Annotated in this window: 57 protein-coding genes, 7 tRNA genes and 1 other RNA gene (2 of these 65 running past the window's edge); 35 read left to right on the top strand and 30 right to left on the bottom strand. The window is 58.6% G+C overall.

What is annotated here, in order from left to right; all coding sequences use genetic code 11:
• On the top strand, positions 1 to 265 hold the end of the coding sequence (alsS, locus tag ACUTQY_RS05285; RefSeq protein ID WP_033643950.1) for an acetolactate synthase AlsS. The gene continues 1,421 nt to the left of window position 1, outside the view; only the last 265 of its 1,686 coding nucleotides appear in the window; its start codon lies beyond the left edge, outside the window; it ends in the stop codon at positions 263 to 265.
• Positions 266 to 408: 143 nt separating this feature from the next.
• Entirely contained in the window at positions 409 to 1,995 is a 1,587-nt protein-coding gene (locus tag ACUTQY_RS05280) for an ABC transporter substrate-binding protein (RefSeq protein ID WP_046687583.1), read from the top strand.
• Positions 1,996 to 2,023: 28 nt separating this feature from the next.
• Here the strand turns inward: ACUTQY_RS05280 and ACUTQY_RS05275 are convergent, their stop codons facing one another.
• From ACUTQY_RS05275 to ACUTQY_RS05235, 9 genes are all read right to left on the bottom strand, one after another.
• On the bottom strand, positions 2,024 to 2,830 hold the full coding sequence (locus ACUTQY_RS05275; protein ID WP_004936408.1) for an ABC transporter ATP-binding protein: 807 nt from the start codon (positions 2,828 to 2,830) through the stop codon (positions 2,024 to 2,026).
• A 21-nt stretch (positions 2,831 to 2,851) separates the two neighbouring features.
• Positions 2,852 to 3,889 (bottom strand): iron-enterobactin ABC transporter permease, encoded by a 1,038-nt coding sequence (fepG, locus tag ACUTQY_RS05270; protein ID WP_033643949.1) that lies wholly within the window; start codon positions 3,887 to 3,889, stop codon positions 2,852 to 2,854.
• On the bottom strand, positions 3,889 to 4,944 hold the full coding sequence (gene fepD, locus ACUTQY_RS05265; RefSeq protein ID WP_033643948.1) for a Fe(3+)-siderophore ABC transporter permease: 1,056 nt from the start codon (positions 4,942 to 4,944) through the stop codon (positions 3,889 to 3,891). The genes fepG and fepD overlap by 1 nt, the downstream gene beginning before the upstream one ends.
• 215 nt (positions 4,945 to 5,159) lie before the next feature.
• Positions 5,160 to 6,167, bottom strand: a complete 1,008-nt coding sequence (gene fepB / locus ACUTQY_RS05260; RefSeq protein ID WP_046896262.1) for a Fe2+-enterobactin ABC transporter substrate-binding protein — start codon at positions 6,165 to 6,167, stop codon at positions 5,160 to 5,162.
• Between the two features lie 191 nt (positions 6,168 to 6,358).
• Positions 6,359 to 6,482: non-coding RNA, RtT sRNA (locus ACUTQY_RS05255), on the bottom strand.
• A gap of 74 nt (positions 6,483 to 6,556) precedes the next feature.
• A tRNA-Lys gene (locus ACUTQY_RS05250) sits at positions 6,557 to 6,632 on the bottom strand.
• A gap of 7 nt (positions 6,633 to 6,639) precedes the next feature.
• Positions 6,640 to 6,715: transfer RNA gene (locus ACUTQY_RS05245), tRNA-Val, on the bottom strand.
• A 38-nt stretch (positions 6,716 to 6,753) separates the two neighbouring features.
• Positions 6,754 to 6,829: transfer RNA gene (locus ACUTQY_RS05240), tRNA-Val, on the bottom strand.
• Positions 6,830 to 6,857: 28 nt separating this feature from the next.
• Positions 6,858 to 6,933: transfer RNA gene (locus ACUTQY_RS05235), tRNA-Val, on the bottom strand.
• A gap of 294 nt (positions 6,934 to 7,227) precedes the next feature.
• On the opposite strand from ACUTQY_RS05235, the gene gltX reads away from it, so the two are divergent.
• Entirely contained in the window at positions 7,228 to 8,643 is a 1,416-nt protein-coding gene (gltX, locus tag ACUTQY_RS05230; protein ID WP_033643946.1) for a glutamate--tRNA ligase, read from the top strand.
• A 66-nt stretch (positions 8,644 to 8,709) separates the two neighbouring features.
• On the opposite strand, the gene ACUTQY_RS05225 is transcribed toward gltX, so the two are convergent.
• The gene (locus ACUTQY_RS05225; RefSeq protein ID WP_042785144.1) at positions 8,710 to 9,495 is read right to left on the bottom strand and encodes a formate/nitrite transporter family protein; all 786 of its coding nucleotides are present in this window, start codon (positions 9,493 to 9,495) and stop codon (positions 8,710 to 8,712) included.
• 308 nt (positions 9,496 to 9,803) lie between these two features.
• Between ACUTQY_RS05225 and ACUTQY_RS05220 the strand changes: the two genes are divergently transcribed.
• Positions 9,804 to 9,879: transfer RNA gene (locus ACUTQY_RS05220), tRNA-Ala, on the top strand.
• A gap of 60 nt (positions 9,880 to 9,939) precedes the next feature.
• Positions 9,940 to 10,015: transfer RNA gene (locus ACUTQY_RS05215), tRNA-Ala, on the top strand.
• Positions 10,016 to 10,133: 118 nt separating this feature from the next.
• Here ACUTQY_RS05215 and ACUTQY_RS05210 read toward each other — a convergent pair.
• On the bottom strand, positions 10,134 to 11,321 hold the full coding sequence (locus tag ACUTQY_RS05210; RefSeq protein WP_004936373.1) for a NupC/NupG family nucleoside CNT transporter: 1,188 nt from the start codon (positions 11,319 to 11,321) through the stop codon (positions 10,134 to 10,136).
• Between the two features lie 377 nt (positions 11,322 to 11,698).
• On the opposite strand from ACUTQY_RS05210, the gene ACUTQY_RS05205 reads away from it, so the two are divergent.
• Positions 11,699 to 12,934: an Nramp family divalent metal transporter gene (locus tag ACUTQY_RS05205; protein ID WP_033635427.1), complete on the top strand. Its 1,236-nt coding sequence runs from the start codon at positions 11,699 to 11,701 to the stop codon at positions 12,932 to 12,934.
• Positions 12,935 to 12,975: 41 nt separating this feature from the next.
• Here the strand turns inward: ACUTQY_RS05205 and ACUTQY_RS05200 are convergent, their stop codons facing one another.
• The gene (locus ACUTQY_RS05200) at positions 12,976 to 13,386 is read right to left on the bottom strand and encodes a DUF2502 domain-containing protein (protein ID WP_046687581.1); all 411 of its coding nucleotides are present in this window, start codon (positions 13,384 to 13,386) and stop codon (positions 12,976 to 12,978) included.
• Between ACUTQY_RS05200 and ACUTQY_RS05195 the strand changes: the two genes are divergently transcribed.
• On the top strand, positions 13,385 to 13,618 hold the full coding sequence (locus ACUTQY_RS05195) for a hypothetical protein (protein WP_128868551.1): 234 nt from the start codon (positions 13,385 to 13,387) through the stop codon (positions 13,616 to 13,618). The two genes, ACUTQY_RS05200 and ACUTQY_RS05195, sit on opposite strands and share 2 nt — an antisense overlap.
• Here the strand turns inward: ACUTQY_RS05195 and mgrA are convergent.
• On the bottom strand, positions 13,610 to 14,599 hold the full coding sequence (mgrA, locus tag ACUTQY_RS05190; protein WP_046687580.1) for an L-glyceraldehyde 3-phosphate reductase: 990 nt from the start codon (positions 14,597 to 14,599) through the stop codon (positions 13,610 to 13,612). The genes ACUTQY_RS05195 and mgrA overlap by 9 nt on opposite strands.
• 192 nt (positions 14,600 to 14,791) lie before the next feature.
• Between mgrA and ACUTQY_RS05185 the strand changes: the two genes are divergently transcribed.
• Entirely contained in the window at positions 14,792 to 16,453 is a 1,662-nt protein-coding gene (locus ACUTQY_RS05185) for an alpha-keto acid decarboxylase family protein (RefSeq protein ID WP_162997229.1), read from the top strand.
• Here the strand turns inward: ACUTQY_RS05185 and ACUTQY_RS05180 are convergent.
• A complete protein-coding gene (locus ACUTQY_RS05180; protein ID WP_033632445.1) occupies positions 16,429 to 17,319 on the bottom strand; it encodes a LysR family transcriptional regulator in 891 nt (296 codons plus the stop codon). The two genes, ACUTQY_RS05185 and ACUTQY_RS05180, sit on opposite strands and share 25 nt — an antisense overlap.
• A gap of 96 nt (positions 17,320 to 17,415) precedes the next feature.
• On the opposite strand from ACUTQY_RS05180, the gene ACUTQY_RS05175 reads away from it, so the two are divergent.
• A complete protein-coding gene (locus ACUTQY_RS05175) occupies positions 17,416 to 17,868 on the top strand; it encodes a multidrug/biocide efflux PACE transporter (RefSeq protein ID WP_016926809.1) in 453 nt (150 codons plus the stop codon).
• Positions 17,869 to 17,935: 67 nt separating this feature from the next.
• Positions 17,936 to 18,628, top strand: a complete 693-nt coding sequence (locus ACUTQY_RS05170) for an aspartate/glutamate racemase family protein (RefSeq protein WP_046687579.1) — start codon at positions 17,936 to 17,938, stop codon at positions 18,626 to 18,628.
• Here ACUTQY_RS05170 and ACUTQY_RS05165 read toward each other — a convergent pair.
• Positions 18,625 to 19,872, bottom strand: coding sequence for an ion channel protein (locus ACUTQY_RS05165; protein WP_046687578.1), 1,248 nt, complete (start codon positions 19,870 to 19,872; stop codon positions 18,625 to 18,627). The two genes, ACUTQY_RS05170 and ACUTQY_RS05165, sit on opposite strands and share 4 nt — an antisense overlap.
• A gap of 310 nt (positions 19,873 to 20,182) precedes the next feature.
• Between ACUTQY_RS05165 and glk the strand changes: the two genes are divergently transcribed.
• A complete protein-coding gene (gene glk, locus ACUTQY_RS05160) occupies positions 20,183 to 21,145 on the top strand; it encodes a glucokinase (RefSeq protein WP_042785139.1) in 963 nt (320 codons plus the stop codon).
• A 70-nt stretch (positions 21,146 to 21,215) separates the two neighbouring features.
• On the opposite strand, the gene ACUTQY_RS05155 is transcribed toward glk, so the two are convergent.
• The gene (locus tag ACUTQY_RS05155; RefSeq protein ID WP_033643939.1) at positions 21,216 to 22,445 is read right to left on the bottom strand and encodes an L-lactate MFS transporter; all 1,230 of its coding nucleotides are present in this window, start codon (positions 22,443 to 22,445) and stop codon (positions 21,216 to 21,218) included.
• Positions 22,446 to 22,841: 396 nt separating this feature from the next.
• Here ACUTQY_RS05155 and ACUTQY_RS05150 point away from each other — a divergent pair, with 396 nt between their 5' ends.
• Positions 22,842 to 23,174, top strand: a complete 333-nt coding sequence (locus tag ACUTQY_RS05150) for a DUF2502 domain-containing protein (RefSeq protein ID WP_033643938.1) — start codon at positions 22,842 to 22,844, stop codon at positions 23,172 to 23,174.
• Between the two features lie 4 nt (positions 23,175 to 23,178).
• On the opposite strand, the gene ACUTQY_RS05145 is transcribed toward ACUTQY_RS05150, so the two are convergent.
• From ACUTQY_RS05145 to ACUTQY_RS05135, 3 genes are all read right to left on the bottom strand, one after another.
• Entirely contained in the window at positions 23,179 to 23,913 is a 735-nt protein-coding gene (locus ACUTQY_RS05145) for a LytR/AlgR family response regulator transcription factor (RefSeq protein ID WP_025303751.1), read from the bottom strand.
• Complete coding sequence (locus tag ACUTQY_RS05140; RefSeq protein WP_025303750.1) at positions 23,910 to 25,601, bottom strand: sensor histidine kinase; 1,692 nt, start codon at positions 25,599 to 25,601, stop codon at positions 23,910 to 23,912. The genes ACUTQY_RS05145 and ACUTQY_RS05140 overlap by 4 nt, the downstream gene beginning before the upstream one ends.
• Before the next feature lie 92 nt (positions 25,602 to 25,693).
• Positions 25,694 to 26,938 carry a DUF1479 domain-containing protein gene (locus ACUTQY_RS05135; protein WP_042785138.1) on the bottom strand — a complete coding sequence of 415 codons (1,245 nt, stop codon included), beginning with the start codon at positions 26,936 to 26,938 and terminating at the stop codon, positions 25,694 to 25,696.
• Positions 26,939 to 27,106: 168 nt separating this feature from the next.
• Between ACUTQY_RS05135 and ACUTQY_RS05130 the strand changes: the two genes are divergently transcribed.
• From ACUTQY_RS05130 to ACUTQY_RS05120, 3 genes are all read left to right on the top strand, one after another.
• The gene (locus tag ACUTQY_RS05130; protein WP_033643935.1) at positions 27,107 to 27,646 is read left to right on the top strand and encodes a GNAT family N-acetyltransferase; all 540 of its coding nucleotides are present in this window, start codon (positions 27,107 to 27,109) and stop codon (positions 27,644 to 27,646) included.
• Positions 27,647 to 27,765: 119 nt separating this feature from the next.
• Positions 27,766 to 28,995, top strand: coding sequence for an alanine transaminase (alaC, locus tag ACUTQY_RS05125; RefSeq protein ID WP_033643934.1), 1,230 nt, complete (start codon positions 27,766 to 27,768; stop codon positions 28,993 to 28,995).
• Positions 28,996 to 29,106: 111 nt separating this feature from the next.
• Positions 29,107 to 29,631, top strand: coding sequence for a cytochrome b (locus ACUTQY_RS05120; RefSeq protein ID WP_033643933.1), 525 nt, complete (start codon positions 29,107 to 29,109; stop codon positions 29,629 to 29,631).
• A gap of 58 nt (positions 29,632 to 29,689) precedes the next feature.
• On the opposite strand, the gene ypdK is transcribed toward ACUTQY_RS05120, so the two are convergent.
• The 3 genes from ypdK to ACUTQY_RS05105 form a co-directional block, all read right to left on the bottom strand.
• Positions 29,690 to 29,764 carry a membrane protein YpdK gene (ypdK, locus tag ACUTQY_RS05115; protein WP_099782600.1) on the bottom strand — a complete coding sequence of 25 codons (75 nt, stop codon included), beginning with the start codon at positions 29,762 to 29,764 and terminating at the stop codon, positions 29,690 to 29,692.
• A 558-nt stretch (positions 29,765 to 30,322) separates the two neighbouring features.
• Positions 30,323 to 30,760 (bottom strand): antitoxin HicB, encoded by a 438-nt coding sequence (locus tag ACUTQY_RS05110; RefSeq protein WP_033651988.1) that lies wholly within the window; start codon positions 30,758 to 30,760, stop codon positions 30,323 to 30,325.
• A gap of 83 nt (positions 30,761 to 30,843) precedes the next feature.
• Positions 30,844 to 31,296 carry a DUF805 domain-containing protein gene (locus tag ACUTQY_RS05105; protein ID WP_033643931.1) on the bottom strand — a complete coding sequence of 151 codons (453 nt, stop codon included), beginning with the start codon at positions 31,294 to 31,296 and terminating at the stop codon, positions 30,844 to 30,846.
• A gap of 279 nt (positions 31,297 to 31,575) precedes the next feature.
• Between ACUTQY_RS05105 and mltB the strand changes: the two genes are divergently transcribed.
• Positions 31,576 to 32,664 (top strand): lytic murein transglycosylase B, encoded by a 1,089-nt coding sequence (gene mltB, locus ACUTQY_RS05100; protein WP_046687577.1) that lies wholly within the window; start codon positions 31,576 to 31,578, stop codon positions 32,662 to 32,664.
• 57 nt (positions 32,665 to 32,721) lie between these two features.
• Here the strand turns inward: mltB and ACUTQY_RS05095 are convergent, their stop codons facing one another.
• Positions 32,722 to 33,873 carry a porin gene (locus ACUTQY_RS05095; protein ID WP_033632458.1) on the bottom strand — a complete coding sequence of 384 codons (1,152 nt, stop codon included), beginning with the start codon at positions 33,871 to 33,873 and terminating at the stop codon, positions 32,722 to 32,724.
• A gap of 397 nt (positions 33,874 to 34,270) precedes the next feature.
• Between ACUTQY_RS05095 and ACUTQY_RS05090 the strand changes: the two genes are divergently transcribed.
• From ACUTQY_RS05090 to ACUTQY_RS05080, 3 genes are read left to right on the top strand one after another with little or no spacing between them, the layout of a single operon-like run.
• On the top strand, positions 34,271 to 34,561 hold the full coding sequence (locus ACUTQY_RS05090) for a hypothetical protein (RefSeq protein WP_033643929.1): 291 nt from the start codon (positions 34,271 to 34,273) through the stop codon (positions 34,559 to 34,561).
• A gap of 46 nt (positions 34,562 to 34,607) precedes the next feature.
• The gene (locus tag ACUTQY_RS05085) at positions 34,608 to 35,531 is read left to right on the top strand and encodes a DMT family transporter (RefSeq protein WP_046687576.1); all 924 of its coding nucleotides are present in this window, start codon (positions 34,608 to 34,610) and stop codon (positions 35,529 to 35,531) included.
• Between the two features lie 3 nt (positions 35,532 to 35,534).
• Positions 35,535 to 35,837, top strand: coding sequence for a hypothetical protein (locus ACUTQY_RS05080; RefSeq protein ID WP_042785132.1), 303 nt, complete (start codon positions 35,535 to 35,537; stop codon positions 35,835 to 35,837).
• 11 nt (positions 35,838 to 35,848) lie between these two features.
• Here ACUTQY_RS05080 and dsdC read toward each other — a convergent pair whose 3' ends face one another.
• The 3 genes from dsdC to ACUTQY_RS05065 all read right to left on the bottom strand — a co-directional run bounded on the left by dsdC (position 35,849) and on the right by ACUTQY_RS05065 (position 39,113).
• Positions 35,849 to 36,778: a DNA-binding transcriptional regulator DsdC gene (gene dsdC, locus ACUTQY_RS05075; RefSeq protein ID WP_033651984.1), complete on the bottom strand. Its 930-nt coding sequence runs from the start codon at positions 36,776 to 36,778 to the stop codon at positions 35,849 to 35,851.
• Between the two features lie 452 nt (positions 36,779 to 37,230).
• Positions 37,231 to 37,482 carry a CsbD family protein gene (locus ACUTQY_RS05070; RefSeq protein WP_033643925.1) on the bottom strand — a complete coding sequence of 84 codons (252 nt, stop codon included), beginning with the start codon at positions 37,480 to 37,482 and terminating at the stop codon, positions 37,231 to 37,233.
• A gap of 134 nt (positions 37,483 to 37,616) precedes the next feature.
• The gene (locus ACUTQY_RS05065; RefSeq protein WP_046687575.1) at positions 37,617 to 39,113 is read right to left on the bottom strand and encodes a PAS domain S-box protein; all 1,497 of its coding nucleotides are present in this window, start codon (positions 39,111 to 39,113) and stop codon (positions 37,617 to 37,619) included.
• A 227-nt stretch (positions 39,114 to 39,340) separates the two neighbouring features.
• Between ACUTQY_RS05065 and ACUTQY_RS05060 the strand changes: the two genes are divergently transcribed.
• The 6 genes from ACUTQY_RS05060 to ACUTQY_RS05035 all read left to right on the top strand — a co-directional run bounded on the left by ACUTQY_RS05060 (position 39,341) and on the right by ACUTQY_RS05035 (position 43,096).
• Positions 39,341 to 40,312, top strand: a complete 972-nt coding sequence (locus ACUTQY_RS05060; protein ID WP_046687574.1) for a YrzE family protein — start codon at positions 39,341 to 39,343, stop codon at positions 40,310 to 40,312.
• Between the two features lies 1 nt (position 40,313).
• Positions 40,314 to 40,535 (top strand): hypothetical protein, encoded by a 222-nt coding sequence (locus ACUTQY_RS05055; protein WP_033643922.1) that lies wholly within the window; start codon positions 40,314 to 40,316, stop codon positions 40,533 to 40,535.
• 699 nt (positions 40,536 to 41,234) lie between these two features.
• On the top strand, positions 41,235 to 42,035 hold the full coding sequence (locus tag ACUTQY_RS05050; RefSeq protein ID WP_033643921.1) for a helix-turn-helix domain-containing protein: 801 nt from the start codon (positions 41,235 to 41,237) through the stop codon (positions 42,033 to 42,035).
• Between the two features lie 19 nt (positions 42,036 to 42,054).
• Positions 42,055 to 42,315 (top strand): hypothetical protein, encoded by a 261-nt coding sequence (locus ACUTQY_RS05045; RefSeq protein ID WP_052752700.1) that lies wholly within the window; start codon positions 42,055 to 42,057, stop codon positions 42,313 to 42,315.
• A gap of 150 nt (positions 42,316 to 42,465) precedes the next feature.
• The gene (locus ACUTQY_RS05040) at positions 42,466 to 42,882 is read left to right on the top strand and encodes a lactonase family protein (RefSeq protein WP_052752699.1); all 417 of its coding nucleotides are present in this window, start codon (positions 42,466 to 42,468) and stop codon (positions 42,880 to 42,882) included.
• 16 nt (positions 42,883 to 42,898) lie between these two features.
• Positions 42,899 to 43,096, top strand: a complete 198-nt coding sequence (locus tag ACUTQY_RS05035) for a beta-propeller fold lactonase family protein (protein WP_052752698.1) — start codon at positions 42,899 to 42,901, stop codon at positions 43,094 to 43,096.
• Positions 43,097 to 43,309: 213 nt separating this feature from the next.
• Here ACUTQY_RS05035 and ACUTQY_RS05030 read toward each other — a convergent pair whose 3' ends face one another.
• The 4 genes from ACUTQY_RS05030 to ACUTQY_RS05015 form a co-directional block, all read right to left on the bottom strand.
• The gene (locus tag ACUTQY_RS05030) at positions 43,310 to 44,194 is read right to left on the bottom strand and encodes an MBL fold metallo-hydrolase (RefSeq protein ID WP_046687573.1); all 885 of its coding nucleotides are present in this window, start codon (positions 44,192 to 44,194) and stop codon (positions 43,310 to 43,312) included.
• Positions 44,195 to 44,219: 25 nt separating this feature from the next.
• Entirely contained in the window at positions 44,220 to 44,825 is a 606-nt protein-coding gene (locus ACUTQY_RS05025; protein WP_046687572.1) for a hypothetical protein, read from the bottom strand.
• Between the two features lie 427 nt (positions 44,826 to 45,252).
• Positions 45,253 to 45,327, bottom strand: a tRNA-Arg gene (locus tag ACUTQY_RS05020).
• 129 nt (positions 45,328 to 45,456) lie between these two features.
• Positions 45,457 to 46,383, bottom strand: a complete 927-nt coding sequence (locus tag ACUTQY_RS05015) for a formate/nitrite transporter family protein (RefSeq protein WP_046687571.1) — start codon at positions 46,381 to 46,383, stop codon at positions 45,457 to 45,459.
• Positions 46,384 to 46,612: 229 nt separating this feature from the next.
• Between ACUTQY_RS05015 and ccmA the strand changes: the two genes are divergently transcribed.
• The 10 genes from ccmA to mlaA all read left to right on the top strand — a co-directional run.
• On the top strand, positions 46,613 to 47,245 hold the full coding sequence (ccmA, locus tag ACUTQY_RS05010; protein WP_046688525.1) for a cytochrome c biogenesis heme-transporting ATPase CcmA: 633 nt from the start codon (positions 46,613 to 46,615) through the stop codon (positions 47,243 to 47,245).
• Entirely contained in the window at positions 47,245 to 47,904 is a 660-nt protein-coding gene (gene ccmB / locus ACUTQY_RS05005) for a heme exporter protein CcmB (protein WP_025303731.1), read from the top strand. Before ccmA ends, ccmB begins: the two co-directional genes overlap by 1 nt.
• A 120-nt stretch (positions 47,905 to 48,024) precedes the next feature.
• Complete coding sequence (locus tag ACUTQY_RS05000) at positions 48,025 to 48,762, top strand: heme ABC transporter permease (RefSeq protein ID WP_042785127.1); 738 nt, start codon at positions 48,025 to 48,027, stop codon at positions 48,760 to 48,762.
• On the top strand, positions 48,759 to 48,995 hold the full coding sequence (gene ccmD / locus ACUTQY_RS04995) for a heme exporter protein CcmD (protein WP_033651976.1): 237 nt from the start codon (positions 48,759 to 48,761) through the stop codon (positions 48,993 to 48,995). The genes ACUTQY_RS05000 and ccmD overlap by 4 nt, the downstream gene beginning before the upstream one ends.
• Positions 48,992 to 49,486, top strand: coding sequence for a cytochrome c maturation protein CcmE (ccmE, locus tag ACUTQY_RS04990; RefSeq protein WP_046687569.1), 495 nt, complete (start codon positions 48,992 to 48,994; stop codon positions 49,484 to 49,486). The genes ccmD and ccmE overlap by 4 nt, the downstream gene beginning before the upstream one ends.
• Positions 49,483 to 51,453 (top strand): heme lyase CcmF/NrfE family subunit, encoded by a 1,971-nt coding sequence (locus ACUTQY_RS04985; protein WP_033632468.1) that lies wholly within the window; start codon positions 49,483 to 49,485, stop codon positions 51,451 to 51,453. Before ccmE ends, ACUTQY_RS04985 begins: the two co-directional genes overlap by 4 nt.
• Positions 51,450 to 52,001 (top strand): DsbE family thiol:disulfide interchange protein, encoded by a 552-nt coding sequence (locus tag ACUTQY_RS04980; RefSeq protein WP_033643916.1) that lies wholly within the window; start codon positions 51,450 to 51,452, stop codon positions 51,999 to 52,001. Before ACUTQY_RS04985 ends, ACUTQY_RS04980 begins: the two co-directional genes overlap by 4 nt.
• Entirely contained in the window at positions 51,998 to 52,465 is a 468-nt protein-coding gene (locus tag ACUTQY_RS04975; RefSeq protein ID WP_046687568.1) for a cytochrome c-type biogenesis protein, read from the top strand. The genes ACUTQY_RS04980 and ACUTQY_RS04975 overlap by 4 nt, the downstream gene beginning before the upstream one ends.
• Positions 52,465 to 53,679, top strand: a complete 1,215-nt coding sequence (ccmI, locus tag ACUTQY_RS04970) for a c-type cytochrome biogenesis protein CcmI (protein WP_033651975.1) — start codon at positions 52,465 to 52,467, stop codon at positions 53,677 to 53,679. Before ACUTQY_RS04975 ends, ccmI begins: the two co-directional genes overlap by 1 nt.
• Before the next feature lie 28 nt (positions 53,680 to 53,707).
• A protein-coding gene (gene mlaA, locus ACUTQY_RS04965) for a phospholipid-binding lipoprotein MlaA (protein WP_033643913.1) crosses the window boundary here: on the top strand, positions 53,708 to 54,179 show its 5' portion. It continues 287 nt past the right edge of the window; 472 of the gene's 759 nt are visible here — the first part of the coding sequence; it begins with the start codon at positions 53,708 to 53,710; its stop codon lies off the right edge, out of view.

The raw sequence follows: 54,179 nt of genomic DNA, 5'->3' as shown, positions 1-54,179 counted from the left end.
GGTCGATAACGCTTACAACATGGTGGAAATGCAGGAAGTGAACAAATACCAGCGCAAATCCGGCGTGGAGTTCGGGCCGATCGACTTCAAGGCCTACGCGGAATCCTGCGGCGCGGTCGGTTTCGCCGTGCAGTCGGTGGAAGATCTGCGGCCGATGCTGCGCAAGGCGATGGAGATCCAGGGGCCGGTGGTGGTGGCCATTCCGGTCGACTACGCCGATAACTATAAGCTGATGGCGCAGATGAACTTCAGCCAGATGATTTAATTTCATCATCCTCGCGCCGTTTCACCGGGGCAGGCCGCTTGCGCGCCTGCCCGTTTTTATGCGCGGAATTTGTCCTTTACATCGCTAACTGCATGATTTATTGCTATCCGTTCGGCTGTTTTTTCACCACTGGGGATAGCGCAATGAAAAGAAAAGCAATAACGATCGGGCTGCTGGCGTTGGCGATTGCCGGCGGCGCGCGGGCCAATACGCTGGTCTACTGTTCCGAAGGCTCGCCGGAAGGCTTCAACCCGCAGCTGTTCACCTCCGGCACCACGGTAGACGCCAGTTCGGCGGCGATCTACAACCGGCTGGTGGATTTCAAACCCGGCACCGTCGAGCTGCAACCCAGCCTGGCGGAAAGCTGGGAGGTGAGCGAAGACGGCAAGCGCTATACCTTCCATCTGCGCAAGGGCGTGGCATTCCAGAGCAATAAATATTTCACGCCCACCCGCGATTTCAACGCCGATGACGTCATCTTCTCGTTTATGCGCCAGAAGGACGCCAACAACCCGTATCACAAGGTCTCCAACGGCGCCTACACCAACTTCGAGTCGATGGAGTTCGGCACGCTGATTGACCGGATCGTCAAGGTGGATGAGCACACCGTGCGCTTTGAGCTCTCCCGCGCCGAGGCGCCGTTCGTCGCCGATCTAGGCATGTATTTCGCCACCATTTTATCGGCGGAATATGCCGACGCGATGCTGAAGGCCGGCACGCCGCAGCGGGTGGACAACGATCCGATCGGCACCGGGCCGTTCCAGCTGGTGCAGTACCAGAAGGACGCGAAAATCCTCTACAAGGCGTTCGACCGCTACTGGGAAGGCAAGCCGAAGATCGATCGACTGGTGTTCTCGATCACGCCGGATGCGGCGGTGCGTTACGCCAAGCTGCAAAAGAACGAATGCCAGGTGATGCCGTTCCCCAATCCGGCGGATCTGGCGCGTATGCGGCAGGACGGCAACATTCAGGTAATGGAAAAATCCGGCTTGAATATCGGTTTCCTGGCGTTCAACACCCAGAAGAAACCGTTGGATAACGTTAAGGTGCGCCAGGCGTTGGCGCTGGCGGTCAACAAGCCGGCGATCATCGACGCGGTGTTCCATGGCGCCGGTCAGCCGGCCAAGAACCTGCTGCCGCCGGCTCAATGGGGCAGCAACGCGCAGCTTGAAGACTACCCGTATTCGCCGGAACGGGCGAAGCAGCTGTTGCAGGAGGCCGGGCTAGGGCAGGGCTTCGACATCGATCTGTGGGCGATGCCGGTGCAGCGGCCCTATAACCCCAACGCCAAGCGCATGGCGGAGATGATCCAGGCCGACTGGGCTAAAATCGGCGTGCGCGCCAAAATCGTCACCTTCGAGTGGGGCGAGTATTTACAGCGGATTAAAAACGGCGAACACCAGACCGCGCTGATGGGCTGGACCACCGCCAACGGCGATCCGGACAACTTCTTCGGCCCGCTGTTCACCTGCGCTTCGCTCGGCGGTTCGAACTCGGCGAAATGGTGCTATAAACCGTTCGACCAGCTGATCCTGCAGGCGCGCGAGGAGAACGATCACGCCAAACGGGTGGCGATGTATCAGCAGGCGCAGGTGATAATGCACGATCAGATGCCGGCGTTGATGATTGCGCACTCGACCATCTTCGAACCGGTGCGCAAGGAAGTGAAAGGCTATGAGATAGACCCGTTCGGCAAACACATTTTCAAGCAGGTGTCGCTGGAGAAGTAACGACAAGGCCGGGGTAACCCGGCCTTTTTCATGCCTGCGGCGCGTCGCAGTGGTAGCGGCCGCGCGGGATCACCAGCGGCGTGTGGGACAGCGGATCGTCGATGATCATGCACGGCATGCCGAACACCCGCTCCACCAGTTCGGCGGTAATGATCTCCGCCGGTTTCCCTTCCGCCACGATCTTGCCGTCGCGCATGGCGATGATGTGATCGGCATAGCGGCAGGCGTGGTTGAGATCGTGCAGCACCGCGATCAGGGTTTGACCGCGCTCGCGGTTGAGCTGGCGGAACAGATCCAGCAGCTCGATCTGGTGCGCGATGTCCAGATATGTCGTCGGTTCATCCAGCAGCAGCAGCGGCGTTTGCTGCGCCAACGCCATCGCTACCCAGACGCGCTGACGCTGCCCGCCGGACAGCTCGTCGACGCTGCGATCCGCCAGTTGGCTGACGTTGGTGGCCGCCATGGCGGCTTCCACCGCCTGTTTATCGGCCTGTGTCCACTGTTTCAGCAGGCTCTGGTGCGGATAGCGGCCGCGCGACACCAGGTCCGCCACGGTGATGCTGTCCGGTGCGATCGAGGTTTGCGGCAGCAGGCCAAGCTCGCGCGCCAGCGCCTTGGTGGCGAAACTGCTGATGTTCTTGCCGTCCAGCATCACCTCGCCGGCGCTGGGTTTCAGCAGGCGGCACAGGGCGCGCAACAGCGTCGATTTGCCGCAGGCGTTCGGCCCGACGATCACCGTAAAGGCGCCGTCGGGGATCGCCACGCTCAGATCGTCAGCGATGATTTTATTGTCGTAGCCTAGCTTCAGGTGCGAGGCGTGCAGGCGGTGGCTCATGGCATTATCACTCTTCATTATCTATCTGCGGGCCTCACGGATGAGCAGCCAAATCAGGTACAGGCCGCCGATGCAGACGGTCACGATCCCGACCGGCAGTTGGATCGGCGCGAAAAGATGTTGGGACACCACGTCGGCGCCGAGCAGCAGCGCCGCGCCCATCAGCGCCGAGGACGTCAGGGTGACCGAGGATTGCCCGGCCAAGCGGCGGGCGATTTGCGGCGCCGCCAGCGCGATAAAGGAAATCGGCCCGGCGGTGGCGGTGACGGCGGCGGTGAGGGTGACGCCGAACAGCATCAGCCACAGCCGGCTGCTTTCGGCATTGACGCCCAGCGCGCGCGCCGTGTCGTCGCCCATTTCCAGCAGCTGTAGCCGTTTGCCCATCAACAGCGCGGCGGCGGCCGCCAGCACGATAAACGCCGTGGCGGGCTGGGCTTTCTGCCAGGTCATGCCGTTGAGCGAACCGGCCTGCCACATGGCGGCGTCCATGGCGCGCTCGAGCGAGGCGGTGATGATCAGCCAGGTATTGGTGGAGACCAGCACCGCGCTGATGGCGATGCCGACGATGATCAGCCGGAAGCCGGCGATGCCTTGCCGCCAGGCCAGCAGGTAGATGGCCAGCGCGGCGAGAATGCCGCCGGCCAGCGCGCCGCCGGCGATGTAGTAATAGCCGCCGTTGAACAGGGTGATGGCGATCAGCGCGCCGGTGTAAGCCCCCATGTTAAAGCCAATCACGTCCGGGCTGCCGAGCGGGTTGCGGATAATCGACTGGAAGATGGCGCCGCTCATGCCGAGCGCGGCGCCTAACAGCAGCGCCATGGCGATGCGCGGCAAGCGCCATTGGGTGACCACGGTGACCAGGTTTTTCGGCGCCTCGCCGGTCAGCGCGGCAAAAACCTGCTCCAGCGAAAGTTGCAGCGTGCCGTAGCACAGGGCGGCGACGGCCATCGCCAGACACAGCGCCAACAGTGAAAGGTTGACCAGCAGCAGGCGCAGCGGCAGGCGCCCGTTGATGACGCCGTCAGGGCGGCCGATATGCAGCGTGTGCGGCAGACTCATCACAGACCCCCCAGCGTTTTCTTGCGGCGCACCAGCCAGATCAGCACCGGCGCGCCGATGAAGGCCGCCACGATGGAAACCCGCAGCTCACCGGCCGCCAGCAAGCGGCCGACCACGTCGGCGCACAGCAGTAAAATCGGCGCCAGCAGCATGGAGTAGGGCAGGATCCAGCGTTGGTCGGGGCCGACCCACCAGCGGGCGATATGCGGCACCATCAGGCCGATGAAACTGATCGGGCCGACGGTGGCGGTCGCCGCGCCGCACAGGAGCGTAATGGCGATCACTGCGATCGCCTGAGTCAGCACTACGCGCGCGCCGAGCGCGATAGCCAGATCTTCCCCCATGCCGATGGTATTCAGCGGCCGGGCGATGAGCAGCGTCAGCAGGCAGCCGAGCAAAATGGCGGGGGCGGTCACCGGCAGGGTGGCCAGCGTGCGGATATCCAGCGTGCCGGCCTGCCAGAAGCGCAGTTGGTCGAAGGTTTGTGGATCGATCAGCGACAGCCCGGTGGTGATGCCGAGCAACACCGCGCCGATCGCCACGCCGGCCAGCGTCAGCCGCACCGGGTTGATGCGCCCGCCCGCCAGCGTGCCGATCAGGTAGACCAGCAGGGTGGTGACGGCGGCGCCGACAAAGGCATAGGCCATATAGCTTTCGGTGGTGGCGGCGCCGAAAAACATGATGCCGATGACTACGGCGAAGCTGGCGCCGGCGTTGATGCCGAGCACGCCGGGATCGGCCAGCGGGTTGCGCGTCAGCGCCTGAATCAGCGCGCCGGCGGCGCCGAGCGCCATGCCGGCCAAAATGCCCGCCAGCGTACGGGGCACCCGGGCGTTGAGAATGATGGTGCTGTCGGAGCCGCTCGCGGCGCCCTGTAGGCTGAGCCAGACGGTATGGAAGGGGATGGCTTTGGAACCCAGCATCAGGCTGGCAATGATGCACAGCAACAACAACGCCAAGCCGATACCGAACCCGGCGATGCGTTTGAAGCCACTGGCGTAAGCTGCGTGCGGTGCGGACGAAAGCGTCCGCTCAGTCGGAGTGGGTACGTTCACACCGGTAACTCCTTTATGATTTTTATTCTCATTGTTATTTGCGTTCGTGAAGGGCGCCAATAGTAACACGAGTTTACGCCCGCATGCACCCGCCGGTTGGTGGCGAAGGCGCGTGGACGATGTTAATAACTATTGATATTTCAATTGATTGAATGTGAATGGTTGCCCCGTTTGCGAAAAGCGTCGGCAGGGGACTGGCCTGCCGACGGCGTGATTCAGGGCTTTTTGAACAACCGTTCGATTTGGTTCAGCATGTTGGTGGCGCTGTAGTAATCGAGGCGGAAGGTATCGTTGCCGACGGCGTAGACGTGCCGCTGTTCCACCGGTTCCAGATGCTTGAGGAACGGGTTGGCCAGCACCTCTTGCACTTTGCGCTCATTGGTGGCGAACAGGATCAGGGTTTTGCCGTTCAGGCCTTCGGCCATTTTTTCGCCGGAGATCTGGATGATGTCATGGCGTTTACCCATGCTGGCGTTGCCTTTGGCGCTTTCCGGCGGGGTAGCCAGCTGGAAACCGAGCTGGGTCAGCAGCTTGCCTTGGGCGGAGCCCGGCGTCCACAGCATGGCTTCGCGGCCGTTGTCGGCATACACCAGCGGCGTGGTCGGCTGCGGCGGCAGGGTAATCGCCTGCTTCACTTGTTCCACGCGCTGCTCGAAACGATCTTCCGCCTGTTTGGCGCCGGCTTCGTGACCGGTGATCTCACCGAGCTCGCTGGCCAGCTGTTGCCAGCTTTTGTCGCCGTAATCGAGCACCAGCGTCGGCGCAATGGCGGACAGCTGATCGTACAGTTTCAGCGCCGAATCACCGCCGGTCGCGGCGACGACGATCAAATCCGGCGCGGCGGCGGCAACGGCTTCGGCATTGGGTTCCACCTGATACAGCCGTTCGACGTGGCGCTGTTTGGCCACTTCGCTCCACTGGGTAAAGAAGCCTTGTTGATCGGCCACCAGGGGATTTGGGCTGGTGGCGGCGCTGGCGACCACCGGGGCGTCGATAGCCAGTAACGTGCCGGTGATGGTGACGCTGGTGGATACGATGCGCTGCGGCGGTTTTTCCAGCGTGAACTTCCCTTTAGCGCTATCGATGGTGCGCGGCCAACTGCTGTCGGCAGCGGGGGCGGACGGTTTCTGCCCGTCGCTCTTGTCGTCCGGGCCGCAACCGCTGAGCAGCAAGGCCGCGGCGGCAATAACTGAAATGAACAGCTGACGTAAGGATAGGGTCATGAGCGGGCTCTTTCTTTCCTTAAACTAAGGCGTATCAATCCGCGTGCGGATTGCTGGGGAGTGTTATGCCCGCTAATTTACCATTCAAGCCGTCAAAATGATAACCATTCGTATCTCAGCGCGTGGCGAATGAAGAAAGGGAGGCGAACGGCAGAAACGAAAAAAGCGCCAAAAGGCGCTTTTTTCTGAATGGGTGGGTCGTGCAGGATTGATTCGGCCTGTGGCCTCACCCTGCGGGCAACGCTGCGCGTTGTCGTATCGCTGCGCGATGCTCGAACCTCTACGGTTCTTCATCCTACACGACCCGGTGAACTCTGTCGGCGAGAGATGAAGTTAGAGTCGGATGGTGCAGAAACGAAAAAAGCGCCAAAAGGCGCTTTTCTCTGAATTGGTGGGTCGTGCAGGATTCGAACCTGCGACCAATTGATTAAAAGTCAACTGCTCTACCAACTGAGCTAACGACCCGCAGAAGTGGTGGGTGATGACGGGCTCGAACCGCCGACCCCCTCCGTGTAAAGGAGATGCTCTACCAACTGAGCTAATCACCCACTTCAGGACTTCCAGGCACTGCTAAACGAGAGAATGATGGTGGGTGATGACGGGCTCGAACCGCCGACCCCCTCCGTGTAAAGGAGATGCTCTACCAACTGAGCTAATCACCCTCATTCGTTCTCATTTTTCTCAACAAGATGGTGGGCGATGACGGGCTCGAACCGCCGACCCCCTCCGTGTAAAGGAGATGCTCTACCAACTGAGCTAATCGCCCCGTCTTGTTGGAGTCGCATTATAGGGATAGTTCAAAGTGAGTCAACGGTTTTTAAAATGATTTCAATCGTTCGCCGCAAATTTAGGCAGGGCGCGATAATTATCGCCAACGGCGCCGATTCTTTGCGCAACGCTCTGTGAAACTCGCCGCAAAACGCGCGAAATCGACCGGCGCAATATCGTGTCGGCGTTGAGGAATTAGCGCGTGGTGATACAATGTCGTCCACTCTTTTTTCAATTCCGAGCAATCGTCGGCCATCGCCGACACGCGTTGCGTAATAAGGCAGTGAACCCAATGAAAATCAAAACCCGTTTTGCACCGAGCCCGACCGGCTATCTTCACGTCGGCGGCGCGCGTACCGCACTTTATTCCTGGTTGTTCAGCCGCCATGCGGGCGGTGAGTTCGTTCTGCGTATCGAAGATACCGATCTGGAACGCTCTACCCAGGACGCGATCGACGCAATTATGGATGGCATGAACTGGTTGAACCTGGATTGGGATGAAGGCCCGTACTTCCAGACCAAGCGTTTCGATCGCTACAATGCGGTCATCGACGAAATGCTGGAGCAGGGCACGGCCTATAAATGCTATTGCTCCAAGGAACGCCTGGAAGCGCTGCGCGAGAAGCAGATGGAAAACGGCGAGAAGCCGCGTTACGACGGCCACTGCCGTGACAGCCAGTGCAGCCACACCGACGACGAGCCGCACGTGGTGCGCTTCCGTAACCCGCAGGAAGGGTCGGTGATCTTCGACGATAAAATTCGCGGCCCGATCGAATTCAGCAACCAGGAGCTGGACGATCTGATCATCCGCCGCACCGACGGTTCGCCAACCTATAACTTCTGCGTCGTTGTCGATGACTGGGACATGGAAATCACCCACGTGATCCGTGGCGAAGACCACATCAACAACACCCCGCGCCAGATCAACATTCTGAAAGCGCTGGGCGCGCCGGTGCCGGAATACGCGCACGTGTCGATGATCCTTGGCGACGACGGTAAAAAGCTGTCCAAGCGTCACGGCGCCGTGGGCGTGATGCAGTACCGCGACGACGGCTATCTGCCGCAGGCGCTGCTGAACTACCTGGTGCGTCTGGGCTGGTCCCACGGCGATCAGGAGATCTTCTCCATCGACGAGATGAAAGAGTTCTTCACGCTGGAAGCGATCAACAAATCCGCCAGCGCGTTCAACACCGAGAAGCTGCAGTGGCTGAACCACCACTACATCAACCATATGCCGGCGGAAGAAGTGGCGGTGCATCTGGCATGGCACGTTGAGCAACTGGGCATTGAAACCCGCAACGGACCGGAACTGAAGGACATCGTCAAGCTGCTGGGCGAGCGCTGCAAGACGCTGAAAGAGATGGCGGAGTCTTGCCGTTACTTCTACGAAGACTTCAGCGAGTTCGACGCCGACGCCGCCAAGAAGCACCTGCGTCCGGTCGCGCGTCAGCCGCTGGAAGCGGTGCGCGCCAAGCTGGCCGCCATCACCGTCTGGACGCCGGAAAACGTGCACGACGCCATTCAGGGCACGGCGGATGAGCTGGGCGTCGGCATGGGTAAAGTCGGCATGCCGCTGCGTGTCGCGGTGACCGGCGCCGGCCAGTCGCCGGGCATGGACGTGACCGTGCATGCGATCGGCCAGAAGCGTTCGCTGCAGCGTATCGATATGGCGCTGGCTTACATCGCCGAGCGTGAAGCTCAAGCCTGATTAGGCTGATACGCCTTAAAGAAAAAGCCCCGTGGAGCGATCCCGGGGCTTTTTTATTGCGCTTTGTCAGGCTTGTTCGCTAGCCGGCAAACCCGGACGGTAGGCGAGGAAATACATCAACCCGACAAAGCCGGCGCCGCCCAGCGCATTGCCGAGAAATACCGCGACGAAATTAGGCAGATACTGCTCCCAGCCCATGCCGCCGGCAAAGATGGCCGCCGGGATGATGAACATATTCGCCACCACGTGCTGGAAGCCGATGGCGACAAAAGCCATGACCGGGAACCACATGCCGATCACTTTGCCCGGCACATCTTTGCTGGCGAAGGCTAACCACACCGCCAGGCATACCAACCAGTTGCAGCCGACGCCGGAAATGAAGGCGTGCAGGAAGTCCGCATCCACTTTGGCCTGCGCGATCGCCAGCGTCTTATGTAAAAACGCGCCTTCGGTCAGGCCCAGCAGGTGGCCGAAGAAGTAGGCGACGGCCACGCTGCCGGCGAAGTTGGCCAGGGTGACCCAAAACCAGTTGCGCAGCACGGCGATGGCGGGAATTTCACGGGCGAACCAGGCCATTGGCAAGGTCATCATGTTGCCGGTCAGCAGTTCGCCGCCGGCCAGAATGGTCAGGATCAAACCGATAGGGAAGACCGCGGCGCCCAACAGCGCGCCGAAAGAGCCCCATTCGGCCGGCAGGGTGCCGATGACGTGAATATCCAGCAGGAAGCCGGTGGCGATAAAGGCGCCGGCGAGAAAGCCCAGAATCAGCAGATTAGCGAGAGGGGCGCGGCTTTTGTTTACCCCGGCCTGAACGGCGAGGGCGGCGATTTCTTTTGGTGAATGCAAAGACATGACGGACTCGGTTTATAGTAATAAAGTTTATGGCGCGGGCAGTCTATGCCGCTCGGGAGCCCGACTCAAGCGCATTTCGCTAACATTCCGTTAATTAAAAATCAACGTGATATGCAGGGTCTTTTGCCATTTTGAGAAGTAGCGCGCAAAATGGATGAACTCTGCGCAAAGTGATGATTTTTTGGCGCCAAAGATGCTGATTTGGCGGCTTTTTCAACGCTTGATTCAGTAATTCAATTTAGCCGTTGACAGCTTTGAGCGGGTTTCATATTATGCGCCCCGTTCACAGCACAAAGTGATTGTGGAACGGGGCTATAGCTCAGCTGGGAGAGCGCTTGCATGGCATGCAAGAGGTCGACGGTTCGATCCCGTCTAGCTCCACCAACCTTCTTCTCAGAGAGGTTGGGGAATACCGTAACGCCGGTCAACGCGTACCACTTTTGTGGGGCTATAGCTCAGCTGGGAGAGCGCTTGCATGGCATGCAAGAGGTCGACGGTTCGATCCCGTCTAGCTCCACCACCATTTGAAAAGCCGACCTTAGGGTCGGCTTTTTGCTTTGCGTTATTTCACCTTCGCCGAAGGCCAGCCAATAAAAAAGGCGCCCGCAGGCGCCTTATCATTGCTGTAAATTTCAGGCTTAGCCCAGCACCAGACCCGCGATAGAAGCGGACAGGATGCTGACCAGCGTAGAGCCGTAGACCAGCTTCAGACCGAAGCGGGACACTACGTTGCCCTGGTGTTCGTTCAGGCCCTTGATCGCACCGGCCACGATGCCGATGGAAGAGAAGTTGGCGAAGGACACCAGGAACACCGACAGGATCCCCAGGCTGCGCGGCGACAGCTCGGCAGAGACTTTCTGCAGTTCCATCATTGCCACGAATTCGTTGGAAACCAGCTTGGTGGCCATGATGCTGCCGACCTGCAGGGCTTCGTGCTTAGGAATACCCATGATCCAGGCGAACGGATAGAAGAAGTAGCCGAGGATTTCCTGGAAGCTCAGGCCGAAGATGGCGCTGAACACGCCGTTAAGCGCGGCGATCAGGGCGATGAAACCAATCAGCATCGCGGCGACGATAATCGCTACTTTGAAGCCGGCCAGGATATATTCACCCAGCATTTCGAAGAAGCTCTGGCCTTCGTGCAGGTTACCGAGGTGCAGCTCTTCTTCTTTATTGGTGTCGTACGGGTTGACCAGCGACAGCACGATAAAGGTGCTGAACATGTTCAATACCAGCGCCGCCACCACGAACTTGGCGTCCAGCATGGTCATGTAGGCGCCGACGATGGACATGGACACCGTAGACATCGCGGTCGCCGCCATGGTGTACATGCGCTTTTCCGACATCTTGCCCAGGATATCCTTGTAGGCGATGAAATTTTCGGATTGGCCCAGGATCAGCGAGCTGACGGCGTTGAACGACTCCAGCTTGCCCATGCCGTTCACTTTCGACAGCACGGTACCGATAATACGGATGATGAACGGCAGCACCTTGATGTACTGCAGAATACCGATCAGCGCCGAAATGAAGACGATCGGGCACAGCACCTTCAGGAAGAAGAACGCCAGGCCTTTGTCGCCCATGCCGCCGAACACGAAATCAGTCCCTTGTCCCGCAAACCCGAGCAGTTTGTCAAACAGCGCGGCAAATCCTTTTACGAAGCCCAAACCCGCTTCCGAATGCAGGAAAAAGTAGGCCAGCAGTACTTCGATAACCAGTAGTTGAATAACATAGCGAATGCGGATGCTTTTACGATCGCGGCACACCAACAGGGCCAGGATCGCCACCACCACTATCGCCAACGCAAAGTGCGCAATATGGGACATGTTTGCTCCAAATTTGAGGCAGGCTGAATTTCGGCTGTCATTTTATGTAACGCTACGTTTAAAAACGAGACTTCTATTGCAAATATGGAAAATCATAGCGGGAATTCTCCTAAAGTGTTGCGCAAAAGCATAAAAAATCAAGATGTTAAAGCAGAAATAGGAAATTCGTATTCTTGTGCTAACCTGTCTTTCAGGGGTATTGCAGCCAAAATCCCATCAGAAAAGCATGGAAATCGGCAAGCTCCGCGCTGAACCCTTCGATAAAACCATTAATGTTGGCTATTACAGAGATAAGTTTTACCGCTCTAAATGCGCTTGATAATTATTATCATTTATATAGAGTGGAGATAAACGTAATTTCAGTAAGGGTTCAACATATGCTGAACAGTCGCGTGGTTGAAACCACCTCCGGTCGCTCCGCCAGAAAAATCAAACTCTCGCTGATGGGGCCCGCCTTCATCGCCGCTATCGGCTATATCGACCCCGGCAACTTCGCTACCAACATCCAGGCCGGCGCCTCGTTCGGCTACAGTTTGCTGTGGGTCGTGGTCTGGGCCAACGTGATGGCGATGCTGATCCAACTGCTGTCTGCCAAGCTGGGCATCGCCACCGGGAAAAACCTGGCCGAGCATATTCGCGATCGTTTCCCGCGGCCGGCGGTATGGGCCTATTGGGTGCAGGCGGAGATCATCGCCATGGCGACCGATCTGGCCGAATTTATCGGCGCGGCGATCGGCTTCAAGCTGCTGCTCGGCGTGTCCCTGTTGCAGGGCGCGGTGCTGACCGGCATCGCCACCTTTTTAATTTTGATGCTGCAAAAACGCGGGCAAAAGCCACTGGAGCTGGTTATTGGTGGCCTGCTGCTGTTCGTCGCCGCCGCTTATATCGTCGAGTTGGCATTCTCCCAGCCGCAGCTCGCGCCGTTGCTGAAGGGCATGGCGCTGCCCGATCTGCCTAACGGCGATGCGGTATTTCTCGCCGCCGGGGTATTGGGCGCCACCATCATGCCGCACGTGATCTACCTGCATTCGTCGCTCACCCAAATCGGCGGCGAGCACGACAAGGCGGAGCGCTATGCCGCCACCAAAGTCGATGTCGCCGTGGCCATGACTATCGCCGGCTTCGTCAACCTGGCGATGATGGCCACCGCCGCCGCCGCGTTTCATTTCAGCGGCCACAGCGGCATTGCCGATCTCGACGTGGCTTACCTGACGCTGCAACCGCTGCTCGGGCAAGCCGCCGCCACCGTGTTTGGCCTGAGCCTGGTGGCCGCCGGCCTCTCTTCTACCGTAGTGGGCACGCTGGCGGGGCAGGTGGTGATGCAGGGGTTCGTGCATTTCCATATTCCGCTGTGGCTGCGGCGCGCGGTGACCATGCTGCCGTCGTTTATCGTCATCATGCTCGGGATGGACGCGACGCGGATTCTGGTGTTGAGCCAGGTGCTGCTCAGCTTCGGCATTGCGTTGGCGCTGGTGCCGCTGCTGGCTTTCACCGGCAATCGGGCGCTGATGGGGGAGATGGTTAACGGTCCTGTGGTACAAAACCTGGGCAAGCTGATCGTGCTGGTGGTGGTGGGATTGAACGGCTACCTGCTGATCGGCAGCGTGTTGTAGGCAAAAAAAGCGCGGGCCGGCATGGTGCCGGCCCGTCGTCGTTAATCGCGGTCGTCATCGCCGTGGCGGCGCCAGCGATCGCGATCATGATCGTGGTGGTGCTTTTTCTCTTTCTTCCAGTAATGCTTGTCGCAACGGCGGTCGCACTTGTAATAACGGCCATCGCGCGAGTAGTAGTATTTGCGCCAATAGTCGCGGTCGCGCCAGCGATAGCCGTCCCAGTAATAACCACGCGGGCTGCGGTCGCCGAGATAGCGGCCCTGATGGCCTTGCCACCAGTCGCGATCGCGCCAGTCGTAACCGTCCCAGTAGCGGCCGCGATTGTCCTGATCGCCGATGCGCAATGAAACGCCCGGCATCAGATCGATGCTGAGCCCTTCGGCGTGAGCCTGCTGTGCGGCGGGCAGCACCGTCGCCGCCAAGATGGCGGCCAAGAGCAGAGGTTTAAACATGACTTCTCCTTTCCGCTTGCGCGGCCTGGCCGTTGATCACTCTATGAAGCGCGTTCATCAGTTTAAAAAGCGGCCTTATCGTTATTTTTGCTGCAATATCGGCATCATAGCGCCGGCGCATAGGGTTGAATCTGAGAGCCATTCTGAAAACGGTGCGGGAGTTCAAGATTTGAGATTTTTCTGGAGTATCGCCGCTCGATTGAGCGGCGGAATTTGTAAGCGATTACAATAAGATTTTCTCGATCTGCGCGAGTTCTTCTTCACTGAAGTGACGATTGGCCAGCATGCCCACCGCGTCTTCTATCTGCGCACTCTTGCTGGCGCCGATCAGCACCGAGGTAACGCGATCGCCGCGCAGCACCCAGGCCAGCGCCATCTGCGACAGCTTCTGCCCGCGTTGCCGCGCCAGCGCATCGAGGCGGCGCACCTTGTCCAGTCGGTCGGCGGTCAGCTGTTCCGGCTGCAGGAAACGGCTGCCGCTGGCGGCTCGGGAATCTTGCGGGACGCCGTGCAGATAACGATCGGTCAGCAGGCCGCCCGCCAGCGGGGAGAAGGCGATCGCGCCGACGCCATGATTCGCCAGTGTATCCAGCAATTCCGCCTCCGGCCCGCGTTCCAACATCGAATACTTGGGCTGGTGGATCACGCACGGCGTACCGAGCCGCTGCAGGATGTCGAACGCCTGGCGCGCGCGCTCGGCCGGGTAGTTGGACAAACCGACATACAGCGCTTTGCCCTGGCGCACCAACAGATCCAGCGCCGCCATGGTTTCTTCCAGCGGCGTGTCCGGGTCCGGCCGATGGTGATAAAAGATATCCACATACTCCAATCCCATGCGCCTGAGGCTCTGATCGAGGCTGGCGACCAGGTACTTTTTCGAGCCCCAATCGCCGTAGGGGCCGGGCCACATGGTGTAACCGGCTTTGGATGAGACGATCAGCTCGTCGCGCCAGGCCCGCAGATCGGCGTTGAGAATGCGGCCAAAGTTTTCCTCGGCGGCGCCGGGCGGCGGGCCGTAGTTGTTGGCCAGATCGAAGTGGGTTATGCCGCGATCGAAGGCGCAGCGGATCAGGGCGCGGGCGTTGTCGTACAGCGTGGCGTCGCCAAAGTTGTGCCATAGCCCGAGCGAGACGGCGGGCAGCTTCAATCCGCTGCGGCCGCAGCGCCGGTATTCCATATCTTGATAACGCGAGGGGGAGGCTGAGTAGGACATTGTGATCCTTTGTCGGCGAAGAAGTGGCGTGTTTTGAGTGTATGCGTTTTCACAACGTGCCGTCGAGGGGGGCGATCACAAGGCCGGCATGTAACGCCAGGTTGCCGCTCGACACGGAAAGCGCTGTTCGAAAATTAACCGGCATCTTCGATACTTAAAGATAATCGCTTCAGCTGCAGACAGGTGATGATCATGACTCAGATCTACACGGTGGCCGATTATCTGCTCGGTCGTCTGGCCCAGATTGGCATCCGCCACGTCTTCGGCGTGCCGGGGGATTACAACCTGCAATTCCTCGATCACGTCATCGCTCATCCGCAAATCACCTGGGTAGGCTGCGCCAACGAACTGAACGCCGCCTACGCCGCCGACGGCTATGCGCGTTGCAAACCGGCCGCGGCGCTGCTCACCACCTTCGGCGTCGGGGAGCTGAGCGCGCTGAACGGCGTGGCCGGCAGTTATGCCGAATACCTGCCGGTGATCCACGTGGTGGGCACACCGGCGCAGCGTGCCCAGCGCGCCGGCGATTTGCTGCACCATTCGCTGGGCGATGGCGACTTCACTCACTTTGCGCGGATAGCCAAAGAAGTCAGCGTCGCACAGGCCAATCTGACCGCCGACAACGCCGCCAGGGAGATCGACCGCCTGATCGACGCCGCCTTGCTGGAGCATCGTCCGGTTTATCTGATGCTGCCCAGCGACGTAGCGGAAGCGCCGCTGCCGGCCAAACCGGCGCCGCTGATGCTGCGCCAGGCCAGGCTGTCGCGGAGCGCATTGCAGGCGTTTATCGCCGCAGCGCGTGAAAAGCTGCAATCGGCGCGGCAAGTGTCATTGCTGGCGGACTTTCTGGCGGACCGCTTTGGCGTTGAAACAGCGCTGGATAACTGGATGCAGGAGGTGGCTATCCCGCACGCCACGCTGCTGCTCGGCAAGGGCGTGCTGGATGAGAACCGCGACGGTTTTGTCGGCACCTACAGCGGCGGCGCCAGCGCTGCGGCGACCAAAGCGCTGATTGAAAATGCCGATGTCGTGATCACCGTTGGCGTGCGTCTCACCGACACCATTACCGGAGGATTCACGCATCATCTGCCGGCGGAAAAATGCATCGATATCCAACCGTTCGAAGCCTGGGTCGGTCGTCAACGGTTCAGCCGCATCCCGATGTGCGCCGCCGTGCAGGCGCTGCACCGCCTGACTCTGTCGCTGGCGTCGCGCTGGCCGTTGCCGACGATCGGCCGTCCGGCGCTGCCGGAAGGCGATGGGGAAGGGTTGGATCAGCACGCCTTCTGGCGGCAGATACAGGATTTCCTGCGGCCGGGGGATATCGTGCTGGCCGAGCAGGGCACGGCCTGTTTCGGCGCCGCGACCTTGACGCTGCCGCGCGGCAGCCGGATGATCGTGCAGTCGCTCTGGGGCTCGATCGGCTATACCTTACCGGCGACCTTCGGGGTGCAAACCGCCGAACCACAGCGCCGGGTGGTGCTGTTGATCGGCGACGGCGCCGCGCAATTGACCGTGCAGGAGCTGGGATCGATGCTGCGCGACGGGCTTAAACCGGTGATTTTCGTGCTGAATAATCAGGGCTACACGATTGAACGCGCTATCCACGGGCCGGAGCAGAGTTACAACGACATCGCCCGGTGGAACTGGACGCAGCTGCCAACGGCATTGGCCGGTGGGCGGCCGGTGACGGCGTTGCGGGTCAGTCAGCCGGAGGCGCTGCGCCAGGCGCTGAGTGAGGCGGCGCAGGGCGACCGGCTGGCTTTCATCGAAGTGATGCTGCCGAAGATGGATATTCCCGAACTGCTCGATACGATCTCGCGCGTCATTCAGTCGCGCAACGCCGCCGCCTGAGCCGCGTCGTCTTCCAGCAATCGCTCCAGCATCCAGTACCCCGCCGGGCCCGGCGGGGTCAGTTTGGACCATACCGCATCCACCGAAATCAGTTTGGGCCAGCCGCGCGGGCGCAGCTGGGTGAGCCTGCCGTGGCCGTATTGTTGCACCAGCCAGTGCGGCAGCACCGCCCAACCGAATCCCTGTTCCGCCATCTCCAGCAACAGCAGATAGCTGGGCGCCGACCAGACCAGCCCGCCTTGTCTGGCCGCTTCGGCGCCGGTGTAAGTGTTCAGGATCAGCTGACGGGTGCTGGATAATTGCTCCGGGGTCGGCGCGGCGACCTGCGCCAGCGGATGCCCATGCGCGACGAACAACCCCATTTCGGTCTGCTCAGGCAGGCGGGAGAAGGCGATATCCGGCGGATAGGTTTTTTGCACTTCCACCATGCCCAAATGCGCGCGGCCGCTTTGCAGTAGATCGATAACGTCGCCTTCCTCGGCGATCATCCATTCCAGCTCAATCTCCGGGTAACGTTGTTCAAACCGCTGCATCAGGCTGTCGTGATGCTTCGGCTGGTAGGTATCGGAAAATACCATGCTCAGGCGCGGTTCGACATTGCCCGCCAGCTGAATGCTCAGCGCGTCGAGTCGCTCGCTGGCGGCGAGGATCTCCTGCACGTGCCCCAGTACCTTGCGGCCAGCGGCGGTGAGCACCGGTTGGCGCGCGCTGCGATCGAACAGCGTCAATGCCAGGTCGGCTTCCAGATTGGCGATGGCGGTGCTGACGGTGGATTGGCTTTTGCGCAGCTTGCGCGCGGCGGCGGAAAATGAGCCGAGGGCGGCGGCTTCAACGAACGCCTGTAACGCTTCCGGTGAATAGTGCATATATCTACTTTATCGATGGAACCTATTTTTAATCTACCCAAAAAAGCGATGATAATCACCTGGCTTTCGCAACAACTGTTGAAAAAAAGGTGATGTATGCAACTGCAAAACAAGTCTCTCATTGAACGTATCGTCCACGCCGTCGGTTTCGAGGCCATCGCCGTGATGGTTTGCGCCCCGCTGGGCGCGTGGTTGTTGAACCGCTCAATGGTGCAGGTCGGTGCGTTGGCGGTGATGCTCTCCACCGTCGCGATGCTGTGGAACATGGTTTACAACACGGTGTTCGACCGCCTGTGGCCGGTCAGCCGGGTGGTGCGTAACCTGAAGGTGCGTGCGCTGCACGCCGTCGGCTTTGAAGCCGGTTTTATCCTGATCGGCGTGCCGATCGCCGCCTGGATGCTGAGTATCTCCTGGGCGCAGGCGTTTATGCTGGAAATCGGTTTCTTCCTGTTCTTCCTGCCGTACACCATGGCCTATAACTGGCTGTACGACACGCTGCGCCAGCGCTGGTTCGAAGCGCGCCAGCCGATCAATTCCGGCGCCAAATAAGGCGTCGTCAGCCCGGCGATTCTCAGGTAAGGTCAGAGGATCGTCGGAAAATGCTGAGGAACGAAGGATGAAAGTGTTGGGTCTGCTGGGCGGCATGAGTTGGGAATCCACCATTCCGTATTACCGCACCATCAACGAGCAGGTAAAGGCGCGCCTCGGTGGGCTGCATTCGGCCAAAATCGTGCTCTACAGCGTCGATTTTCAGGAGGTTGAACGCTTGCAGCACCAGGGCGATTGGGACGGCGCCGGTCGGCTGCTGGCCGCCGCCGCGGTGGCTTTGCGCGCCGCCGGCGCCGAAGCTATCGTGATCTGCACCAACACCATGCACAAGGTGGCGGAGGCGGTCGAGCAGGCCAGCGGCCTGCCGCTGATTCACATCGCCGACGCCACGGCGCTGCAGGTGCGGGAAAAAAACATTCGCCGCGTCGGGCTGCTGGGCACGCGTTTTACCATGGAGCAGACCTTCTACCGCGGCCGCCTGCAGGAATTGCATGGCATCGACGTGGTGACGCCGGCCAGCGCCGATCGCGACATCGTACACCGCATCATCTATGACGAGCTGTGCCTCGGTAACATTCGCGACGCCTCGCGCGACGAGTATCGCCGGATCATCAGCGATCTGGAACAACAGGGCGCGCAGGGGATCATTTTCGGTTGCACCGAGATAGGCTTGCTGGTGAGCGAGCGGGATGCGTCGGTGCCGGTGTTCGACACTACCGCGATCCATGCCCGCGCCGCCGCGGCGTTCGCGCTGGCCTAATCGTCGTGCGGCGGTTGCCGGCGGTTCACCAGCATCAGCGGTTTGCCCGCCAGCGCCAGCCAGGCGGGCAGCATCACGATGCACAAGACCGGCAGCAGGTGCAGATCCGGCACTACCGCTACCGCCATGAACAGGCTGAGCCAGCCGTCGCGCGTGACCACCAGCACCAGCCCCATGATGGCGCAGGAGACCGTGATCGCCGCCGGCACCGCCGGAACGTGCTGGTGCAGCATCAGCCCCAGCGCCACGCCGACGAACACTGCCGGGAAGATGCGCCCGCCGCGAAAGCCGCTGGCGGCGGCGATCACCAGCGCCGCCAGCTTGGTCAGGGTAACGGCCAACAGCGCCGGCACCGAATAGCTGCCGTCTGCCGCGAGGCGCTTCATTTCATCCAGCCCTTTGAACAGGGTAATCTCTCCGCCCACCAGCGCCAGCAGGCCCAGCACAAAGCCCCCCAGTCCTAGCATCAACACCGGATTCTTCATCGAATGGAACAGGCGGTGAACGTGCGGGAAGCACCACAGCGCCACCATGCCGAGCGCGATGGCGATCAGCGCCACGATGGCGCCGCTGAAGATGTCCGGCAGCCGGGTTACGTCATAGGCGTCGAGTTGCAGGGCGAAATTGGGCACGAAGAACAGCTGGGTGGTGACCGCGCCGGCGGCGGCGGCCACCAGCGGGGCGAACAGCCGATCCCACAGCGGCGTTTCGTTATTGCCCGCCAGGGTTTGCGAGAAAATCAGCGCGGCGGCGACCGGCGTGCCGAACATCGCGCCGATGGTGCCTGCGGCCGCCAGGATGATCCAGTCCATGCGCGGCACCTTAGGCAGCAGGCGCGCCCCCGCCGCCGCCACCAGCGCGATATTGATGGCGGTGATCGGGTTCTCCGGCCCCAGGCTGACGCCGCCGGCCAGGCCGACGGTCAGCGCCAATCCCAGCCCCGGCAGGGCGGAGAGCGGCAGCGGCATGCCGATCAGCGATTCCGTCGCCGGATCCGGCCCGGCATGGCCCGGCATGTAGCGCACGATCAGGCCGACCGCCACGCCGGTCAGCGTCAGCATGCCGAGCGGCCACCAGGGTGCCTGGGCGTCCAGGCTCAGTGCGTCGGGCAGCGTCACCCACAGCCATTGCTGCAGCGTAGCGGCGACTTTCATCATCAACAGCAGCACCAGACTGGAGGCGGAACCGATAATCAGCGCAGGCAAAGCAAAGGCCAACATGGCATTGGCGCGCGGATGCAGCATGGATAATCCCTTGTCGATGCCTCCATGCAGGGCAGGGAGAGCAGGTGGTTGGACAGTGACCACAGCTTGCCAGACTATCGGCGAGCAGGCACGCATTGATATTGCCCGGCGTCGATGACGGTTAACAGTCACGGCGGCGCGTTTTTTGCCGCAATTTGTTTCAAATCGCGGCTTGGCGGGCCAGCTGAAACGTTTTTTGTGATCCGGATCGCTATTGGGGCGCAGATCCGAGGCGGGTGATTGTTGTTTTCGCAGCAGGATTTTACAGTGTGGGCAGCTTTTTATTTTTCATTTTGCGGAGACGAAATCAATGACCTATGCCCTCGTAGGTGATGTTGGCGGCACCAATGCCCGCCTGGCGTTGTGCACTGTTGCGACGGGTGAGATTACCCAGGCGAAAACCTATTCCGGCCTGGAGTTCGACAGCCTGGAGGCGGTGATCCGCCACTATCTGAAAGCGTGCGATATCGAGGTGCAGGACGCCTGTATCGCGATCGCCTGCCCGGTGACGGAAGACTGGGTTGCGATGACCAACCACAGCTGGGCGTTCTCTATCAAAGAAATGAAGGCCAACCTGGGGTTGAGTCATCTGGAAGTGATCAACGATTTCACCGCCGTCTCGATGGCGATCCCGATGCTCTCGTCGGACGACGTGCTGCAGTTTGGCGGCGGCGATGCGCAGCCGGGCAAACCGATCGCGGTGTACGGCGCCGGCACTGGGCTGGGTGTTGCCCACCTGGTGCAGGTCGATCGCCGCTGGGTCAGCCTGCCGGGCGAGGGCGGCCATGTCGATTTCGCACCGAACAGCGAAGAAGAAGACATTATTCTGGAGGTGCTGCGCGGTGAAGTGGGGCACGTTTCCGCCGAGCGCGTGCTGTCCGGGCCGGGCCTGGTCAACCTGTATCGCGCCATCGTCAAGGCGGACAACCGCCTGCCGGAGAAACTGGAGCCGAAGGACATTACCGAGCGGGCGCTGGCCGACAGCTGCATCGACTGCCGCCGTGCGCTGTCGCTGTTTTGCGTGATCATGGGGCGCTTCGGCGGCAACCTGGCGCTGAATCTGGGCACCTTTGGCGGCGTGTACATCGCCGGCGGCATCGTGCCGCGCTTTATGGAATTCTTCAAGGCCTCGGGTTTCCGCGCCGCTTTCGAAGACAAAGGGCGTTTCCGTGACTATGTGCGAGACATTCCGGTGTTCATGATAACCCATGGCCAACCGGGCCTGCTGGGGGCCGGCGCGCATCTGCGCCAGACGCTGGGCATGCAGCTGTAAGCAACGCGGCGGCACGATAAAAAAAGGGGCGCAACCCGCAGGTTGCGCCCCTTGTCGTTTTCGTGGGGTATCAGGCTTTGGCCAGCTCTGCCGCCTGTGCCGTTTCTTCGCTTTCCACTTCCACGGCTTTCGGCGCTTTGATGAACAGCGTAATCAGCAAGGAGGCGGCGGACAGAACGCCAATCACCATGAAGGTGGCGTGGAAGCCGCCGAAGTATTTGGCGACGAACGAACCGGCCAGCGCGCCCAGGCCGAAGCCCTGGTAGATGATGCCGTAGTTCTTGCTGTGGTTTTTCAGACCGAAGAAGTCGCCGACAATCGCCGGGAACACGGTGATGTTGCCGCCGAAGCAGAAGGCCACCGCGCCGACGCAGATGAAGAACAGCGTGTGGTTCAGGGTCATGAAGCTCAGGGCGACAATCGCCAGCACGGTAACCAGCATGGTGAAGCTGATGACGCGCATACGGCCCACTTTATCGGACAGCGTTCCCAGGATGATGCGGCCGGCGGTGTTAAAGATGGCGACGGCGGACACGGTGTTGGCGGCGGTGGCCAAGTCCATCCCGGCCAGTTGAACGCCCATGTCTTTCACGATGCCAATCAGATACAGACCGCTCATGCAGGCGGCAAAGAAGATGGTGAACAGCAGGTAGGCTTCTTTGGTGGCCAGCATCTGGCGCACGCTGAAGTCGTTGCCCAGGCCGTTGGCGCCTGGCTGTGCGGCGTTGGTCGCCAGCACCGGCTCTTTCAGCAGCAGGGAGCCGACGACGATCAGGCCCATCACGATGGCACCCCAGTAGAAGAAGGCGCCGGAAACGCCGACGTCGGCGATCAGGGCGGCGTTGACGTATTTGAACAGCAGGCTGCCGCTGCCGAAGGCGCCGACGGAGATGCCGGAAATCAGGCCTTTGTTGGCTGGGAACCATTTGATCAGGTTGGACAGGGTGGAGATGTAGGCGATACCGACCGCAAAGCCCACCACCACGCCGGCCAGCAGGTAGATCATGTCGAGCGAGCTGACGTGGGCGCTGGCGATAAGGCCCAGGCCGACCAGGATGCCGGAGCACAGCGTCAGGTTGCGGATGCCGAAGCGTTCTTGCAGCTTACCGGCGAACAGCGTGGCGAAGGCCAGGAAGAAGCTGGTGATGGAGAAGGTGGTGGCGACGTCCGCCAGCCCCCAGTGGAACTTGTCGACCAGCGGCTGGTTGAACAGGCTCCAGGTGTAGATGGTGCCCAGACCCATCTGACAGATGATGGTGCCGAGAACGATTAAGCTGCGATTTGCCGGTTTGGTGTTCATGGCCGGTCTCCTTCCTGTGTGTGCGTTGCCGGGCGTGAGCCGTTGGCTGAAATTTGCGGGGTGAATCAGCGTTCCCGCGGTATGGGCTTATTATATGGCCGGCCCCTGCGGCGGGCGGCGGATCGGGAATGAGTTGCACGACGGAAGGAATGAAATGCATTTTATGCGGCGTGAGTTGCCGTTTTGGCGCCTGAAAGCCCGTGAAATGCCGGGGATGACACGTGATCTACATCAAAGATATCAACGATTTATTGTTAATCGTCGGTGAACGATTGTGGTGGAATTGTGAAGGATGCGTCTGAAAGGCGTAAATCGGCATTGCGCCTATAGAGCGGCGGTGAGCGCGGGGCTATGTTATCTGCGATCGGACAAGGTCCGCTCTGCAGGAGCCATGAAATGAAAAAAACGCTGTTGTTACTGGCTGCGCTGCTGGCGCTGCCGCTGGCGAGCCAGGCCGACGTCTCCATCGGCGTGAACGTGCCTGGCCTGTCGTTGCATATCGGCGATCGCGACAATCGCGGCCATTACTGGGACGGCTATCGCTGGCGCGATCCGCGCTGGTGGGCCGATCACCGCCGGTATGAACGCCCGCGCGGGTACTATTACGGCCCGCCGCCCCGGGTGATTTACTACGGGCCGCCGCGGCGCGACTGGCGCGACCGGCCGCATTACCGCATGCCGCCACCGCCGCCGCCGGGGTATTACTACCGTCCGGGCCCGCGCTGGTAAGCGCTTACAGGCGCATCAGCTTGCGGAACTCTTTCACCTTGCTGCGGCTGACCGGCACTTCAAACTCGAGATCGCTCAGCCGCAGAATGTAGGTATTGTTGAACCAGGGCACGATCTCGCGGATCTTCGCCAGGTTAACGCAGTAAGAGCGGTGGCAGCGGAAGAAATGCTCTTCCGGCAGCCGGCCGTAAAACTCGGTGATGTTCATCGGCATCACGAACTCTTCCCGGCGGGTATAGACCCGCGTCACCTTTTCATCGGCGGCGGCGTAATAGATGTCGTTGATGTCGGTAACGATGATCCGCTCGTCTTTGATCAGGTTGATGCTGTGGCTGCCGCGGCTCGGCGCGCTGGCCGGCTCCGTCGCGCCGGCGGGACGATGATGCAGCGCCTCCAGCTTTTGCAGCATGGTGACGATGCGCGCCTCGTGATAGGGCTTGAGGATATAGTCGAACGCTTCGATCTCGAACGCTTCCACCGCGTGCTCTTTATAGGCGGTGATGAACACGATAGACGGGCGATGCGCGAATTTGCTGATGTTTTGCGCCAGCAACACGCCGTCCAGCGACGGGATGTTGATGTCGAGGAAAATGGCGTCGACCTGGTGGGTCTGCAGGTATTTGAGGACGTCGAGGCCATCTTCGAAGGTGGCGACGATATCGATATTGCTGTGTTTCTTGATCAGGTAGCTGAGTTCTTCCTGCGCGAGGAATTCGTCTTCCACGATAATGGCTTTCATGAGGCCTCCCCGACCGGCGGCGCGCTCGGCTCCTGATGCAGCTTGCCGCCGTTTTTGCTGATGTAGAACGCGATTTCGGTGCCCGGCTCCAGGCGGCGGATATGCAGCCCTTCACCGTACAGCAGCGACACGCGGTGGTGTACGTTGAGCAGGCCGATATTGTGGCCCGGCATCTCGTTGCGCGCCACCCGATCGATGGTTTCCTGATTGATGCCGTGGCCGGTATCCTTCACCGATATTTTCACCCGGTCGCCCTGATCTTTCACTGCGATCACCACTACCCCTTTGCCCTTGCAGGGCTGGATGCCGTGCACGATGGCGTTCTCCACCAGCGGCTGGATCAGCAGACTCGGAATGCGCACCGAGACGTCGTCGTCGATGTCGTAAATCACCGTCAGCTTGGCGCCGAAACGCGCCTGTTCGATGGCGATGTAATCCTGGATCTGATGCAGTTCCTTGCGGATATCGATCAGTTCGTCGTTCAGCTCCAGGTTGTAGCGCAGGTAGCGCGACAGGTTGATGATCAGCTGGCGCGCGGTGTCCGGATTCAGGCGGATGGAGGAAGAGATGGCGTTCAGCGCGTTGAACAGGAAGTGCGGGTTAATCTTGCTCTGCAGCGCGCGCATTTCGGCTTTATCCGCCATCTGACGCAGGTGCTCGATGCGCGAAACCTCCATCTGGGTGGAGATGATCTGCGACAGCCCGACCGCCATCACCTTCAGCGTGTTGGTGATCTGGTGAGCGTGGCAGTAGTAAATTTTCAGCGCGCCGGTCACTTCGCCTTTTTCCCACAGCGGCACCACCAGCTGCGAATGGATCTGCGGCGCGGCCGGGTTTTCCAGGTTGTTTTTGATGATGATTTTGCCGTGGCGAATGCTTTCGCGAGTGACGCGGCTCAGCCCTTCGCGGCCGATCGGGTAGGCTTCGCGCCCTACGCCGACGTAAGCCAGCACCTGATGGGTATCGGTGATCGCCACCGCGTCGGCGCGGATATCCTGGCGGATGATATCGCAGATGGTGGCCAGCGATTCGCTGTTGATGTTGCGGAAATAGGGCAGCGTCTTGTGGGCGATATCCAGCGCCAGCTTGGCCTGGCGCGCGGCGATCACTTCTTTCTCATCCTCGACGCTCTGCACCAGCAGCACGATCAGGCCGATGCACACCGTGCCGAGGATCATCGGCAGGGCGATCTGCGACACGATGTCCAACCCGAGCTCGGTCGGCTTGGCCCACAGCACGATCAGCAGCATGGTGAGGGATTCGCACAGCATGCCGCCGACGATGCCGGCGCGCCAGCGCTGCTCTTTTTTGACCTTGAGGTTGATGTAACCGGCGCTGATGCCGGCGATGATGCTGGTGATAAGGCAGGGCACCGAGGTGATGCCGCCGATGTCGATCAGATAACGGTGCACCCCGGCGATGATGCCGGTGACGATCCCCACCCAGGGGCCGAACAGGATGCCGCCGGCCATGATGGCGATGACGCGCACGTTGACCAGCGAGCCCTCAACGTTGATGCCGGAGTAGGTGCTGAACAGCGCGAACAGCGAGAAGATTGCCGTGACGATGCCGAGCTCAAGCGGCGTATGGTCTTCTTTTTGCAGCAGTTGGCGGAACAGCCGGGTGCGGGTCAGGAAAAACAGACAGATCAACATCAGCGCGGCGCGATCAAACACCGCCAACAGCATTTCAAAAAAAGGGTGCACGACGGGTTCTCGCTGCGGCCTACGGATGACGGCAGTATACCACAGCGAGAGAGGCCCGTGGCTGGGGGCGGCGGTCAGCGCATCCCGAGCTGCGCTTTGCCCAGCGGCGTCAGCAGCTCGACGGTGGCGCGGCCCTCGAAATCGACCTCGAAATCGTCGGGGGCGAAGTCCGGCGGCGTTCTGCCGTCGATAAAGCTCGGCAGCTGGCGCTGCAGATAGGCGTCGTTTTTCTCGCAGCCCGGCGCGGCGGCGATGTACATCACGTTGCTGTCGAACTCGCCGTTATGTTCGTTCTCCACCGCGTGGATCACATCGCAGTGCCAAAAGACCGTGTCGCCCGGCTCCAGATCGGGAATAGGGGAAATCCCGCTTAATAAAAGGGGATGCCATTTTTCCGAGATCGACAGCGCGCGACCCGGCGCCGCATCGCACAGATCGTCATCGGCGACGTCGTCCTGCAGCGCGCGCAGCAGCACATAGGCCATGGCGTTGGCGATTGGCACCAGGTTCAGCGTGCCGGCGTTGGTGCGCTGCGGCGTCAGCGCCGTCCAGCCCTGGAAGGTGCGGAACATCGAGCAGACCGCCGGAGAGGCTATCTCGCGCACTTCGGTGCGGCCGTCGGCGGCGAAGGGATCGTACTGCTGCCAGTCGCCGGAGAAGACGTGGCGATATACATAGCGGAAGTTCTCGTCCAGCCAGCGCTCGATGGTGCCGCTGTCGACGTGCGGCGACAGGCCCAGCGACGAGGAGTTCGGCGGGCGGCGGCGGGTGCGATCGGCGTAGGTGGCGACGCGAGTCGGATCGAAATGCTGTTTGCCGTTGCTTTCGGTGGCCCACAGGCTGTTGAGAAACACCTGCACCGCATGCATGCGCGCGTCCTGCCGCGCTTCAACCTGCGGTTTTGACCAATAGATGCCGTAGATCTGTGGCTTGCTGGCGGCCAGCTTGCCGAAATAGTTGTCTTCGGCGGCGTTCTTCAATCGCTCGACGAAGTTGTTGCGATCGAGGTAATCGCCGATTTCTCGGTTCCAGCCCTCGGCTTTGGCGCGCGGAAACACCCCGCGAATAGCGCAGGCGCCGCGTTGTTTGATCAGCGCTTTTTGTTGTTCAGTGACGCGCTGCTGCAGGATATCTTCCGCGTCAATTTGCGGCACCGGGTTGTGGCCGGCGGCCAGTTCGCGGCGAATCTGTTCGACCTGGCCGCGGATGTTCTCTTCCAGCGCCTGGAATACGTCGCGATAGTTGGGCAATGCCTGGCGCAGCTGACGCTTGACGTTAACGATCGCCTGCGGAATATCGTCGATGACTAAAGAGGCCATGGTGTTCTCCTGATGCCGCGTGGGTAACGGCGGCGGGCAGTTGTAGGGAATCGGGCAAGACGTTATGGTTTTGTGGTTTTAACGTAAATGATTATCGGCAACCAATCGGGGAAAATAAAGAGATATCTTTCATTCGTAAGTTCCTCTTTTTCGTTTTTCGGAGATTTTATGAAGCTGGTCACTGAACGTCTGCAGTTACAGTCGATAACCGCCGAGGATTGGCCGCTGTTTCTGCGCCTGTACCAAGATCCCGAGGTGATCCGTTACATCTCCGATCCGCGCAGCGAAGCGGAGATCCGCGCACGGTTCGAGGAGCGCCTGCCGGTCTGGGACAAACACGGCGACCAGTGGCTGTGCCTGGTGATGCGTGAGAAGCACAGCGGAGAGGCGGTGGGCATTACCGGCTTTCGCCCGCACTGGGCGCCGTATCGGCAGGCGGAAGTGGGATATGGGAGTTTGCCTTCCGGGCAGGGCAAGGGCTATGGCAAGGAGTCGCTGCGGGCGGTGCTGGATTTTGCGGTGAACGCCTGCGGTTTTCACAAGCTGACCGCCACCGTGACCGCCGGTAACGTCGCCTCGCGCGGCCTGCTGGAGTCGTGTGGTTTCCAGCTGGAGGGCACGCTGCGCGACAACTACCGTCTGGCGGATCAGTGGTGCGACGACTGGCTGTTCGGGCTGCTGGCGGCGGAGTTTCAGAGCGCTAAATAAAAATATCGCGCAGGGTATCGACAAGCTCGTCGGCGCTGCGCTATGTTCGATATTCGGTCAGTTCGCTGGCCAGCGTCGCTCGGACGGTCCGGGCGCTAACGTCTATCGAGGAATCCCCTATGGCTGATAACAGTCCACAGCGCCGTTTCACGCGCATTGAACGCCTTCCCCCTTACGTATTCAACATCACCGCCGAACTGAAGATGGCCGCACGCCGTCGCGGCGAGGATATTATCGACTTCAGCATGGGTAACCCCGACGGCCCGACGCCGCCGCACATCGTGGAAAAACTGTGCGCCGTCGCCCAGCGCGACGACACCCACGGTTATTCCACCTCGCGCGGCATTCCGCGCCTGCGCCGCGCCATTTCGCGCTGGTATGCCGATCGTTATCAGGTGGATATCGATCCGGAAAGCGAAGCCATCGTCACTATCGGTTCGAAAGAGGGGCTGGCGCACCTGATGCTGGCGACCCTCGATCACGGCGATACCGTGCTGGTGCCGAACCCCAGTTACCCGATCCACATTTACGGCGCGGTGATCGCCGGCGCTCAGGTGCGCTCGGTGCCGCTGGTGGACGGCGTGGATTTCTTCGGTGAGCTGGAGCGCGCCATTCGCGAAACCATTCCGCGCCCGAAAATGATGATCCTCGGCTTCCCGTCCAACCCGACAGCCCAGTGCGTGGAGCTGGATTTCTTCGAGCGGGTGGTGGCGCTGGCCAAGCAGTACAACGTGCTGGTGATCCACGATCTGGCCTATGCCGATATCGTCTATGACGGCTGGAAAGCGCCGTCGATCATGCAGGTGCCGGGGGCGAAAGACATTGCGGTGGAGTTCTTCACCCTGTCGAAAAGCTACAACATGGCCGGCTGGCGCATCGGTTTCATGGTCGGCAATCCCGAACTGGTCAGCGCGTTGGCGCGCATCAAGAGCTATCACGACTACGGGACCTTTACGCCGCTGCAGGTGGCGGCCATCGCCGCGCTGGAAGGCGATCAGCAGTGCGTGCGCGATATCGCCGAACAGTATCGGCAGCGCCGCAATGTGTTGGTGAAAGGGCTGCATGAGGCCGGCTGGATGGTGGAAAACCCGAAGGCGTCGATGTACGTCTGGGCGAAAATTCCCGAACCTTATGCCCATCTCGGTTCGCTGGAGTTCGCCAAACGCCTGTTGGCGGAAGCCAAGGTTTGCGTTTCGCCGGGCATCGGCTTCGGCGACTATGGCGATACCCATGTGCGCTTCGCGCTGATCGAAAATCAGGACCGTATTCGCCAGGCGGTGCGCGGCATCAAGGCCATGTTCCGCGCGGACGGGTTGCTGATGCCGGGCAAAGGCGGCGGCGCCAAATAATCCTGTCAGGCCGGACGTTTGTCCGGCCTTATTTTTTCCCGTCCCAAGGTTTTCTTCATTATTTCCCCATTATGCTCGACTACGCTGAATTTTATTTTTTGGATAGAGTGTATGAGCAACCGCTACGCGCGATCGCAAATTGTTTTACATTGGTTGACGCTGCTGATGGTGATCCTCACCTACGCGGCGATGTTGCTGAAGGATTCGGTGCCGGAGGCGTGGGCGCCGCTGGTCAAAAATCTGCACTTTAATTTTGGGGCTTCGGTTTTTGCCCTGATGCTGATTCGGCTGGCGGTGCGCACCCTCCACGCGACGCCGCCGACCACGCCGCCGCTGGAGGAATGGCAGGAAGTGGGCGCCAAGATCTTCCATTGGCTGCTGTACGTGGTATTCCTGATGTTGCCGCTGCTGGGCGTGTTAACCCTGGCCTACGGCGGGAAATCGTGGACTTTACTGGGGTGGCCGGTACCGCAATGGGTGACGCCGGATCCGGTGATGCGCAAGCTGGTTAAAACGGTTCATGAGACGCTGGCGAATATCGGCTACTTTATCATTGGCGCGCATGCGCTGGCGGCGCTGTATCACCACTACCTGCGCAAGGACGACACCCTGCGCCGCATGATGCCGGGCAAATAACGGCGAACGACGGAAACGACAAAGGGACGCTCGCGCGTCCCTTTGGCTGTGTTCCCGGTCAGGCAACCATCAACATGAAGGTGCCAACCCAGGCAACCAGCATGAATGACACGCCCATCAAAAAATATTTCACTGAACAACTCCTGTCTGGAGTCCTCGCCAGCAATGATCCCGATTGTTGTGCTGAGTGTTTTATGGGCAACCTGTTTGTCGGGCGGGTTCTTCCAAACGAAAGAACAACGTCCTCGCGCGCGGGTTGTCCGGTTGTCGCGCCTCATGCTCCGTGAGGTAAAATCCGAACCGCGACAGGATCGGCGCTAATGTACTCTCAATACTGGTCTGATTTCAATACTGTGTTTTTGATCACAATTTTTGGCTGTTTTTTGAACAGGGTGCGCTGTTTTATAACGCTTTTTATCGGCGGGCGACAGGAACTAGCCCGCCGTGGCGGGCTGTAAAATAAGGGATGAAGCAATGCAGCGGCAGGCGCTCAGGCGACGGCGTTGATGCCGGTCGCCAGAATGACCCAAAAAACGAGACAAGACAGCAGAATAACGGCCCAAATATGACGGCGACTCCACTCCATTTTTAGCCTTCGTTGTTGCGACAGAGGATTAGGTAACGATCACATCGGCGCGAATGGAGGAAAATTTAGCCCCTGCGGGTAATATTTTGCTTACCTGTTGCTAACTTATTGGCAAACTTCGCTTATTGTCACGCGCACGTCGTAGCCCAACAGATACAGCGCCTGCTCCAACGCTTCCACCTTCGAGGCGTAACCGATATCCAGCAACCGCTCCATTTGCCCACCGTTGAAACCCAGCTTGCGCGCCAGCGCCGCTTTACCGGTGTTTTTGCGCAGCATGGCGTTGTGCAGTTCGATTTTCAGCGCCACCAGCGCCGGCAGGTGTACCCTCAACTCATCGGCTTGCAGAGGAGAAGGGGCGGGCAGGGGCAAACCTTCATCCATCGTGGCGGCGATGGCGGCCAACAGGCTTTCCTGCGCCTCCAGTTCGATGTCTTCGCGTTTATAGCAGGCGGTTTGCCACTCGGGGAAGTCGCGAAAACCGATCTGCCAGGCGTCGCTGTCGCGATCGAAGGCGTAATGGGCGAAGTAATGGCTGAACATGGCGATCCCTGATTAAAACCTGAATGAGGCGCTATTGTGACGGCACGGCCGGCGGATAGCCATAGCCTTGAGCGGAATGGCGCTCAATCGGTCTGTTCACGCGGCTTGCGTCGCAGCCCGTCGGGCGGCAACAGCAGGGCGCAGACCATGACTGCCAGACTGAACAGCGGCAGCCAGCGCGCTACCGGGCCGGGGGAGTAGTTGTTGAGCACCGAGCAAACATAGCACGCTACGGCCAACGCCCAACCGGGCAGGCCGATATCGTTGAGTCGGAATGCGGTTTTGGCCATGAACCACGTGACCAGGCCGAAACAGAACAACGCCCACACCATAATGCACAGCAGATACAGCAGCACCGAGACGAATTCGGCGCCGTCGCCGTGCGCGTGGGCGCGAAAATGGTTTTTATCCAGATAGGTCGACAGAAACGACAGCAGCACGATACCGATGGCGAAGATCGCCAGCGAGAAAATAAACGGTTTGCGCGAGATGCGCCCACGGTACAGGTCTTTGGCGAGTTGTCCGAGAGATTCCATCACAGTCCATTGTCGTGATCATTGCGGCGATAGCCGGGTGGCAAGCAGTCGGGCATTTTATCGGGGCAAACGTGGGCGTCAAGGTGATAACTTTTCTCATTTAGTTGCGGTTGAGATTCAGCGCGGCCGCACCGGGCGTTCTTTGCCCGTGCAAAACGTCACAATTTGGCACGTTTGGCTACCTGACGCGGTCATTGGCGGCATAATCCTGTTTGTTCGCGTTGAACAATGCATTAACATAACTCCCACTTATCTCTTGCATGGCTATATGGATATCCGATGCGTCACCTGGTTGCGCTTTTACCGCTGATTACCTTGCTTGCTGCCTGTAGCAGCACGCCGAAACCCAGTACCACCGCTACGCCGCAGAGCACCCCGGTAAAGGGCGGCTTTTTGCTGAGCCCGGCGCACAGCGGCGCGCCGCTGGGTGGGGATTTCGCCAATAACCCGAATACCGCGCGCTTTATCGAGAAGATGGTGCAGGAACACGGTTTTGACCGGCAGCAGCTGCACGACGTGCTGGCGCAGGCTCGGCGATTGGATTCGGTGCTGCGGCTGATGGACAGGCAGGCGCCGACGCCGTCTACCCAGGGGCCAACCGGGCCGAATGGCTCCTGGCTGCGCTACCGCAACAAGTTCATCACCCCGGATAACGTGCAAAACGGCGTAGTGTTCTGGAATCAATATCAGGATGCGCTGCAGCGCGCCTGGCAGGTGTACGGCGTGCCGCCGGAGATTATCGTGGGGATTATCGGCGTGGAAACCCGTTGGGGCCGCGTAATGGGTAAAACCCGCATTATCGATGCGCTGGCGACGCTGGCCTTCGACTACCCGCGCCGCGCCGATTACTTCGCCGGTGAGCTGGAAACCTTCCTGCTGATGTCGCGCACCGAAGGTGACGATCCGCTCGAGTTGCGCGGCTCCTTCGCCGGTGCGATGGGCTATGGGCAGTTCATGCCTTCTTCCTTCAAAAGCTACGCGGTAGACTTCAACGGCGATGGGCATATCAACCTGTGGGATCCGGTCGATGCCATCGGCAGCGTGGCCAATTACTTCAAGGCGCACGGCTGGTCCAAGGGCGAGCCGGTCGCCATTCAGGCCAACGGCCAGGCGCCGGGGTTGGAAAACGGCTTCAAGACGCGCTACTCGGTCGCCGCGCTGGCCGAAGCCGGCCTGAGCCCGCAGGGTTCGCTTGGTGATAACCAAGAGGCCAGCCTGCTGCGGCTGGATGTCGGCACCGGCTACCAGTATTGGTACGGTCTGCCGAACTTCTACGTTATCACCCGCTATAACCACAGCACCCATTACGCCATGGCGGTATGGCAACTGGGCGAAGCGGTCGGGCGCTCGGCGCGCGGCGGCTTCTGACGCTGTGTCAATAAACGAAAAAGGCCGCTTGCGCGGCCTTTTTTGCATTCTGAGCAATCAGAAATCGTAGCGCAGACGCACCACGGTCATATCGCCGAGGTTGTCGGTGCTCGATGTTAGCACGTGCTCCACGTCAACGCGGAAACCGTAGTCAAACTGTACGGTCACCCCGAGGCCGTTATCGATGCGCTGGTAGTTGCGGCCGGTGATGTATTCCAGGCGATCGCCCATAAAGTACGGCATCACCGATTTCACCGCGTACTGACCTACCGGCACGGTATAACCGGCCAGGTATTCGATACCCCACGCATCGCCGGCGAAGTAATTATTGACGTCGGCTTTCTTGGTGGTCAGGAAGTCGTTGTAGTAACCGCCGCCGAAGGTCAGGGTCCAGTTGTCCGGTTTCCAGCTGATGGCGGTGCCGAAAATGTTCTGATCGTAGCTTTTGCTGCCGCTGGTGGACGGGTTGCGCATTTCGGCGCGGGTGTAGTTCCAGGCGGTGCCCCAGGTCAGATCCGGCGTAATGTGGTAATCCACGCCCAGAGAGCCGCCGCCTTTGCGCTTGTAGCGCAGGCCGTTGCCCGGCAGGTAGTCGCTGTCGCTGAACAGGTACGAAGCGTAAACGTCCGCATCGCCGAAGCGGTTCTTGTACTTCAGCATTTTGCGTGAACGGTAAGAGCCGTCGTAGTCGCCGTTAATGCCGTTGCCCGGCGCCTGGGCCAGCATGTCGTAGTCCCAGATATCGGTCTTGGCGCCAACCACATCATAGTAAACGCTGTTCTGCTGACCGAAGGTCATCTGGCCCCAGGTGTTGCTTTTCAGGCCGGTGTACAGCATGCGGCGGCTGGTGTTTCTTGCGCCGTCGGCATAGTGATGATCCCAGTCAAACAGCGCCGGAATGTTCACGCCCAGCTCGTAGTAGCTGATCCAGCTGATATCGTCGAACAGATAGTAGTCCGCCGCGAAACGGAAGCGGGTGCCGCCGTCGAAGCCGTTACGCTTGTACGAGCCCTTGTCACCGTCGCCCGTCATGTTGTTGAACTGCGGACGAATACTGCCGCCAACGGTGAAGTTCAGGCGGCTGAGCGGATCGCCGGCCTGTGGATCTTGCTTCAGCAGGGTGATTTCCGCCTGAGCGGCGAACGACGCGCTGCCGATCGCCAGACCCAGCGCCACCGCTTGAGTCATTACGCGCAATTTCATTGCCATGTGTTATCCCTGTTTTAGGTATGACCGCCCTCATCAGCGCCGCCATGCCGATGTTTTGCGCAGAAAGCTGCGTTTTTGCGCATTTTGACGGTTTTTTTTGGTGTTTTAGCGGCGGGCGGCATTTGTAGCATAAACGGTGAAATAAATAATTACTTTTCTTGCTAATTATTGTCCGGTTTTTGACCATTTCGTGCGGTGAAAGTGGCCGCTCTGCCTCTCTCTCCACTCGGATGAATTCATTTAACGCCAAGGTTTATATTTTTCATTTGTCAGTCACCAACCCCAGCCTGTAATTTCAGCCATGCAAGAGATAATTAATTCCAGCCTGTCACCGCCGTATTAACGTGAGGCATTTTTGCGTAATCGGTTGGCAGGAATAAGCGATTGGGAGGTCGCCATGAGAAACCTGTTAATGTTGTTGGTGGGGCTGTTTTCATTACCGGCGATGGCGGCGGAGTCGCACGTCTGCCATTCTCAAGCTTATGATTATGCAGAGGTTAGTAAGCTAAGGTTGTCTGACGACACTCTGTTTTTCTGCCGCGGCGTGGGGCGCCTGACGATCCCGGAATTGGCGCGAAAAGGCTGGAAGGTGATTCACCTGGCGCAGCAAACTGAATATACCGACTCCGTCGACAGCGATGGCGAAGTTATTAAGCTTTATCAGGAAATCGTGGTGTATAAAGAATAACGCGACGGCAGCCTGTGATTATTTCAACGGCGGCGGGAACCCTATTATGAATGCAAGAATCGGTATCGACGGCAGGGCTGCCGCCGCCATGGTGATGCTATGCGCCATTTGGGGAATGCAGCAGGTGGCGATCAAGGCCGCTGAACCGGATGTGTCGGCGGTGCTGCAAATTGCCATTCGCTCCGGTCTTGCCGCGCTGGGGGTTTACCTACTGGCGCGCTGCCGCGGCGAGTGCTTCACCTGGGATCGTGCCACGCTGAGCGCCGGTTTGAGCGTAGGGGCATTGTTCGCGCTGGAGTTCTTTTTTGTCTCCGAAGGGCTGCGCTATACCAGCGCTTCGCATATGGCGGTGTTTTTGTATACCGCGCCGCTGTTTTCCGCTCTCGGCCTGCATTTTCTGATTCGCCAGGAACGCCTGTCGTCGGTGCAGTGGCTTGGCATGCTCATCGCCTTTGGCGGCGTGGTGTTGGCCATATCGGGCATGGCTGAGGGCAGCGGCGCTGCAGCTCGGTTGAAGGGCGATCTCTACGGTCTGCTGGCGGGGATCGCCTGGGGCGGTTCTACGCTGGTGATCCGTACCACGCGTCTGGCGGAGTGCCCGGCTAAACAGACGCTGCTGTTCCAGTTGACGGGCGCCTGCGTGCTGCTGTCGTTGCTGGCGATAGCGTCGGGCAATTTGCACGTCGTTCTGAGCCGGGTGGCCTGGAGTAGCCTGCTGTTCCAAACGGTGATCGTGTCGTTTTTCAGTTACCTGATCTGGTTTTCACTGTTGCGTCGTTATCAGGCGTCCTCGCTGGGCATTCTCACCTTTATGACGCCGGTATTCGGCATCCTGGCCGGCGTCGTCATGCTCGGCGAGCCGCTGCAAATTGAGTTTGTATTGGGTGCCGTGCTGATCGTGCTGGGGTTAATCGTGGTGAGTTGTTCATATCTTATTTATTTTGACCGTAGGGTGGCACCAAAAATATAAATTATGGATGTTGATGTACAGAATTACCAAATAAGCTGCGAAAGCCAATTCATTATTCAGATGCAAATATCCCGCTATGCCTGGGGCGTGCCGTTGATTACGCTCAGCGATAACGGTGACTTTACCGTGATAAGAAGCCGAGGTTGGTCGAAATTGGCTAACGGGATGCCGCTGGAGGTTTATTACTTTGCCAATAATTCCCTGCTGACCTGGGATAAAAATCGCAAATATATCTCTTATTCAAAGGCCGGCCGGCTCTATGCCTGCGCGTTGCATTTTTCTTATTCTCCCAAAGTATGGCGATAACCCTCTGGCCATCAGACCAGAGGGGATATTTTCATGATCCACTGCTTAAACGCGAGGATCTTCGGCCACTGCCGCTCGGAGATGGTCGAGGTAAAATAGCAGTGTTCGCAGGGCACGGTCATATCGGCGAACGGAATGATCAGCTCGCCGCTTTTGATCCAGTCCTGCACCAGATTAAGCCGCCCCATGGCGACGCCAAGGTGCCGCGTAGCGGCCAGCACCGCGAGATCGGAACGGTCGAACTCCATACTTTTACTGTCGGTATCCAGCCCCAGCGCAAAGTGTTGTGACCAGGTTTGCCACTCATCTTCGCCGGAGTTGTAGCGATCGTGCAGCAGCGTACAGTGAGCCAGGTTTTCCGGCGCATCATACAGATTGTGTGCGGCGGCGTACTGCGGCGTGCAGATCGGCACCATCGATTCCTGCATAAAGGCTTCTTCCAGATGCCGCCCCGAGCGCAGTTTGCCGAAGTACATCGCCAGATCCACGCCGCGGTTGGCCAGGTTGATGATTTCCTGCCCGGTCAGAATGTTGAGGTGAATGGTGGGGTGCTGGGCGATAAAATCGCCGATGCGCGGCAGCAGCAGACATTGCACCAGGGACGGGTGCGAGTAGAGGGTCAAGGTCCCCGTCAACTCGCGATTTTTGATGTCCAGGATTTCCTGATTCAAGGTGTTGAAGGAGCTGTCCAGCGCCCATTGCATACGCTCGCCCTCCGGCGTCAGCGTAATTCTGCGATGAAAGCGTTGGAATAGCAGAAACCCCAATTCCTTTTCGAGCAAATTAATGCGGTGGCTCACGGCGCTGGGGGTGATCGACAATTCTTGTGCCGCCAGCGCAAAAGATAAATGACGGGCGACGCATTCGAAAGTATGCAGCCTGGAAAATTGATAGCTGGTCAGCGGGGTCGCCCGCTGCGAATGTTTTTTACTGGGGAACATGCTATTTCTCCGTGCGCATAATCCGGCAATATTAACATTTAATGGCACGGAGGATAAACCCAGCCTGATTGATATATTCGGTTTTTATGCCGAGGAATTTCGTTATGTTGAGGGTAAATTAACTTACTGGCATAACAAGCAGAAATAACAGGCACAGGGGGCGTTGATTGAGAGGGCGATGATAATCAGCAATAGGACGAATATAATAAAAGAGGTGCCGTTAAGCCGCGAGTAAAGGCGGTGTGCGACAGCCTGAACGATAAAGGCTCATGTTCCATGCGGGATATAACGGTTTCGCCATAATAATCCGTGGCATGGCGACGCAGAGCACGCGTTAAGCCCGGATGCCAACGAGAGGGAGGCAGCAATCCCCCGCCTGGCAAAGAACCGTGCCCGGTGGCTGCCCACCGGACACGGCATTCAGGGAAAAGTGGTTTGCTCGTCGGCGCCCATCAACGGCGACGCAGCAGCAGGCCGGCCAACAGACCTGCGCCGGCAACGAGTGCCAACGCGGCGAGGGGATTTTTCTTCATCATGCTGCCGGCGCAGCTCAGGGCGTCGCCGTATTTTTCTTGCAGCGCGCCCACTGCCTGGCGCGTGACGCCTTCGGCCTGCCAACGTTCGTTGCCGCTGACGTCGCCCGCGATTTCCTGCGCTTTGCCCGCCACTTTTTCCATCATGCCATTGGCTTTTTCGCTGTTCATTATGATGCGCTCCTTAGGTTCGATCCGTTTGGCGTTCGCACAGGGCGAAAGCCTGCATTTGCACCGCCATGTTATGCACTTCACTCGGTGCTCATAAGGGGCGTTTGCATCGGTATGGCTAGTGCATTTGCAGGCTACTTGCCATTCATCGAGGCTGGTCCGCCGGTAAACAGCCCGCGTTCTCTGGCCCATACGATGGCTTCGCTGCGGCTGTGCACGCCGAGTTTGGAATAGACCGTCGCGACATGATTGCGAATGGTGTTGAGCGCCAGATTGAGGCGCGCCGCGATTTTCTTGTCCGGCAGTCCCTCGCAGATCAAACCCAGCACATCGCGCTCGCGCGGGGTGAGATCGTTGGCGGCAAACCCGGTCTGGTTGGACCGATTGATGCTTTTCACATTAGCCAGTTTTTCGATCAGGGTTTGGCTAAACCACGAGGCGTCCTGCATCACTTCCTCGATGGCGTTCACCAGCTCCAGCTCCGAGCGCTTGCGTTCGGTAATGTCCATGAGCACCAACAGATAGCAGGGCGCATTATGGATGCTGACGGCATCCGCCGAGGCCACGCAGTCGATTAACTCGCTCCCTTTCTTGCGCACCCGGATGTCCATCCCTTCGACATTGCCGGTTTTTTCCAGGGCGGCAAACAAACGGCTGCCCGCCTCGGGATCGTCAAAAACCGGGATCTCGTCGACCGATTTGCCGACCAAGGCTTCGGCGTCGCATTCGATGGCGCGGACGAAGGCTTCGTTAACATCCAGCACGCGCCGCCCGTCTGCGGTGCACACCAGCGTTGGCACCGGGCTCAGGCGGAAAGATTTGGCGAACCGCTCTTCACTTTCTCGCAGCGCCGATTCAGCCTGGCGCCGGGGTTCGAGATCGGTAAACGTGAACAGCATGCAGTCGTCTTCATTGATGTCCAACGGTTGACCGGCAACCACCACCAGCTTGCTGCCTCCATCGGGCAGTTTCAGCTCGGCCTCCATCTGCGGAATGGTGGCGCCTTCCCCCAGGCGCTGCACGGCCAGCTCTTTATGCTCGGCCTGTTGCAGGACGTCCAGTTCATAAACCGAACGCCCCAAGACCTGTTCACGTTGGTAACCGGTCATATCAAGGAACCCTTGATTGACCTTGACGTAGCGCAGATCGCTGAGCCGACAGATGACCGCCGGCGCCGGATTGGCGTTAAAGGTTTTTTCAAAGCGCTGTTCGGCGCTGGCCCACTCCGTCGCGTCGCTCATGATCAGCGCCAGCAGCTCCGGCTGCCCCTGCGGATCGGTGACGATCAGGCTCCGCAGGCGGTGCACCCAGAAACTGTCCGGATCGTCGACCTGGCGAACTTCCACCACCACATCGGTGAAGGTCTCGCCATCGGCAACCCGGTTCAAAGGGTACTGCTCCAAAGCCAGCGGATGGTTGTTGCGATAGCGCAGGGCAAAACGCGCCGCGTACTCGCCGGCATTGGCCCCCAGGGCTTGCTGGTGGCTCACGCCATGCATGGCTAACGCGGCCTCGTTGGCCCATAGCAGGGTTTGATCGGTATCCGTCAGGATCACGCCGTCGGACAAGCCGGAGATGATTTGCTGCAGGTGGCCGCGGTTGGTTTCGCTGGCCAAGACGGATTGGCTCATGTGTTCTCCGCTAGACAGAAGGGGAGCGGCCTCTCTAGGGGCCGCGGGTTACGCTACTCGCTGAGCAGCTTAGTGCATAACGTGCGTATTCGCAGGGTGTGAATGCACCAGGCGTTCTGGTGCAAATGAACCGGGACGGCCGATGATGTCGCGCGGCAGACTGAATTTGTCTGCGCGGTTTTCTGCCGTGCGTGCAATCACTTGTCCAGAAAATATAAGGAACAACGATGACCACTGTCTATGAATCAAATCGCTTTGCGTTTCAGGTGTCATGGGGCTCGATATTGGCCGGGAGTGCCGTGGCGCTGGTGACTTATCTGATATTCAGCGTGCTGGGGACGGCGATCGGCGCCCAGGCCGTGGATATGATGCAAAAGGGCAACCCGCTGAGCGGATTTGGCACCAGCACCGGGATCTGGCTGCTGGTTTCAACGCTGGCGTCGTTGGCCGCAGGCGCGTTCGTCGCCGGCCGCACCGCGCCGAATCGCGGCGGCTTGCATGGCCTGTTGAGCTGGGCGATCACCACCTTGCTGACCACCTGGTTGATGGTGTCGCTGGCAAGCGGCGTGGTGGGGCTGGCTGGCAACGCGGTTGGCAAAGGGCTCTCGCTGGCGGGCAGCGGCCTGGCGGCGGCGGCGCCAAGCGTGGGCGACAGCCTGAAGCAACAGTTGGATAAAAATGGCATCAGCCTGGACTGGGGAAACCTGGAAAGCCAGTTGAACGCAACGCTTAAGCAGACCGGTAAGCCGGAGCTGGATCCGGCTCGGTTGGAGCAGAAAGCCAATCGGGCGGCCGCCGACGGCAAACAGTCGGCCGTGGATGCTGCGGCCGATCCGGCGCAGGCCGCCACCGAGCTTAAGCAGTGGTTCGAGCGCGTTAAGCAGTCCGGTGAGCCGACGTTGAGCGCCGCCGATAAGGACGCGCTGGTGAATATTGTTGCGGCACGCACCGGCAAGAGCCGTGATGAAGCGAGCCAAATCGTCGATAACTACGCCCAGGCTTATCAGCAGGCGGTGCAGAAGGTGGAAAAACTCAAGGCCGAGGCCGAGCAGAAAGCGCGTGAAGCGGCTGATGAAGCGGCCAAGCAACTCTCTCGCGCCGCGTGGGGCTCACTGCTGATACTGCTGCTGGGCGCTGCGTTGAGCGCCGGCGTGGGGCGAATTGCCGAGTCAACCCGCCGTACCGTCACGGTGAGTTGAGATGGGCAAAAACCTGTCGTGCATCTCGCTGAATTATCGAAAAGTGGCGGGAGCGTCTGCGCCCGTACTGGTCATCGATTTTTGCAACGAGAACAACGAGCGCTACACCTTGCGCTATAACTTGCCGCCGGATACCCCGGAACGGACCGAGCGACGGGTGTCCTTGCTGCTGTATCTGTTGCGTAAGCACAGAGCGGCAGAGATCGACAACCTGACGGACTAATCCGCTCATTGGATGAAAAGCCCAGCTTTGCGTGCTGGGCTTTTTTTTGAGGAGCGGGCGGTTACGGTAACAAACTATGGCGCGTATCGGCTTGGCGCTTGACGGCGGAGAGGCTGGCGCGGTGCGGGAGCATCAATGCCCCCGGGACGGGAAGGCAATATATGACCTCTAACATGATTTGTTGATGCATCCGCTTTTTCTGTGCAGGGAAAGATAAAAAAGAAACTCACTGTTGCGACACGTGATTATTAAGCCTGATGTTCAGGCTTTGCGTTTATTCCTCTCAGTTTCCTTAGCCACGGCTCAGGCTTTACCCATTAGCTGCAATAAGTGTTATCAACAATCAAGGCTATAAAATGCGATTTAATTTCTGATGATGAAATTCCTATTCGGCCATGCAATTGATGCGATAAAAAACACTTTAAGATAAAAAATTTAACAGAAAGTGTGATTCTCACTGGCGGCGCAAGTGCTCCTTCAATAGATGCACTTTGTGTCGTTAAATTTTGTTTTTCTATTTTCTTGTGGGTGGATTTATATAACATGATCATTTTCAGTTATTTATATAATGACCTCTTGGAGGGTGTGAGAATAAAAAGAAGAGGGCGTGATTTTTTAGGATTAATCTTAATGACTTAATTTCTTCGCTTAACGATTTTAATGAAAAGGATACGGCTTTTATAAATGCAAGGAGCGCACATGGATTACAGAAGAGATATTCTTTTACAAGTATTGGAGTATATGGAAAAGAATATTGTGGAAGGGCTTTCGGTTGAGAAGGTTTCAATTATCTCGGGTTACTCTAAATGGCATTTACAGCGGTTGTTTAAGCATTATTTTGGCATTACGCTCGGGACGTATATCAGGAATAGAAAGCTGAGCCGATCGGCTGTCTTGCTCAAACAGCATCAAGGGAACATATTGGATGTCGCCTTGGCATCGGGGTTTGCCTCTCAGCAATGCTACACCCGGGCATTCAAACGTTTCTTTGGCGAAACGCCCAACAGCTTTAGAAACAGCCGGGGATGGGATTTTTCCACGCAGATCCCCCCGTACGGCAACGATAATAAACCCTATTTCTATCATACGGTCATGCCGGATGACATCGAGATGCTGAAGCATTACAAAACATTAATTTTCCATTCTATAAGGAAATACAGAGATGCCAATGATATTGCGCAGACTAATGAGAAACGGCTAAGCAAAAATTGGGGGGCATATAATGTAGAGAAAAGCAGGGGGAATAAATGCCATGCCAACGGCAAGGAGCAGGCGGTTTTTCACTCCATCTTCAACTTCTATATCCCAATGGGCAAATATATTGTTATTCCCTTTATGGGCGAGTTGCCTGAGTACGTTAATTTTTTTGAGGGGATATATGACGCTTACTTGCCGGCTATCAACGCCAAAATGAGGGAAAGCTTCTTTATCGAGCTATATAGAGATGAAAATTCAAACAGTAAAGTTATCAATGTCGATATACTTATTCCTGTGACGTAGTGATGGAAAAGGAGACGTCATGGATAGAGAAAATCGCCCCGATTCGATGAATAAACGGCACCACGCACTCCTGCTACTGTATTTAAGGCTGTCTGCCTTTGGCCGAATCATCGTCGCCGGTTTAGGAAAACGGGCCATTCAATTCATGCTGGCATTTATTCTGTTCATGTTTTCAGGAAATGCGATGGCCAATAATTGGGAACATCAGCCAATCGCAGTAGTCGGTGCCTGGATACATATTTCAAATGCGTCGGCCGATATCCTATACATGCCACACTGAGCCCGGATGGCAAGTTTTTGGTTGCCGCCAACGACTCTGCAGTCAAGGCGTTTCAGGTCTGGCGGCGCTGCTGATTTGCAGCTACGGTAAACTGATTTAACGTGTGCAACATTATCCGTTCATACCTGGTTACGGCATCGTACAGGGGCGTTGGGGGAGAGGCATGCATACTCCACCGCGTTCAGCCGCGATGGTAAACATCTGTACGCGGCAGATATCGACGGGGACAAACTGGACGCCTATCGCTATCGCTCGGATAACACGCAGCCGTTGCAAGCAGGTACTGTATGCGATGCCGGTTTTGTAACCGGCGCTGGTCCACGGCACATGGTGTTATCACCAGAAGGCGAATATGCGTATGTCATCACTGAAATGGTGGGCGAGATCGAGGCGATTACCGTTAACGACAATCGATTGACTCTGAGAGGGAAAGTGAAACTGAACGGCGGCCTCGATTCGGCGGAGGCGAAAAGCGGTGGAGCCGTTATTCTTAGGCCGAGCGGCAGGTATCTTATTGCCACCAATTTGCGGTACCGAAAACCAACTACGGGTATTAAAAATTGCTGAGGATAGCCTGCCGGGTATGTCGACGCGCTATCAGGCCGGCGATATTGAACCGCGCGCGTTCGCGTTCGATGCCGCCAGCCACTCTCTCTATGTTACGAATGTGTTCATTAATACCGTTATGCTGTTCGATTTCGATGATGATTCGGGGGAGTTGAAGGCCAGGGGAGAGGCCGCGACGATCTCTACCCCGACGGATATTAAGTTTTTTAATTAGTGTCAATCGGGGGCTTAAGTCTCTGGCGGCGTGTTTATTAGAGAGAGGGAATGCGTTATTTGCATCGCGTTGGATTAAAGCCGTCAACGTACTATGTGCTATTGCCTAATAATTTAGGCGCAAGGGCTCCTTGAAAGATGTTACATTAATGGCCGGAAATGTATGGAGGGGATAGCCCCTCCCTGTAAGGTTTAAGAGAGACGATGATTAGTATTATATGTTAACTGAACCGATATAGCGCCCTAGTTCTACGTTGTCAGCATATTCGTTATCAAACTTATCATTTTGATAATTTTCACAGGAAACATAGAAATGAACTTTACGGCCGACACACTCCATAGTAACATCACCGGCACGATTCTGTGTAATTGTCTTGTAACCCGTATAGTAATGCAAATGACGAGAGGGAGCCTCGCCGATAATGATCACTTTGGGTTTAATCTTATCTAGCCAGGAATTAGGGATTTTCCCCGAATCTCGGCCATGGTGAGAGGCGAAAACAACGGTGGTTTCCTGTAATTCTATATCATCGACGATATTTTCCATAAATTCAGTTTCTAAATCCCCTAGCCACATCACGCTTGCACCATCGTTCAGTTTATAGCGGACAACAGCAGAAATGTTATTATAACTTTCGCCGCGCTCGCTGGCGTTCAATGCGTCAGTAAAATGCGGGTTGTCTGTTTTTGGCCAAAGAATAGACAAGCCTGCGCTTTTTCTTGCTTCGTCGCTAAGGTTCATCCACTTACGTTTACAGTTTTTTGAAATATAAAATGCTTTATCTCCATCTCGCAATTCACAATATTTTTTAAAGGAAACGGTTTCTTCCGCTTTGATGGCCTTATTCTTGACTACATAAAAGTTGTATATCTTGAATGCGGCATCAAGAAGCTCAATTCCGCCGAAGTGGTCTTCATCCGGATGCGTGCTGATAAAACGGCTTATTCCCTTGTCGGCAGCCTGCTTCTTTATATCTGCGATGATGCTCTCTGCATTATCGCGGTTGATATGGCAATCAATGATCGTAAAATTATCGGTGTTATGCCTAATATAGAACATATCGCCATTGCTGACGGAGAAGCTTTTTATTAATGACATGGACTTTCCTTATTCCTGAGAATGATTATTTCTTCGAAGCCTCAATGGCCAGCGCCGTGCAGACTAAGCGGATGCCCATCTGCTGAGCGGCGATTGCGCTCATGAGGTATTGAATCAGAAAGACGATGATGATCGGCCAGATCGTCACTTCCGTATGAGTAGCACGCAAGATCACTGGCAGAATAATGAGGAACAAAAACGATATTGTCGCCAGATCGCGAAAAAGCAGAAAGCGTTTATTGATATCCTGAATGGCTTCTTCTTTATGATGCTTTCTATAAATTCTATACCACTCAACGTTTTGTTCTCTGGCAGTGGAAGGCAAGGGGGTTATATTTTCTTGTAGCCATCGCTCATCAATACGATTGTCACTATACATATATTTACTGAATGCCCTGTGACCCGGCAAGGCATACTTAAACCGCCAGAAGGCGAGTGACGCCTTGGCGTCCGGCGGGATAACCGTAGATAGCAGAAGTAATAAGGGAGGAGCTAAGAATGTACTGGCTATTTTGGCTATTTCTATACTTTCCGATAACGAGACTTGCTGTATCATGACTGAAGCCAATATGCTGATATCAAAGGCCAAGAATGCGCCAAGCCAGCCAATGAGTCCTTTCTTTATCGACATTTAAATACCAATGATTTTTAATGGGAGATGATGTATTTCGGGAATATATCAGCAGGGCGTTTTTTTTCAATTAAACAATTCGGTTTTTCTAAATTAAGTCTTTAATTTTATCGCGAGCGTTTCTACTTGCTATTTAATTTGGTTTTTATATGTTTTCTTGTTTTTTTGACTGTTTTTTATCGTGAGGGTGAAACTTAACTTTTATTTAATTTATGCTTTTTATGGTTAATTCGTTAATTAATTTAAAATTTTAATGTTTTAGCTAAATTTATTCTTTGGGGTGATTTTTACCGTGAATTTATATGTAGTTTTAATGGTTCTTTCGTTAGTCTTGGTCGATGAATTTCTATGGAGGGCTTTAGGGGACGGTGCACGATGAGTGGCACAGTGGCAGAGTGGCGATAGCCCGGCAAGAGGTAAGGAAAAATGGCGTCCCCGACTGGAATCGAACCAGTAACTAGCCCTTAGGAGGGGCTTGTTATATCCGTTTAACTACGGGGACGCTGCGGACCGGCAACCGAAGCTGCCGGGGCATTATACCTTTTTTTACCCGCAGAATAAGCGCTTAGCGGCGCGTTTGCTCAATACCTCGCCAGTTCGCGCCGAAATTTCCTCGGCTAACCGACGGCGATCACGGTTTTTCCCCGCCGTGGCGCCGTTTTTCCTCTTGCAGGCGCGCCGCCTTATTTTTGGCGCTCAAATCGTTGCGGATTTGCGCGTGGCTTATCAGCGCAAAGATAAAAGTGCCGCCGATGATGTTGCCCGCCAGCGTCGGCAGGGCGAACGGATAAACGAATGCTTGCCATTCCATCGCGCCGTTGAACACCAGATACAGGATCTCCACCGAGCCGACCACGATATGCGTCAAATCGCAAATCGCCACCAGGTAGGTCATCAACACGATCACCCAGATTTTCGCCGCGCCGGCGGCCGGGAACATCCATACCATGGTGGCGATGATCCAGCCGGCCAGGATGCCGTTGGCGAACATTTCTCCCGGCGTATGGCGCATCACCTCTTCGCCCAGACTGATGAAGGCGCGGCGCGTTTCGGCGTCGAACAGCGGCATATGGGTAAACGCCAGTGCCGCCAGCGCGGTGCCGATCAGATTGCCGAGCAGCACCACGCCCCACAGGCGCAGTAGGATAAGCAGGTTGCGCGGCGTGGGCTTATGCATGATCGGCAACACCGCCGTGACGGTGTTTTCGGTAAACAGCTGCTGGCGCGCCATAATGACAATGATAAAACCGAAGGTGTAGCCGAGGTTCTCAATGAAAAAGCGGCTGGGATCGTCCGGCAAGCGGGCGTGGAAAATGCCTTTCGCCGCCAGCGAGGCGCCCATCGACAGCCCGGCGGCGATCGCCGACCACAGCAGCGCCAGCCCGTCGCGCTCCAGCTCTTTTTCGCCTTCCATCCGGATCTGCTCATGCACCGCTGCCGCGCGCGAAGGCAAATTTTCTTCCCTGACTTCGATTTCGCGTTTGCCCTGTTCCTGCTCTTCGCTCTCTACCTGCATTGTCTCATCCGGCTCGTGCTCCTGGCGTGGCTGTTCGTTCATGCTGTCGCTCCTGCTCAATAAGGGTGAGTTCACGTCATTAAGCGTAGTTGCCCGGTCTAAATGCGGCGAAATACAGAAAAAGGTAACAAGAGTTAAAATCCGCCGATTTTTTCCACGCATTCTTGATCCTGCTCGCCATATTGGCCCCTCGGCGCGCCCGCCGCAGGCTGCGTGCGGGGAAAGGCTTATGCTATGATTCGCTATCCCAAAGAAAAATATGAGTTCCCTGATGCTGGAAGCCAAAAGTCTGAGTTGCGTGCGCGATGAGCGCATCCTGTTTAGCGAGCTAAGCTTTTCAGTTCAGCCGGGCGATATCATTCAGGTAGAAGGGCCGAACGGCGCGGGCAAGACCAGTTTGCTGCGCATCCTCGCCGGTCTGGCGCGGCCGGACGGCGGTGAGGTGTGCTGGCGCGGGCGCAACACGTTGCGCGATCGTGCGGGTTACCAGCAAGATTTGCTGTTTATCGGCCATCAACCGGGCATCAAAGCCGTATTGACACCCTTTGAAAATCTGCAGTTTTATCAGGCGGTGCGCGGCGCGGTCGAGCATCAGGCCATCTGGCGCGCGCTGGAGCAGGTGGGGTTGGTGGGGTACGAAGATCTGCCGGTGGCGCAGCTTTCGGCCGGGCAACAGCGGCGGGTGGCGCTGGCGCGATTGTGGCTCAGCGCGGCGCCGCTGTGGATCCTCGATGAACCCTTGACGGCAATCGATAAACAGGGCGTGGCCGAGTTGATTAGCCTTTTTGAACAACATGCGCAGCGGGGCGGCATGGTATTGTTGACCACGCATCAGGATTTGGCCGGCGTCAGCCAAACGGTGGGCAAAATTCGTTTGGCGGAACACGACGCGGGGAGTTTGTGATGTTTTTGACTCTGGTGCGTCGCGAATTGAAGATCGCCTGCCGTAAAGGGTCGGAGATCGTCAACCCACTGTGGTTTTTCCTGATTGTGATCACGCTGTTCCCGCTGGGGATTGGCCCTGAACCGCAGCTGCTGGCGCGCATTGCGCCGGGCATCGTGTGGGTGGCGGCGCTGCTGGCTTCGCTGCTGTCGCTGGAGCGGCTGTTTCGCGACGACTTTCTCGACGGTTCGCTGGAGCAGCTGTTGCTGCTGCCGACGCCGCTGCCGATGACGGTGCTGGGCAAAGTGTGTGCTCACTGGGTTGTGACGGGATTGCCGCTGCTGATCCTGTCGCCGCTGGTGGCGCTGCTGCTGTCGCTTGATATGCAAACCTGGCTGGCGGTGGCGGGTACACTGCTGCTCGGCACGCCGACGCTGAGTCTGATCGGCGCTATCGGCGTGGGGCTGACCGTCGGCCTGCGCAAAGGGGGCGTGCTGCTCAGCCTGCTGGTGCTGCCGCTGTATATCCCGGTGCTGATCTTCGCCACCGGCGCGATCGACGCCGCCTCGATGGGCATGCCGATCGACGGTTATCTGGCGATACTCGGCGCGATGCTGGCGGGCAGCGTGACATTGGCGCCGTTTGCCACCGCGGCGGCGCTGCGAGTGAGCGTGCACTAGCTAACGTATTGAATGAACAGACGGGGCAAGGCCGACAAGAGCGTACCCCGCAGAAGATTTTCGCCGTTTCGAACGCTCGGAGCGGCCGACGCATAAAAATTACCGTGAGCACTGACGACAATGTGGAAATGGTTACATCAACTGGCGCGGCCCGAACGGCTGTATCACGTCTGCGGCCGCTTTATCCCCTGGCTGGGGCTGGCGGCGGCGGCCTGCCTGCTGCTCGGCTGGGCATGGGGCTTTGGCTTCGCGCCGAAGGATTATCAGCAGGGCGACAGCTTCCGCATCATTTATATTCATGTGCCGGCGGCCATGTGGTCGATGGGCATCTACGCCTCGATGGCGGTGGCGGCGTTTATCGGCCTGGTGTGGCAGATGAAAATGTCCGATACCGTGGTGGCGGCGATGGCGCCGATCGGCGCGGTGTTCACCTTTATCGCGCTGGTGACCGGCTCCGCCTGGGGTAAGCCGATGTGGGGCACCTGGTGGGTATGGGACGCGCGGCTGACCTCCGAGCTGGTGCTGCTGTTCCTCTATATGGGCGTCATCGCGCTGTATAACGCTTTTGAAGACCGCCGCCTGGCGGGCCGGGCCGCCGGGATTCTGGTGCTGGTAGGCGTGGTGAATATCCCGATCATCCATTTCTCTGTCGAATGGTGGAACACGCTGCATCAGGGGTCGACCAACATGCAGCAATCCATTGCGCCCAGCATGCGCACCCCGCTGCGCTGGGCGATCCTCGGCTACCTGCTGTTGTTCATTACGCTGACGCTGATGCGCCTGCGCAATCTGATCCTGTTCCAGGAGCGCCAGCGCCCGTGGGTCGCCGGGCTGGTGAATAAGGAGCGTCAGTCATGAATGCCGCGTTCGATTCCTGGCCGGCGTTTTTCGCCATGGGCGGTTATGCCTTCTATGTCTGGCTGGCGGTTGCCGTCACGCTGATTTCGCTGTTGGGGCTGGTGGCGCACACCGTCTGGCAGCGGCGGCTATTGCTCGCCGAGATCGGCCGCCGTCAGGCGCGCGAGCGGCGCATTCGCCATGCGCAACAATCAAAACAAAAATCCGCCGCACCGCGGGAGAAATCATTGTGAATCCACGTCGTAAAAGCCGCCTTTATCTGGCGATCGTTGTGCTGATCGGCATCGCGCTGACCGCAACCCTGATGCTGTACGCGCTGCGCTCCAACATCGATCTGTTCTACACCCCGGGTGAAATCCTGCAGGGCAAGGGCGAAAACCATGAGAAGCCCGAGGTCGGCCAGCGGCTGCGCATCGGAGGCATGGTGATGCCGGGCTCGGTGAAACGCGATCCCAATACGCTGCAGGTCAGCTTCAAGATTTACGATGCGCGCGGCGCGATCGGCGTGACCTACACCGGCATTCTGCCGGACCTGTTCCGCGAAGGGCAGGGCGTGGTGGCGCAGGGCGTGCTGGGCGAGGGCAACGTGGTCAACGCGCGCGAAGTGCTGGCCAAACACGATGAGAAATACACCCCGCCGGAAGTGGCCGACGCGATGAAAGAGAATCACCAAGGGCCGGCGGAAGCGTATAACGCGCCGCAGGCGGAGGGCGCCAAGTCATGATGCCGGAACTGGGCAGTTTTCTGCTGTGCCTGGCGCTGGCGATCGCGCTGCTGCTGAGCATTTACCCGCAGTGGGGCGCGGCGCGGCAGGACAGCCGCATGATGGCGGTGGCCCGCCCGCTGACCTACGGCATGTTCGCCGCGATTGCGCTGGCGTTCCTGTGCCTGGTGCATGCCTTCGTGGTTAACGACTTTACCGTCGCCTACGTGGCCACCAACTCCAATACCCAACTGCCGGTGTATTACCGCATCGCCGCCACCTGGGGGGCGCACGAGGGTTCGCTGCTGCTGTGGGTGCTGCTGCTGAGCTGCTGGTCGCTGGCGGTGGCGTTGTGCAGCCGTGCGATGCCGCAGGATGCGGTGGCGCGAGTGCTGTCGGTGATGGGGATGATCACCGCCGGTTTCCTGCTGTTTATCATCATGACCTCCAACCCGTTCACCCGCACGTTGCCGAATTTCCCGATTGACGGCAGCGATCTCAACCCGCTGCTGCAGGATATCGGCCTGATCTTCCACCCGCCGCTGCTGTACATGGGCTATGTCGGTTTCTCGGTCGCCTTTGCGTTCGCCATCGCCTCGCTGATGGCCGGCCGGCTCGACACCGCCTGGGCGCGCTGGTCACGCCCGTGGACCACCGCCGCCTGGGTGTTCCTCACGCTGGGCATCGTGCTCGGATCGGCCTGGGCCTACTATGAGCTGGGCTGGGGCGGCTGGTGGTTCTGGGATCCGGTGGAGAACGCTTCCTTTATGCCGTGGCTGGCCGGCACCGCGCTGATGCATTCGCTGGCGGTGACCGAGAAACGCGGCACGTTCAAAGCCTGGACGGTGTTGCTGGCGATCACCGCTTTCTCGCTGTGCCTGCTGGGCACCTTCCTGGTGCGCTCCGGCGTGCTGGTCTCGGTGCACTCCTTCGCCTCCGACCCGGCGCGCGGCATGTTTATTCTCGCCTATCTGGTGATCGTCATCGGCGGTTCGCTGCTGCTGTACGCGGTCAAGGGCGGCCAGGTGCGCAGCCGGGTGCAGCACGAGACCTTCTCGCGCGAGACCTTCCTGCTGGGCAACAACGTGCTGCTGATCGCCGCCATGCTGGTGGTGCTGTTGGGCACGCTGCTGCCGCTGGTGCACAAACAGCTGGGGCTGGGCAGCATTTCGATCGGCGAGCCGTTCTTCAACACCATGTTCACCTGGCTGATGGCGCCGCTGGCGCTGCTGTTGGGCATCGGGCCGCTGGTGCGCTGGCGCCGCGATGAGCCGGGCAAGCTGTGGCGCCGCCTCGGCGTGGCGCTGCTGGTGACGCTGGTGCTGTCGATTCTGCTGCCGTGGCTGTTGCAGGACAGCATCGCCGGCATGACGGTGGTGGGCCTGATTATGGCGCTGTGGGTGATCATCCTGACGCTGATGGAGCTGCATGAGCGCGCCACCCATCGTCACGGTTTCTGGCGCGGCCTGCGGCAGCTGTCCCGCAGCCACTGGGGCATGGTACTCGGCCACCTCGGCGTGGCGGTGACGGTGATCGGCATCGCCTTCAGCCAGAACTACAGCGTGGAGCGCGACGTGCGGATGAAGGCCGGCGACAGCGTGGATATCCACAACTATCACTTTGTGTTCCGCGACGTGCACGACATTCGCGGCCCGAACTACAGCGGCGGCGTCGGCATCATCGACGTCACGCGCAACGGCAAGCCGGAGGCGACGCTGCACGCGGAGAAACGCTACTACAGCGTGGCGCGCAGCATGATGACCGAGGCGGCGATCGACGGCGGGTTCAGCCGCGATCTGTACGCGGCGCTGGGCGAGGAGCTGGAAGACGGCTCCTGGGCGGTGCGTCTGTATTACAAACCCTTCGTGCGCTGGATCTGGTTCGGCGGCGTCTTTATGGCGATTGGCGGCCTGCTGTGCATTCTCGATCCGCGTTATCGCATGAGCAAAAAGCTCAAGCGCGAAGGCAAGCTGGAGGCGCAATCATGAAGCGTAAGCTGCTGTTTATCCCGTTGGTACTCTTCCTGCTGCTGGTGGCGGCGCTGATGGTGCAGCTGACGCGCAACGCCGGCGGCGAAGATCCGACCATGCTGGAGTCGGCGCTGATCGGCAAACCGGTGCCGACCTTCAGGCTGGAATCGTTGGATCAGCCGGGCAAAACCTACGATCAGGCGGTGCTGCGCGACGGCAAGCCGATATTGCTCAACGTCTGGGCCACCTGGTGCCCGACCTGCCGCGCGGAGCACCAGTATCTCAATACGCTGGCGGCGCGCGGCGTGCGGGTGGTCGGCCTGAACTATAAAGACGATCGCGCCAAGGCGGTGACCTGGCTTAATTCCCTCGGCAATCCCTATGCGCTCAGCCTGTACGACGGCGACGGCATGCTGGGGTTGGATCTCGGGGTGTACGGCGCGCCTGAGACCTTCCTTATCGACGGTCAGGGGATCATTCGCTATCGCCACGCCGGCGACATGAACGAGCGCGTCTGGCAGCAGGAAGTGCTGCCGCTGTATAGAAAGTACGGGGGTGAGGCATGAGGCTGATTGCCCTGCTGTTCGCCGCATTGCTGAGCTGGAGCGCCGCTGCGGCGATCGATACCTATCGCTTCAACTCCGTTGAGCAGGAGCAACAGTATCGCGAGTTGACCGAACAGCTGCGCTGCCCGAAATGCCAGAACAACAGCATTGCCGATTCCAACGCTATTATCGCCGCAGACATGCGCACCAAGGTGTACGAGCTGATGATGCAGGGGCAAAGCAAGCAGCAGATCATCGATTACATGGTGGCGCGTTATGGCAATTTCGTCACCTACGAACCGCCGGTAACGCCGGCGACGCTGATCTTGTGGATCGGCCCGCTGCTGTTCGTGCTGATAGGCGGGGCGGTGGTGATCCTGCGCACCCGTCGTAAGCCCGATGCGGCGGCGGATGATGAATTCTCCGAACGGGAACGGCAGCGCCTGGCGGCGTTGTTGCAAGAGACTGACAGGAAGAAACCCTAATGGCTTTTTGGCTGATTATTTGCGTGTTGCTGGCCGGCGCCGCCGCGTTGCTGGTGGTGCCGGCGATGCGCCACGGCAAGCAGAGCGCCGCTACGCGCGATGCGCTGAACAAGGCGTTCTATCAGGATCGCCTCAGCGAACTGGAGCAGGACGAGCAGCAGGGCGTGGTGGCCGAGCGCCCGGAGCTGGTTAAAGAGCTGCAACAGAACCTGTTGAACGACATCCCCGTCGAACAGGCAGAGCAGGCGAAACCGATCAACCGTTGGGCGTTAGTGCCGGGCGTGCTGTTATTGCTGGCGGTGACCGTTGGCTTTTATCTGAAAACCGGCGGGTTGGCGCAGGTGCTGGATTGGCGTCTGGTGCAGGCGCAAATGCCGGAATTGCGTGAGCGCGTCGCCAATGAGCGCGCCAAACCGCTGAGCATGGAAGAGATCGCGCGCCTCGGGCTGGGGCTGCGCACCGAGCTACAGCAGGACGATCGCAATATCAATGACTGGATGATGCTGGGGCGCGTCGGCATGGCGTTGAACAACGCCACCACCGCCACGCAGGCATTTGCTCATGCCTATCAATTGGATCCGAATAGTCTGGAAGTGCGGCTCGGCTATGCCGAGGTCTTGACGCGATCCAACGATCCGGAGGATAACAAGCAGGCGACGCAGCTGTTGCGGCGCATGATCGCGGAAAATCACAGCGATCCGCGGGTGCTCAGCCTGTTGGCGTTCAACGCTTTCGAACAGGGCGATTTCAAACAGGCGATCGGCGCCTGGCAAGTGATGCTGCAGCTGCTGCCGGCTAACGATCCGCGCGCGGAAGTGATAAAGCGCAGTATTGCACAAGCAAAAGCCCAGGCCGGCGGAGAAACTGTTAAACTGAATGTGACTGTTTCACTGTCACCGCAGGCGGCGAAAGCCATGCCGCCGCAGGGGACGCTGGTTATCTCGGTGACCGACGGCGTCAGCCCGGTGCCGGTCGCGGTAAAACAATTGCCGTTGAGCCGTTTTCCGCTGTCTTTCTCTCTGGACGACAGCAACGCCATGATGCCCGAGCGTCTACTCTCGGCACAGCATCAGGTGCAGGTGCGTGTGCGCCTCTCACAGGACGGATTGGCCACGCCGCAGCCGGGGGACTGGTTCGGCGAAAGCTCGCTGCAGACATTCAGCGGCAAAGAGCAGGTTAGCGTTCAGATAAACAAGCAGGTCCCTGAAAAATAAGACCGAACGTGTTTTTATGGAGAAAAATATGAACTTTCGCCTGACTGGGGTGGCATTCGCAGCGGCATTACTGGTGGGCTGTGCCAGCGCGCCAGACAATGAGCCGCAAGGGCGTTCCGATCCTCTGGAAGGATTTAACCGGACGATGTTCGACTTCAACTACAACGTCCTGGATCCTTATATCCTGCGTCCGGTCGCGGTGGCCTGGCGTGACTACGTGCCGATGCCGGCGCGTAACGGCATCAGCAACTTCACCTCCAACCTGGAAGAGCCGGCCAGCATGGTCAACGCCTTCCTGAAGGGCGATCCTTACCGCGGGATGATCCACTTCAACCGTTTCTTCCTGAACACCCTGCTCGGGATGGGCGGCCTGATCGACGTGGCCGGCATGGCCAACCCGAAACTGGCGCGCGAAGAGCCGAACCGTTTCGGCAGCACGTTGGGGCATTACGATGTGGGCTACGGTCCGTACGTGATGCTGCCGGGCTACGGCAGCTTTA

Source organism: Serratia sp. TSA_130.1 (assembly GCF_052691795.1).
Note: the sequence above shows the minus strand (reverse complement) of the source record. Positions and strands in the feature narration are given on the sequence as shown.

Bases quoted from the DNA above. Each gene is read 5' to 3' on its own strand.
- ACUTQY_RS05280 (WP_046687583.1), top strand. From the start codon at position 409: ATGAAAAGAAAAGCAATAACGATCGGGCTGCTGGCGTTGGCGATTGCC.
- ACUTQY_RS05275 (WP_004936408.1), bottom strand. From the start codon at position 2,830: ATGAGCCACCGCCTGCACGCCTCGCACCTGAAGCTAGGCTACGACAAT.
- fepG (WP_033643949.1), bottom strand. From the start codon at position 3,889: ATGAGTCTGCCGCACACGCTGCATATCGGCCGCCCTGACGGCGTCATC.
- fepB (WP_046896262.1), bottom strand. From the start codon at position 6,167: ATGACCCTATCCTTACGTCAGCTGTTCATTTCAGTTATTGCCGCCGCG.
- gltX (WP_033643946.1), top strand. From the start codon at position 7,228: ATGAAAATCAAAACCCGTTTTGCACCGAGCCCGACCGGCTATCTTCAC.
- ACUTQY_RS05225 (WP_042785144.1), bottom strand. From the start codon at position 9,495: ATGTCTTTGCATTCACCAAAAGAAATCGCCGCCCTCGCCGTTCAGGCC.
- ACUTQY_RS05210 (WP_004936373.1), bottom strand. From the start codon at position 11,321: ATGTCCCATATTGCGCACTTTGCGTTGGCGATAGTGGTGGTGGCGATC.
- ACUTQY_RS05205 (WP_033635427.1), top strand. From the start codon at position 11,699: ATGCTGAACAGTCGCGTGGTTGAAACCACCTCCGGTCGCTCCGCCAGA.
- ACUTQY_RS05195 (WP_128868551.1), top strand. From the start codon at position 13,385: ATGACTTCTCCTTTCCGCTTGCGCGGCCTGGCCGTTGATCACTCTATG.
- ACUTQY_RS05200 (WP_046687581.1), bottom strand. From the start codon at position 13,386: ATGTTTAAACCTCTGCTCTTGGCCGCCATCTTGGCGGCGACGGTGCTG.
- mgrA (WP_046687580.1), bottom strand. From the start codon at position 14,599: ATGTCCTACTCAGCCTCCCCCTCGCGTTATCAAGATATGGAATACCGG.
- ACUTQY_RS05185 (WP_162997229.1), top strand. From the start codon at position 14,792: ATGACTCAGATCTACACGGTGGCCGATTATCTGCTCGGTCGTCTGGCC.
- ACUTQY_RS05180 (WP_033632445.1), bottom strand. From the start codon at position 17,319: ATGCACTATTCACCGGAAGCGTTACAGGCGTTCGTTGAAGCCGCCGCC.
- ACUTQY_RS05175 (WP_016926809.1), top strand. From the start codon at position 17,416: ATGCAACTGCAAAACAAGTCTCTCATTGAACGTATCGTCCACGCCGTC.
- ACUTQY_RS05170 (WP_046687579.1), top strand. From the start codon at position 17,936: ATGAAAGTGTTGGGTCTGCTGGGCGGCATGAGTTGGGAATCCACCATT.
- ACUTQY_RS05165 (WP_046687578.1), bottom strand. From the start codon at position 19,872: ATGCTGCATCCGCGCGCCAATGCCATGTTGGCCTTTGCTTTGCCTGCG.
- glk (WP_042785139.1), top strand. From the start codon at position 20,183: ATGACCTATGCCCTCGTAGGTGATGTTGGCGGCACCAATGCCCGCCTG.
- ACUTQY_RS05155 (WP_033643939.1), bottom strand. From the start codon at position 22,445: ATGAACACCAAACCGGCAAATCGCAGCTTAATCGTTCTCGGCACCATC.
- ACUTQY_RS05150 (WP_033643938.1), top strand. From the start codon at position 22,842: ATGAAAAAAACGCTGTTGTTACTGGCTGCGCTGCTGGCGCTGCCGCTG.
- ACUTQY_RS05145 (WP_025303751.1), bottom strand. From the start codon at position 23,913: ATGAAAGCCATTATCGTGGAAGACGAATTCCTCGCGCAGGAAGAACTC.
- ACUTQY_RS05140 (WP_025303750.1), bottom strand. From the start codon at position 25,601: ATGCTGTTGGCGGTGTTTGATCGCGCCGCGCTGATGTTGATCTGTCTG.
- ACUTQY_RS05135 (WP_042785138.1), bottom strand. From the start codon at position 26,938: ATGGCCTCTTTAGTCATCGACGATATTCCGCAGGCGATCGTTAACGTC.
- ACUTQY_RS05130 (WP_033643935.1), top strand. From the start codon at position 27,107: ATGAAGCTGGTCACTGAACGTCTGCAGTTACAGTCGATAACCGCCGAG.
- alaC (WP_033643934.1), top strand. From the start codon at position 27,766: ATGGCTGATAACAGTCCACAGCGCCGTTTCACGCGCATTGAACGCCTT.
- ACUTQY_RS05120 (WP_033643933.1), top strand. From the start codon at position 29,107: ATGAGCAACCGCTACGCGCGATCGCAAATTGTTTTACATTGGTTGACG.
- ACUTQY_RS05110 (WP_033651988.1), bottom strand. From the start codon at position 30,760: ATGTTCAGCCATTACTTCGCCCATTACGCCTTCGATCGCGACAGCGAC.
- ACUTQY_RS05105 (WP_033643931.1), bottom strand. From the start codon at position 31,296: ATGGAATCTCTCGGACAACTCGCCAAAGACCTGTACCGTGGGCGCATC.
- mltB (WP_046687577.1), top strand. From the start codon at position 31,576: ATGCGTCACCTGGTTGCGCTTTTACCGCTGATTACCTTGCTTGCTGCC.
- ACUTQY_RS05095 (WP_033632458.1), bottom strand. From the start codon at position 33,873: ATGGCAATGAAATTGCGCGTAATGACTCAAGCGGTGGCGCTGGGTCTG.
- ACUTQY_RS05090 (WP_033643929.1), top strand. From the start codon at position 34,271: ATGAGAAACCTGTTAATGTTGTTGGTGGGGCTGTTTTCATTACCGGCG.
- ACUTQY_RS05085 (WP_046687576.1), top strand. From the start codon at position 34,608: ATGAATGCAAGAATCGGTATCGACGGCAGGGCTGCCGCCGCCATGGTG.
- ACUTQY_RS05080 (WP_042785132.1), top strand. From the start codon at position 35,535: ATGGATGTTGATGTACAGAATTACCAAATAAGCTGCGAAAGCCAATTC.
- dsdC (WP_033651984.1), bottom strand. From the start codon at position 36,778: ATGTTCCCCAGTAAAAAACATTCGCAGCGGGCGACCCCGCTGACCAGC.
- ACUTQY_RS05070 (WP_033643925.1), bottom strand. From the start codon at position 37,482: ATGAACAGCGAAAAAGCCAATGGCATGATGGAAAAAGTGGCGGGCAAA.
- ACUTQY_RS05065 (WP_046687575.1), bottom strand. From the start codon at position 39,113: ATGAGCCAATCCGTCTTGGCCAGCGAAACCAACCGCGGCCACCTGCAG.
- ACUTQY_RS05060 (WP_046687574.1), top strand. From the start codon at position 39,341: ATGACCACTGTCTATGAATCAAATCGCTTTGCGTTTCAGGTGTCATGG.
- ACUTQY_RS05055 (WP_033643922.1), top strand. From the start codon at position 40,314: ATGGGCAAAAACCTGTCGTGCATCTCGCTGAATTATCGAAAAGTGGCG.
- ACUTQY_RS05050 (WP_033643921.1), top strand. From the start codon at position 41,235: ATGGATTACAGAAGAGATATTCTTTTACAAGTATTGGAGTATATGGAA.
- ACUTQY_RS05045 (WP_052752700.1), top strand. From the start codon at position 42,055: ATGGATAGAGAAAATCGCCCCGATTCGATGAATAAACGGCACCACGCA.
- ACUTQY_RS05035 (WP_052752698.1), top strand. From the start codon at position 42,899: ATGTCGACGCGCTATCAGGCCGGCGATATTGAACCGCGCGCGTTCGCG.
- ACUTQY_RS05030 (WP_046687573.1), bottom strand. From the start codon at position 44,194: ATGTCATTAATAAAAAGCTTCTCCGTCAGCAATGGCGATATGTTCTAT.
- ACUTQY_RS05025 (WP_046687572.1), bottom strand. From the start codon at position 44,825: ATGTCGATAAAGAAAGGACTCATTGGCTGGCTTGGCGCATTCTTGGCC.
- ACUTQY_RS05015 (WP_046687571.1), bottom strand. From the start codon at position 46,383: ATGAACGAACAGCCACGCCAGGAGCACGAGCCGGATGAGACAATGCAG.
- ccmA (WP_046688525.1), top strand. From the start codon at position 46,613: ATGCTGGAAGCCAAAAGTCTGAGTTGCGTGCGCGATGAGCGCATCCTG.
- ccmB (WP_025303731.1), top strand. From the start codon at position 47,245: ATGTTTTTGACTCTGGTGCGTCGCGAATTGAAGATCGCCTGCCGTAAA.
- ACUTQY_RS05000 (WP_042785127.1), top strand. From the start codon at position 48,025: ATGTGGAAATGGTTACATCAACTGGCGCGGCCCGAACGGCTGTATCAC.
- ccmD (WP_033651976.1), top strand. From the start codon at position 48,759: ATGAATGCCGCGTTCGATTCCTGGCCGGCGTTTTTCGCCATGGGCGGT.
- ACUTQY_RS04985 (WP_033632468.1), top strand. From the start codon at position 49,483: ATGATGCCGGAACTGGGCAGTTTTCTGCTGTGCCTGGCGCTGGCGATC.
- ACUTQY_RS04980 (WP_033643916.1), top strand. From the start codon at position 51,450: ATGAAGCGTAAGCTGCTGTTTATCCCGTTGGTACTCTTCCTGCTGCTG.
- ACUTQY_RS04975 (WP_046687568.1), top strand. From the start codon at position 51,998: ATGAGGCTGATTGCCCTGCTGTTCGCCGCATTGCTGAGCTGGAGCGCC.
- ccmI (WP_033651975.1), top strand. From the start codon at position 52,465: ATGGCTTTTTGGCTGATTATTTGCGTGTTGCTGGCCGGCGCCGCCGCG.